The organism is Clostridium sp. BSD9I1 (genome assembly GCF_900185645.1).
Classification (GTDB): domain Bacteria; phylum Bacillota; class Clostridia; order Clostridiales; family Clostridiaceae; genus Clostridium_AK.
In genome coordinates this window covers 115,344-173,014 of the sequence record NZ_FYAM01000011.1, presented here as the reverse complement: position 1 = coordinate 173,014, position 57,671 = coordinate 115,344, and the positions used below count along the sequence as shown (strand labels likewise).

Annotated in this window: 52 protein-coding genes, 7 tRNA genes, 2 other RNA genes, 1 pseudogene and 1 riboswitch (2 of these 63 cut by a window edge); of the genes and pseudogenes, 44 read left to right on the top strand and 18 right to left on the bottom strand. The window is 31.7% G+C overall.

Going from position 1 to position 57,671, the window contains the following annotated elements:
- The 3 genes from BSD9I1_RS06220 to BSD9I1_RS06210 all read left to right on the top strand — a co-directional run.
- A protein-coding gene (locus BSD9I1_RS06220) for a carbohydrate ABC transporter permease (RefSeq protein ID WP_186429606.1) crosses the window boundary here: on the top strand, positions 1-105 show its end. 765 nt of this gene lie to the left of the window's left edge; only the last 105 of its 870 coding nucleotides appear in the window; its start codon lies beyond the left edge, outside the window; its stop codon occupies positions 103-105.
- Between the two features lie 18 nt (positions 106-123).
- Positions 124-1,434, top strand: coding sequence for an HlyD family secretion protein (locus BSD9I1_RS06215; RefSeq protein WP_186429605.1), 1,311 nt, complete (start codon positions 124-126; stop codon positions 1,432-1,434).
- 67 nt (positions 1,435-1,501) lie between these two features.
- Positions 1,502-2,395: an ABC transporter permease gene (locus tag BSD9I1_RS06210; protein WP_242966428.1), complete on the top strand. Its 894-nt coding sequence runs from the start codon at positions 1,502-1,504 to the stop codon at positions 2,393-2,395.
- A gap of 274 nt (positions 2,396-2,669) precedes the next feature.
- Here BSD9I1_RS06210 and BSD9I1_RS06205 read toward each other — a convergent pair whose 3' ends face one another.
- The gene (locus tag BSD9I1_RS06205) at positions 2,670-3,239 is read right to left on the bottom strand and encodes a flavin reductase family protein (protein ID WP_186429603.1); all 570 of its coding nucleotides are present in this window, start codon (positions 3,237-3,239) and stop codon (positions 2,670-2,672) included.
- 454 nt (positions 3,240-3,693) lie between these two features.
- Here BSD9I1_RS06205 and BSD9I1_RS06200 point away from each other — a divergent pair, with 454 nt between their 5' ends.
- The 9 genes from BSD9I1_RS06200 (at position 3,694) to xylB (ending at position 14,719) form a co-directional block, all read left to right on the top strand.
- Positions 3,694-5,310 carry a response regulator gene (locus BSD9I1_RS06200; RefSeq protein WP_186429602.1) on the top strand — a complete coding sequence of 539 codons (1,617 nt, stop codon included), beginning with the start codon at positions 3,694-3,696 and terminating at the stop codon, positions 5,308-5,310.
- Between the two features lie 21 nt (positions 5,311-5,331).
- The gene (locus BSD9I1_RS06195) at positions 5,332-6,357 is read left to right on the top strand and encodes a sensor histidine kinase (protein ID WP_186429601.1); all 1,026 of its coding nucleotides are present in this window, start codon (positions 5,332-5,334) and stop codon (positions 6,355-6,357) included.
- The gene (locus BSD9I1_RS06190) at positions 6,358-7,830 is read left to right on the top strand and encodes an ATP-binding cassette domain-containing protein (RefSeq protein WP_186429600.1); all 1,473 of its coding nucleotides are present in this window, start codon (positions 6,358-6,360) and stop codon (positions 7,828-7,830) included.
- A gap of 158 nt (positions 7,831-7,988) precedes the next feature.
- Positions 7,989-9,530, top strand: coding sequence for a sugar ABC transporter ATP-binding protein (locus BSD9I1_RS06185; protein ID WP_186429599.1), 1,542 nt, complete (start codon positions 7,989-7,991; stop codon positions 9,528-9,530).
- Between the two features lie 32 nt (positions 9,531-9,562).
- The gene (locus tag BSD9I1_RS06180) at positions 9,563-10,573 is read left to right on the top strand and encodes an ABC transporter permease (RefSeq protein WP_186429598.1); all 1,011 of its coding nucleotides are present in this window, start codon (positions 9,563-9,565) and stop codon (positions 10,571-10,573) included.
- Between the two features lie 55 nt (positions 10,574-10,628).
- Positions 10,629-11,582, top strand: coding sequence for an ABC transporter substrate-binding protein (locus tag BSD9I1_RS06175; RefSeq protein WP_186429597.1), 954 nt, complete (start codon positions 10,629-10,631; stop codon positions 11,580-11,582).
- 69 nt (positions 11,583-11,651) lie between these two features.
- Positions 11,652-12,194 (top strand): D-lyxose/D-mannose family sugar isomerase, encoded by a 543-nt coding sequence (locus BSD9I1_RS06170; protein ID WP_186429596.1) that lies wholly within the window; start codon positions 11,652-11,654, stop codon positions 12,192-12,194.
- A gap of 107 nt (positions 12,195-12,301) precedes the next feature.
- Positions 12,302-13,180, top strand: coding sequence for an aldose 1-epimerase family protein (locus tag BSD9I1_RS06165; RefSeq protein ID WP_186429595.1), 879 nt, complete (start codon positions 12,302-12,304; stop codon positions 13,178-13,180).
- Between the two features lie 42 nt (positions 13,181-13,222).
- Positions 13,223-14,719, top strand: a complete 1,497-nt coding sequence (gene xylB, locus BSD9I1_RS06160; protein ID WP_186429594.1) for a xylulokinase — start codon at positions 13,223-13,225, stop codon at positions 14,717-14,719.
- Between the two features lie 120 nt (positions 14,720-14,839).
- On the opposite strand, the gene ssrS is transcribed toward xylB, so the two are convergent.
- Positions 14,840-15,031, bottom strand: a non-coding RNA gene (ssrS, locus tag BSD9I1_RS06155) — 6S RNA.
- Positions 15,032-15,290: 259 nt separating this feature from the next.
- Between ssrS and BSD9I1_RS06150 the strand changes: the two genes are divergently transcribed.
- Positions 15,291-15,983, top strand: a complete 693-nt coding sequence (locus BSD9I1_RS06150; RefSeq protein ID WP_186429593.1) for a tol-pal system YbgF family protein — start codon at positions 15,291-15,293, stop codon at positions 15,981-15,983.
- Between the two features lie 76 nt (positions 15,984-16,059).
- Here the strand turns inward: BSD9I1_RS06150 and BSD9I1_RS06145 are convergent, their stop codons facing one another.
- Positions 16,060-17,472 carry a DUF4317 domain-containing protein gene (locus BSD9I1_RS06145; RefSeq protein WP_186429592.1) on the bottom strand — a complete coding sequence of 471 codons (1,413 nt, stop codon included), beginning with the start codon at positions 17,470-17,472 and terminating at the stop codon, positions 16,060-16,062.
- A 281-nt stretch (positions 17,473-17,753) separates the two neighbouring features.
- Here BSD9I1_RS06145 and BSD9I1_RS06140 point away from each other — a divergent pair, with 281 nt between their 5' ends.
- The 3 genes from BSD9I1_RS06140 (at position 17,754) to BSD9I1_RS06130 (ending at position 19,859) form a co-directional block, all read left to right on the top strand.
- Positions 17,754-18,302 (top strand): histidine phosphatase family protein, encoded by a 549-nt coding sequence (locus tag BSD9I1_RS06140; protein WP_186429591.1) that lies wholly within the window; start codon positions 17,754-17,756, stop codon positions 18,300-18,302.
- Between the two features lie 152 nt (positions 18,303-18,454).
- A complete protein-coding gene (locus tag BSD9I1_RS06135) occupies positions 18,455-19,336 on the top strand; it encodes a metallophosphoesterase (RefSeq protein ID WP_186429590.1) in 882 nt (293 codons plus the stop codon).
- Positions 19,337-19,535: 199 nt separating this feature from the next.
- On the top strand, positions 19,536-19,859 hold the full coding sequence (locus BSD9I1_RS06130; protein WP_186429589.1) for a GNAT family N-acetyltransferase: 324 nt from the start codon (positions 19,536-19,538) through the stop codon (positions 19,857-19,859).
- Between the two features lie 152 nt (positions 19,860-20,011).
- Here the strand turns inward: BSD9I1_RS06130 and BSD9I1_RS06125 are convergent, their stop codons facing one another.
- Entirely contained in the window at positions 20,012-21,121 is a 1,110-nt protein-coding gene (locus BSD9I1_RS06125) for a DUF362 domain-containing protein (RefSeq protein WP_186429588.1), read from the bottom strand.
- A gap of 202 nt (positions 21,122-21,323) precedes the next feature.
- Here BSD9I1_RS06125 and BSD9I1_RS06120 point away from each other — a divergent pair, with 202 nt between their 5' ends.
- The 3 genes from BSD9I1_RS06120 to BSD9I1_RS06110 all read left to right on the top strand — a co-directional run bounded on the left by BSD9I1_RS06120 (position 21,324) and on the right by BSD9I1_RS06110 (position 22,697).
- Positions 21,324-21,659, top strand: a complete 336-nt coding sequence (locus tag BSD9I1_RS06120) for a hypothetical protein (protein WP_186429587.1) — start codon at positions 21,324-21,326, stop codon at positions 21,657-21,659.
- A 355-nt stretch (positions 21,660-22,014) separates the two neighbouring features.
- On the top strand, positions 22,015-22,212 hold the full coding sequence (locus tag BSD9I1_RS06115) for a helix-turn-helix transcriptional regulator (protein ID WP_186429586.1): 198 nt from the start codon (positions 22,015-22,017) through the stop codon (positions 22,210-22,212).
- Positions 22,212-22,697 carry a DUF6773 family protein gene (locus tag BSD9I1_RS06110; protein ID WP_186429585.1) on the top strand — a complete coding sequence of 162 codons (486 nt, stop codon included), beginning with the start codon at positions 22,212-22,214 and terminating at the stop codon, positions 22,695-22,697. Before BSD9I1_RS06115 ends, BSD9I1_RS06110 begins: the two co-directional genes overlap by 1 nt.
- Before the next feature lie 205 nt (positions 22,698-22,902).
- Here BSD9I1_RS06110 and BSD9I1_RS06105 read toward each other — a convergent pair.
- From BSD9I1_RS06105 to BSD9I1_RS06075, 7 genes are all read right to left on the bottom strand, one after another.
- A tRNA-Gly gene (locus BSD9I1_RS06105) sits at positions 22,903-22,976 on the bottom strand.
- A gap of 8 nt (positions 22,977-22,984) precedes the next feature.
- Positions 22,985-23,060 (bottom strand) — tRNA-Pro (locus tag BSD9I1_RS06100).
- A 16-nt stretch (positions 23,061-23,076) separates the two neighbouring features.
- Positions 23,077-23,152: transfer RNA gene (locus tag BSD9I1_RS06095), tRNA-Lys, on the bottom strand.
- A gap of 5 nt (positions 23,153-23,157) precedes the next feature.
- Positions 23,158-23,234 (bottom strand) — tRNA-Arg (locus BSD9I1_RS06090).
- Positions 23,235-23,515: 281 nt separating this feature from the next.
- Positions 23,516-23,599: transfer RNA gene (locus BSD9I1_RS06085), tRNA-Leu, on the bottom strand.
- A gap of 14 nt (positions 23,600-23,613) precedes the next feature.
- A tRNA-Lys gene (locus BSD9I1_RS06080) sits at positions 23,614-23,689 on the bottom strand.
- A gap of 1 nt (position 23,690) precedes the next feature.
- Positions 23,691-23,765: transfer RNA gene (locus tag BSD9I1_RS06075), tRNA-Gln, on the bottom strand.
- A gap of 274 nt (positions 23,766-24,039) precedes the next feature.
- Between BSD9I1_RS06075 and BSD9I1_RS06070 the strand changes: the two genes are divergently transcribed.
- The 4 genes from BSD9I1_RS06070 to BSD9I1_RS06055 all read left to right on the top strand — a co-directional run bounded on the left by BSD9I1_RS06070 (position 24,040) and on the right by BSD9I1_RS06055 (position 26,956).
- Entirely contained in the window at positions 24,040-24,498 is a 459-nt protein-coding gene (locus BSD9I1_RS06070; RefSeq protein ID WP_186429584.1) for a GreA/GreB family elongation factor, read from the top strand.
- A 151-nt stretch (positions 24,499-24,649) separates the two neighbouring features.
- Entirely contained in the window at positions 24,650-25,468 is an 819-nt protein-coding gene (locus BSD9I1_RS06065) for an ABC transporter substrate-binding protein (RefSeq protein WP_186429583.1), read from the top strand.
- 107 nt (positions 25,469-25,575) lie between these two features.
- Positions 25,576-26,247: an amino acid ABC transporter permease gene (locus tag BSD9I1_RS06060; protein ID WP_186429582.1), complete on the top strand. Its 672-nt coding sequence runs from the start codon at positions 25,576-25,578 to the stop codon at positions 26,245-26,247.
- The gene (locus BSD9I1_RS06055) at positions 26,234-26,956 is read left to right on the top strand and encodes an amino acid ABC transporter ATP-binding protein (protein WP_186429581.1); all 723 of its coding nucleotides are present in this window, start codon (positions 26,234-26,236) and stop codon (positions 26,954-26,956) included. The genes BSD9I1_RS06060 and BSD9I1_RS06055 overlap by 14 nt, the downstream gene beginning before the upstream one ends.
- Positions 26,957-27,007: 51 nt before the next feature.
- Here BSD9I1_RS06055 and BSD9I1_RS06050 read toward each other — a convergent pair whose 3' ends face one another.
- The 3 genes from BSD9I1_RS06050 to BSD9I1_RS06040 all read right to left on the bottom strand — a co-directional run bounded on the left by BSD9I1_RS06050 (position 27,008) and on the right by BSD9I1_RS06040 (position 31,003).
- Complete coding sequence (locus BSD9I1_RS06050; protein ID WP_186429580.1) at positions 27,008-28,099, bottom strand: endospore germination permease; 1,092 nt, start codon at positions 28,097-28,099, stop codon at positions 27,008-27,010.
- A 224-nt stretch (positions 28,100-28,323) separates the two neighbouring features.
- Entirely contained in the window at positions 28,324-29,490 is a 1,167-nt protein-coding gene (locus BSD9I1_RS06045) for a Ger(x)C family spore germination protein (protein WP_186429579.1), read from the bottom strand.
- Positions 29,474-31,003 carry a spore germination protein gene (locus BSD9I1_RS06040; protein WP_186429578.1) on the bottom strand — a complete coding sequence of 510 codons (1,530 nt, stop codon included), beginning with the start codon at positions 31,001-31,003 and terminating at the stop codon, positions 29,474-29,476. Before BSD9I1_RS06040 ends, BSD9I1_RS06045 begins: the two co-directional genes overlap by 17 nt.
- Positions 31,004-31,251: 248 nt before the next feature.
- On the opposite strand from BSD9I1_RS06040, the gene BSD9I1_RS06035 reads away from it, so the two are divergent.
- Positions 31,252-31,464 (top strand): UPF0175 family protein, encoded by a 213-nt coding sequence (locus tag BSD9I1_RS06035; protein WP_186429577.1) that lies wholly within the window; start codon positions 31,252-31,254, stop codon positions 31,462-31,464.
- Between the two features lie 125 nt (positions 31,465-31,589).
- On the opposite strand, the gene ffs is transcribed toward BSD9I1_RS06035, so the two are convergent.
- An RNA gene (gene ffs / locus BSD9I1_RS06030) (signal recognition particle sRNA large type) lies at positions 31,590-31,854 on the bottom strand.
- A 235-nt stretch (positions 31,855-32,089) separates the two neighbouring features.
- On the opposite strand from ffs, the gene BSD9I1_RS06025 reads away from it, so the two are divergent.
- From BSD9I1_RS06025 to BSD9I1_RS06000, 6 genes are all read left to right on the top strand, one after another.
- Positions 32,090-32,482 (top strand): nucleotidyltransferase domain-containing protein, encoded by a 393-nt coding sequence (locus BSD9I1_RS06025; protein WP_186429576.1) that lies wholly within the window; start codon positions 32,090-32,092, stop codon positions 32,480-32,482.
- 171 nt (positions 32,483-32,653) lie between these two features.
- Positions 32,654-32,872 carry a hypothetical protein gene (locus BSD9I1_RS06020; protein ID WP_242966437.1) on the top strand — a complete coding sequence of 73 codons (219 nt, stop codon included), beginning with the start codon at positions 32,654-32,656 and terminating at the stop codon, positions 32,870-32,872.
- A gap of 170 nt (positions 32,873-33,042) precedes the next feature.
- The gene (locus tag BSD9I1_RS06015; RefSeq protein ID WP_186429574.1) at positions 33,043-33,822 is read left to right on the top strand and encodes a pseudouridine synthase; all 780 of its coding nucleotides are present in this window, start codon (positions 33,043-33,045) and stop codon (positions 33,820-33,822) included.
- Positions 33,823-33,921: 99 nt separating this feature from the next.
- Entirely contained in the window at positions 33,922-36,471 is a 2,550-nt protein-coding gene (locus BSD9I1_RS06010) for a RyR domain-containing protein (RefSeq protein ID WP_186429573.1), read from the top strand.
- A gap of 281 nt (positions 36,472-36,752) precedes the next feature.
- Positions 36,753-38,180: a polysaccharide deacetylase family protein gene (locus BSD9I1_RS06005; RefSeq protein ID WP_186429572.1), complete on the top strand. Its 1,428-nt coding sequence runs from the start codon at positions 36,753-36,755 to the stop codon at positions 38,178-38,180.
- A gap of 245 nt (positions 38,181-38,425) precedes the next feature.
- A complete protein-coding gene (locus BSD9I1_RS06000; RefSeq protein ID WP_035310587.1) occupies positions 38,426-38,623 on the top strand; it encodes a cold-shock protein in 198 nt (65 codons plus the stop codon).
- Positions 38,624-38,820: 197 nt separating this feature from the next.
- Here the strand turns inward: BSD9I1_RS06000 and BSD9I1_RS05995 are convergent.
- Positions 38,821-39,882, bottom strand: a pseudogene (locus tag BSD9I1_RS05995) (2-isopropylmalate synthase); the annotation flags it as partial.
- Positions 39,883-40,278: 396 nt separating this feature from the next.
- Positions 40,279-40,440, top strand: a riboswitch (M-box (ykoK) riboswitch).
- A 61-nt stretch (positions 40,441-40,501) separates the two neighbouring features.
- Here BSD9I1_RS05995 and BSD9I1_RS05990 point away from each other — a divergent pair.
- The 5 genes from BSD9I1_RS05990 to BSD9I1_RS05970 all read left to right on the top strand — a co-directional run bounded on the left by BSD9I1_RS05990 (position 40,502) and on the right by BSD9I1_RS05970 (position 45,131).
- Positions 40,502-40,654, top strand: a complete 153-nt coding sequence (locus tag BSD9I1_RS05990) for a hypothetical protein (protein ID WP_186429570.1) — start codon at positions 40,502-40,504, stop codon at positions 40,652-40,654.
- Between the two features lie 39 nt (positions 40,655-40,693).
- Positions 40,694-42,037 carry a magnesium transporter gene (gene mgtE / locus BSD9I1_RS05985; protein ID WP_186429569.1) on the top strand — a complete coding sequence of 448 codons (1,344 nt, stop codon included), beginning with the start codon at positions 40,694-40,696 and terminating at the stop codon, positions 42,035-42,037.
- A 94-nt stretch (positions 42,038-42,131) separates the two neighbouring features.
- Entirely contained in the window at positions 42,132-42,746 is a 615-nt protein-coding gene (locus BSD9I1_RS05980) for a LysE family translocator (protein ID WP_186429568.1), read from the top strand.
- A gap of 222 nt (positions 42,747-42,968) precedes the next feature.
- Positions 42,969-43,871: a radical SAM protein gene (locus BSD9I1_RS05975; RefSeq protein ID WP_186429567.1), complete on the top strand. Its 903-nt coding sequence runs from the start codon at positions 42,969-42,971 to the stop codon at positions 43,869-43,871.
- A 12-nt stretch (positions 43,872-43,883) separates the two neighbouring features.
- Positions 43,884-45,131, top strand: coding sequence for a radical SAM protein (locus tag BSD9I1_RS05970; RefSeq protein ID WP_186429566.1), 1,248 nt, complete (start codon positions 43,884-43,886; stop codon positions 45,129-45,131).
- A 74-nt stretch (positions 45,132-45,205) separates the two neighbouring features.
- On the opposite strand, the gene BSD9I1_RS05965 is transcribed toward BSD9I1_RS05970, so the two are convergent.
- On the bottom strand, positions 45,206-45,958 hold the full coding sequence (locus BSD9I1_RS05965) for a type II CAAX prenyl endopeptidase Rce1 family protein (protein ID WP_186429565.1): 753 nt from the start codon (positions 45,956-45,958) through the stop codon (positions 45,206-45,208).
- Between the two features lie 287 nt (positions 45,959-46,245).
- Here BSD9I1_RS05965 and BSD9I1_RS05960 point away from each other — a divergent pair, with 287 nt between their 5' ends.
- The 4 genes from BSD9I1_RS05960 to bioB all read left to right on the top strand — a co-directional run bounded on the left by BSD9I1_RS05960 (position 46,246) and on the right by bioB (position 51,044).
- Positions 46,246-47,628 carry a tyrosine phenol-lyase gene (locus tag BSD9I1_RS05960; RefSeq protein WP_186429761.1) on the top strand — a complete coding sequence of 461 codons (1,383 nt, stop codon included), beginning with the start codon at positions 46,246-46,248 and terminating at the stop codon, positions 47,626-47,628.
- Between the two features lie 148 nt (positions 47,629-47,776).
- On the top strand, positions 47,777-49,123 hold the full coding sequence (locus tag BSD9I1_RS05955) for a sodium-dependent transporter (protein WP_186429564.1): 1,347 nt from the start codon (positions 47,777-47,779) through the stop codon (positions 49,121-49,123).
- A 123-nt stretch (positions 49,124-49,246) separates the two neighbouring features.
- The gene (locus tag BSD9I1_RS05950; protein WP_186429563.1) at positions 49,247-49,924 is read left to right on the top strand and encodes a GntR family transcriptional regulator; all 678 of its coding nucleotides are present in this window, start codon (positions 49,247-49,249) and stop codon (positions 49,922-49,924) included.
- Between the two features lie 130 nt (positions 49,925-50,054).
- Positions 50,055-51,044, top strand: a complete 990-nt coding sequence (bioB, locus tag BSD9I1_RS05945) for a biotin synthase BioB (protein WP_186429562.1) — start codon at positions 50,055-50,057, stop codon at positions 51,042-51,044.
- Positions 51,045-51,137: 93 nt separating this feature from the next.
- Here the strand turns inward: bioB and BSD9I1_RS05940 are convergent, their stop codons facing one another.
- Positions 51,138-52,334, bottom strand: coding sequence for a S8 family peptidase (locus BSD9I1_RS05940; RefSeq protein ID WP_242966427.1), 1,197 nt, complete (start codon positions 52,332-52,334; stop codon positions 51,138-51,140).
- Positions 52,335-52,594: 260 nt separating this feature from the next.
- Between BSD9I1_RS05940 and BSD9I1_RS05935 the strand changes: the two genes are divergently transcribed.
- From BSD9I1_RS05935 to BSD9I1_RS05915, 5 genes are all read left to right on the top strand, one after another.
- Positions 52,595-53,173: a TetR/AcrR family transcriptional regulator gene (locus BSD9I1_RS05935; protein WP_186429560.1), complete on the top strand. Its 579-nt coding sequence runs from the start codon at positions 52,595-52,597 to the stop codon at positions 53,171-53,173.
- Between the two features lie 81 nt (positions 53,174-53,254).
- Positions 53,255-53,479 (top strand): CDP-alcohol phosphatidyltransferase family protein, encoded by a 225-nt coding sequence (locus BSD9I1_RS05930; RefSeq protein WP_186429559.1) that lies wholly within the window; start codon positions 53,255-53,257, stop codon positions 53,477-53,479.
- Positions 53,480-53,757: 278 nt separating this feature from the next.
- A complete protein-coding gene (locus BSD9I1_RS05925) occupies positions 53,758-56,127 on the top strand; it encodes an AraC family transcriptional regulator (RefSeq protein ID WP_186429558.1) in 2,370 nt (789 codons plus the stop codon).
- Positions 56,128-56,413: 286 nt separating this feature from the next.
- On the top strand, positions 56,414-57,406 hold the full coding sequence (locus BSD9I1_RS05920) for a sugar ABC transporter substrate-binding protein (protein ID WP_035305683.1): 993 nt from the start codon (positions 56,414-56,416) through the stop codon (positions 57,404-57,406).
- Between the two features lie 111 nt (positions 57,407-57,517).
- Positions 57,518-57,671 carry the start of a sugar ABC transporter ATP-binding protein gene (locus BSD9I1_RS05915; RefSeq protein ID WP_186429557.1) on the top strand. 1,340 nt of this gene lie beyond the right edge of the window, so the window shows 154 of its 1,494 coding nt (coding positions 1-154); its start codon is at positions 57,518-57,520; its stop codon lies off the right edge, out of view.

The window sequence follows — 57,671 nt, the reverse complement described above, 5'->3', positions numbered from 1 at the left end:
ATAATATTTGCAGCTTCATGTATATATATGTTTTTACCATTATGGTTTTTATTGGTAGGACAAGAAAACTTAGAAAAAGGAATAGAACTTTCAGGAATAAAGTAATTTCTCTAGGGGGTAAATATGGCTAAAATAAATATTAAAGTTGTAGGTGCAGCATTTCTTATTTTATTAATCATTTTAATGTTTCTATCAAAGACAATTTATACTCACAACTTACCCGTGGTAACTGCCGCAGCTCCTGTTAGTGGAAAAGTAAATAAATATGAAACAACATCCGGTATTGTTAACTGGGCAAATATTGAGGAAATCTACTCAGAAGTAGGTGGAACTATAGAAAAAATACTAATTAAAGAGGGGGATAAAGTAAAAAAAGGACAACCGCTATTTCACTTAAGTTATGATGAAGATGATATTGTCAGTAAATTAAAGGAAATACAAATTAATAAAAGTAAACTAAATGTTGATATTGAAAGCCTAGAAACAAAAATAAATGATACAAAAAATACAATTTCAAATCCAACGTCAGCAAATGATCTTGCAAAAATAGAAAATCAAATTAAAAAAATGGAAAGTCAAATAAAAAACTCGGAAGATGAATATAACAAATTAAAAATTTTATACGAAGAAGGAATCATCTCTAAAAAAGAGTTAGACAATAGCAAAAATACACTGGAAAACTTTAAGTATGATTTGCAAAGTTTAAAAAATGATTTTAAAAATGCTCATGAAGCTTATCAAAATAATCTTGAAACATTACAACAAAGCTTAAAATCAAAAAGTCTCGATTTAGAAAATCTTACAAACCAGGAGGGACTATACAAAAAAGCTTTATCAGATTATGAAAATAATGCTGTCATCACAGCCCCAAAGGACGCAACTGTCATTTCAATTCCTGTAAAAATAGGACAATCTGTAAACACCAATCAATTAATGATAAGTTTTGGCGTAGGTAATGATTTTGAAATAGTATGTGATATTACTCTTGACAATAACTTTATTAGCGCAAAAGATGTTTGCAAGTTGACAAATTCTGCTCATGCATTTGATGGTGTTGTAACAAAAGTATCACCAAAGGAAAATAATAAACAAGCAACAATAACTTTTAAATCAGGTGAAGTAACATCAGGAGAAACTTTTGAAATTGAATTTTCAAAAGAAAGTACAACTTCTTATACATTAGTTCCTAACGGCGCCATTAATAAAGATAATGATGGATATTTCATTTATCAGATAAAAAAACGTAAAGGGATGTTGGGCGATGAATTTTATGTGAAGAAAGTATCTGTTTATATAGGTGATTCAGATAATGAGAATACAGTAATCACAAAGGGGATGGATTTCTTTGAACCCATAGTATTATTAAGTGATAAGCCATTTTCGGATGAGGAAACTGTTAAAGTGGAAAATGTAGGTGATTTTTTTGCAGAATAAATATAAAATTACTTTGCTATTGATATTGATAATTCTAATTTGTTTTCAAGTATTTATGATTTTGTTTATGAAGAATAAAGGGTTTGAAAATCTCCTTTTAGCTGTACCAAAATCTAATACTATTGCTGGAGTTAATGTTGATAAACTTGAACAGCTAAATGAGGAAAATTTCTTACTTACATATGAAATAAATAAAGAAGAAAAAATCAAAGCTCTTAATTCTAACCATAGTGTGTTTTTAAAAGGAACTAATTACACCTATCCATATATTACAGGATATAGCGTTGTTAAAGGTAGTTTTTTTACACAATTAGCACAGAAACAAAAAAATAAATCAGTAGTATTAAATGAGCTTGCGGCTTTTGAATTGTTTGGCAGCTATGATATTGTAGGTAATAATGTTTTTTGGGATAGTGAGCCTTATACAATAGTAGGAGTTATTAGTGATGAAGATAAAGAAAATAAAAATATATATGTTCCTATAACTCTCTTAAGTGATAAACCAACTACATTTTTGACCTTCATAGATTCAGATAATGGAGTATCAGAAGAATATATAAAAAATGAATTTAAGGAAGCAAACGTAACAGATACCAGTCATGATTTTATAAATTTTAAAGAAATAACACGAGTTATTCAAGAACAAGCAATTGTAACAATCTTATCTGCTATTTGTGTTATAATAGTTTCTACATTTAAATCTAATATAAAAAAATTTATGGATTCATATAAAGCTTTCAAGGATTTATTAATGCAATGTTACTTTAAAGATATTTTACAAAGTAAACCAGATAATCTATATAGTTTATTAAGAAGATCCTTTTATATTGTCTTTTGTATATGCAGCTTAAGTATTATTGCATACAATATATTTAAAATGTGCATCAATTGGAATATGGATATAAATACGTTGATAGGACTTATGGGCGGGGTCAGGCCTCTGGGATTAACTGGTAAATAGTAAGCGATCCAGGGGTCTAACCATGAAATGATATGAGTATGTTATAAATATATAGTTTTGATATTGTAGCTGAAGCAGTAAATACAAGGTTAGATACATATCTGTATATAGTGGGGTGAGCAAGATAAGCACCTCAGAATGTATTGTTTAAATCTAACTTAGAAACGGGGCTGTCGCACAAAGAATAAAAACTACAATATATTGTATTAGATTTTTAAATTCTAAAATAATATATTGAGGTTTAATTTCTTAATGCCACAGCCCCTTTTTGCTATTATAAAAATGATTTAGGAGAATCCATAGTTGCCTTTTCAGTATATCTATAGGCGCGTTTTGCTCCATCTCCAACATATAAAACTGGATTTAGTTCTTCACAAATTAAATTGCCTTCTTCATCTAAAAGTGAAGAAGCGACAACTCTTCCTTTAATCTTTGCTAAAATATTTGTGATATTAGGAAAATCATCGGTTTCTATAATGTCCGTTAAGCTGCATTCAATAGATACTGGGCATTCTTCAATTATTGGTGCATTTACGAGTTCAGACTTTACTGGAGTTAGATTTACAAAATCAAACTTTTTAGTTTTATGGCCTGAAATAAATCCGCAAAAGTCAATTTGCTGCATCATCTTTTTATCAGGTATGTTGATTACAAAGTCCTTCATCTTTTTAATTTGATTTATTGCATAGCCCTTTTTTCCAAAACCTAGAGTTACCATGTCCATTAATGTGTAAGAAGAGGATAGGGTAGTGACATTAGGCACACCATTTTCATCGTAAAAGCTTATAAGAAAAATAGGGAAGCCATAATACATTTTATTAAAATTAACTCTTGTTTTTTTCATTGAAAATCACTCCATTCAGTAAATTACTGCTTTATTTTCCTGAAACTAAAGCAAGCTTTTTAACTTATTATAGCAATTACTAGAAGGTTGTACCGTGACTTTAATCACCAATGGGGGGGTCATCTAGAGTGAACTGAGAAAAAAGAGTAAAAACATATAAATATTTGAATTGAGCATAAAGGTTTAAAACAAGTAATGTAACAGATTGTGTTAAAGAACAACATATTGATAAGATTTTTTATAAATCAAAAGGCCAATGCTTAACCAAGCATTGGCTTAAATTCTCTAAGTATATATATTTGAGTGTTGTAGAAGTATGTTAAATTGTTTGATATAATAAAACCTGATAAGCTTTTCATGTATAAATCTAATATATAATTAGATTTATAAAGTTATTTCAAAGACTATTTATTATGATAGATATATAAAATAAAAGATTTGAAAGGATATAAATATGATAAAAGTTATCATAGCAGATGATGAAGAAAAAGTATGTCAGTTAATATTTAATTTAATTGATTGGAAATCACTTGATATGGAAGTTGTAGCAATGGCTCACAATGGCGTTGAAGCATTGGAATTAATTGAAAAATTTTCACCAGATATAGTAGTTACAGATATCCGCATGCCGGGTTATGATGGATTAGAAATGATTGGACGAGCTAAAAATATAAAGGAAAGTATTTACTTTATTATAATAAGCGGATATTCCCATTTTGAGTATGCTCAAAATGCTATTAGATATGGTGTAGGAGATTATATACTAAAGCCTGTTAAAAAAGATGAACTTTTAAATACACTTACTAATATACGAGAGAAGTATATGCAGAGAATGGATAGATTAACCAATGAGGAACATTTTAAGTTGCTCCTTCAAAGTGATATCAGCAAACTTCGCTCTAAAATATTTACAGAGTACTTACTTCAAAAGGGTATTACAACAGAAAATTTAGAGTTAGAAAAAATTAATGAAGATTATCATTCTAATTTTAAAAGAGGAAATTTTCAAGTCATTGCAGTCAAAATTGATTGTGGGTTTGAAGAACATTACAATGATAGTCTTAAACTGCTGCAAGAAAAAGTTACAAATATCTTAAACCTATTATTTAGACAAGAATGTTTTGATGTGGAAATTTATTTTAATGACAGTGTTGCATATTGTATTTTAAATTATGATGAAAATAATAAAAAAGTTATACGACATCAGATTAAAAAAGTATTAGACGAATTAATGGTATTAAGAATAGCATTTGTACAGTTTCAATTTACCATTGGAGTAGGAAGTATTGTAAAGGATATAAAGCAGTTAAAGGAAACATTTAGAGTAGCTAGATTTGCAGTAGGGCAGCGCATTATTGAGGGAACGGGTAAGATTATTCAAGATGTAGCTGTAAATGATACATCTGAAAGAAAAAATGAATTGCTAGCGGAATTAAATAAAACCATGGCAATAGCATTAGAAATATTTGATAAAGATTCCGTATTATCTTCTATAAAAAGTATAAAAGAAAAAATAGAAGTAAAAAAAGATATGTCTGGACATGAAATTTTTTCTTTGGCAAAACATATATGTGAGATGTATTTAGTTAATCTTAGAAACAATCAAGTAGAATTGCAAAATGATGAAGAATTTTATGAGAAGTTTTATATTCATTCTACTCGCTGCGGCTCAATGAACCAGTTGTTTCAATACCTGACTATGATAATTGAAAAATCTCTTGATGAGATTATTTATAATAAAAAACAGTCAGATACGAAACCAATTCGTACTGCTAAAAAATACATTCAAGAAAATTATATGAGTCCTATATGTCTTGAGGAAATTGCGAGTATTGTTGGATTTAATGCATCCTACTTTAGTTCTTTATTTAAAAAGGAAAGCGGAGTTAATTTCTTGGAATATCTTTCTGAGGTGCGTATGAACAAAGCAAAGGAACTTCTAAGAGAATCTAACTTAAGTATTGCTGTGATTTGCCAGGAAGTAGGATACAATGATTTAAAGCATTTTACTAAAACTTTTAAGAAAAATACTGGACTTAAACCTAATGAATATCGTAAGTTGTATTCATAAGTAATATAGGGAGATTATAATATGATTAATAAAAGAAGCAAATATATTTCCTATCGAATTATTTATGCTTTTTTCATACTCATGGCATTTGTTTTTTTGTTGCTTGGTATAATTACTGTTTTTTCTATCAATAGAGGCAAGTATTTGTTTATTATAACGTTATATTTAATGCTGGGACTTATTTTATATGCCTGTTATAAATACATTTATAATCCATATAAGAAGCATATGAGGATACTTCAGTTATTTGCCACTGGATATACAATTCAAGGTATATTTGATCAAAGCATATATTTAAGTCCTGAGATTGAGGAAGTAGTTAAAAAATTTAAAGAAATTATAAATACTAAGGAATTGATCAATGCAACAAAAAAGCAAGCTCAATACCTTGCTTTGCAAAACCAGATCAATCCTCATTTTTTATATAATACTTTAGAGGGCATTAGGGGAGAAACTCTAAATGCAGGATTGGAGAATGTAGCAAAAATGACAGAGGCTCTTGCTACATTTTTTCGTTATACCATTTCTAATGTGGAAAATCTAGTAACTTTAGAAGATGAATTGAGCAATATATATAACTATTATATTATTCAACAATATCGTTTTGGAGATCGAGTAAATTTTAGTGTTGAGTATGATAGTGAGGGAGAAGAAGAAATATTGAGATATAGACTGCCAAAGTTAACGCTTCAACCTATTGTGGAAAATGCTATTTACCATGGAATTGAAAGGAAGATTGGTAAAGGGCACTTGCGCATAAAAATGGAAACTACTCCCAATCGTCTAATTATTATAATTTCAGATGATGGGATTGGCATGACAGAGGAAAGCTTAACAGAAATTAATAATAAGCTTAATAGTTCTTCCTTAGAGTATATTAAATCAGATGGTAAGAAAAAGGGTGGCATTGCTATAGTAAATGTAAATAACAGAATTAGGCTTTTGTTTGGTGAAGAGTTTGGAATTTATATTTACAGTACTTTGAATGTAGGTACAGATGTGGAGATTACACTTCCATTAATAGATAAGGATGTAGAGGAACATTAAATGAAAAGTGAGATTTTGAGATTTGAAAGAGTTAGATATATAGAAGATGATGTAACTTTACTAGATAATTTTAATTTGCATATATTTCAGGGAGAAATCATGGGACTTGTGTGCTTAAATATCCATGGAAAAGAGGCTTTGATTGAGCTAATTAGTCAAAATGTTCCTATTCATTATGGGCGTGTTTATTTTAATGAGACTTTGGTAAATAACTATGAACACAGCCTTATGACTATAAACAAAGTAGCTATTATTGAACAAAGAAGCAGACTAATAGAAGATTTAACAGTGGCAGATAATATCTTTGTACTTCGTAGAGGGTTTAAAAAATACTTCATTAATCCTTCTGTGCTAAATGCTCAGCTGCAGCTATTTACAAAGGAAATAGGTATTGATATCTCGGGGAAAGAATTGGTTGCTAGTCTTAGTCCCTATGAAAAGTGCATAGTAGAACTTTTAAGAGCTATTGTAACAGGATGCAAGTTCATTGTTATTAGAGATATTAGCAGTTATATTAGTGTAGCAGATTTAGCTAAATTTCATAAGCTTCTAAAATATTATTGTGAAAAGGGTTTTTCATTTTTATATATTTGTAATCACCATGAGGAAGCATTTAAAATTTGCAATAGAATAGCGCTAATGAGAGATGGGAAAATATTAAAGGTATTAGATAATAAAGAGTTTACTAACGAAAAAATCATTCCCTATATCATTAAACTACCCAGCATTGAAAAAGTTAAAACAAATAAGAAAGATAAAAGGGGAATCTTATCCTTTGAAAATATCAAAACTAATAATTTGAGAAATATGACACTTAATATAAAGAAGAGGGAATGCACTGTGATATTGGATAAAAATAATACAGTGCTTACCGATATTGTTAAATTAATGAGCGGAGAAATAACACAGGAAGAGGGCAATATTTTTGTAGATGATGTGCTTTATACGAAAGATAGAGCTGCTCAGCCCCTAAAAAATAGTGTGGCATTTATTAATGAATTTCCCGTGGAAACTATGGTTTTTGATGAGATGAGTTATATTGATAATCTATGTTTTTTATTAGATGGGAAAAAAAAGTACATTTCTTTAAATAAAAGAATCAAAAAAAGCATTATTCGTGAGTATGAACCTCTAGTTGGGAAAGACATTTATGAGGTAAGCATGGATAAACTAAAACCCTACTCCTTATATAACCTAATTTATTATAGAATTCACTTATATAATCCTAAGATTGTCTTTTGTATACAGCCTTTTTCAGGCGCAGATATGTATTTAAGACGCCACATAATTAATCTTATTAATGAATTGAAGAAAAAAGGAATTACTGTGATTATTTTAGCTGTTAATATAGCAGACTCTTTAATTGTATCGGATAGATTAATTGTTATTGAGGAAGGAAAGTTTAGGAGTGAATATGATAATAGTGAGTTTCATCTTTTTAAAGACTATGATTATATAAACTTTCTTCGATAAAACTAATAAATGGGGTCATTTATTTGGGCTTTTTCTTAAAATAAGATAAAAGAACAAAAAAATGACCCCATAAATCTAAAATCACTCCCCTTATTAAAAGAAATTATCAATGCTATACTATATATGTAAACGATAAACATAAAGGGTAGGTGAAATTTATGCAGGATTACATAGTTGAAGTTAATCATGTAAATAAGAGTTTCCCTGGGGTAAAGGCACTAGATGATGTATCCTTTAATCTGAAAGCTGGAGAGGTACTAGCCCTGCTAGGAGAAAATGGTGCAGGAAAGTCAACTCTTATGAAAATACTAAGCGGCGTATATACAAGAGATAGTGGAGAAGTTAAAATTTTTGGAAAACCTCAAGGAGATTTAACACCTAAAAAGGCACAAGAATTAGGAATAGCTATCATTCATCAGGAATTAAATATGTGTTCTCATCTTACAGTAGCAGAAAACATTTTTTTAGGTCGTGAAAAAGTACATTCCAGAGTCCTTTCTAACAAGGAAATGAATAGAGAGGCAAAGGCAATTTTAGATAAATTAAATATTGATATTGATCCAAATACAGTTGTTGGAGACTTACCTGTTTCGAAGCAGCAGATGGTTGAAATTGCAAAAGCACTTTCAAAAAATGTAAAGATACTTTTCATGGATGAACCTACATCTGCACTAACTTCAAAGGAAATTGATGATTTGTTTGTAATCATAAATATGTTAAAAGCAGAGGGATGTGGTATTGTTTATATATCCCATCGTTTAGAAGAGTTAGAACATATAGTTGATCGTGTTACAATCATGAGAGATGGTAAATATATAACTTCTATGAATTTTGCAGATGTTACAATGCCTGAACTTATTTCTCATATGGTAGGTCGTGAAATTAAAGAAAAGTTTCCACGTGTTGAATGTAAACGTGGCAAAAAGATACTAGAAGTGAGAAATTTAAATGCAGGTAAATTAGTTCGTGATATTGATTTTGATCTTTATGAAGGAGAAATTGTTGGTATTGTAGGGCTCATGGGAGCAGGTCGTACGGAAACTACAAGGGCAATCTTTGGAGTGGATCCAAAGGACTCAGGTGAAATTATATTAGATGGTAAGAAAGTTGATATTAATGGTCCAATAGATGCCATCAAAGCTGGTATAGTGCTTGCGCCAGAAGATAGAAAAAAAGATGGACTATGTGTTAAGTTAAGCATTAGTGATAACATTGCTCTGCCAAACCTTGATTTGATTTGCAATAGTATGGGAGTCGTAAATAAGAAAAAGGAAAAAGAGATGGTGGATAGGGCTGTTAAGGATTTGAAAATTAAGCTTGCAAATTCTGCAGTAGATGCTGGAACACTTTCTGGTGGAAATCAGCAGAAGGTGGTAATTGGTAAATGGCTAGCAAGAAATTCTCGTGTGGTTATATTCGATGAACCAACAAGGGGAATTGATGTAGCAGCAAAGGTTGAAATTTATAATCTTATGAATGAATTAAAGAAGAAAGGTATAGGAATCCTTTTTGTTTCCTCTGAAATGCCAGAGGTTATGGGAATCAGTGATAGAATCGTGGTTATGTGTGATGGTAAAATCACTGGAGAATTGAGAACTGAAGAAGCTACTCAAGACATTATATTAAAATATGCAACAAAATTTGATAAAAAAATTGATAAACAAATTAACCAAAATGCTGAAAAAACAATTAATGTTTAGATAATATAAATAATAGATTAAGGAGGTAGAAGATGGAAGCTAAAATTGGAAATAGAGAAAAACAAAGTATATTGAAAAGATTATTAGCAATCAGAGGTATGGGACAAGTACTTACTGTTACTGCAGGGTTAATTGTATTGTGTGTTGTATTCAGTATTTTAAGTCCATCCTTTTATTCTTCAAGAAATATTGGAAACTTACTTAGACAGATTGCTCCAATTTTAATTATTGGTATTGGACAATCCTATGTGCTTATAACAGGTAACATTGATTTATCAATTGGTTCCGTTGTAGGTATGAGTGGTATGATATCTGCAACTTTAATGACAAAGGGTATGAACCCATGGGTTGCTGCGTTGATTACATTAGCTGTTTGTATTGGTGTGGGAATCACTAATGGAGCTTTAGTTTCAAAGTGTAAGCTGCCACCATTTATTGCTACATTAGGTACTATGACAGTGGCTAGAGGTGTTGCTCAAATTGTTAATAACAACTACAATACTGATGCCATTGGTGAGGCTGCAAAAGGTTTTAGAGACCTATTTTACTATGGCAAGACCTTTGGACTTTATAATGCTATTTGGATTGCACTAATATTATTCTTATTATTTAACTTCTTATTAAGTAAAACTCGTACAGGACGCTACATTTATGCAGTTGGTAGCAGCCTTGAAGCAGCTAAGTTATCTGGAGTTAACGTTGTTAAAACTGTAATGAATGCTTATATTGTAAGTGCAATATGTGCTTGTGTAGTTGGATTAATGACAACTGCAACAGCTGGTATGGGTACTATGGATGCAGGTAACATGTATGAAATGTACGCAGTTGCAGCTTCAGTTATAGGTGGAGTCTCAACTCTTGGTGGACAGGGTCTGCTAATTGGTACAGTAGTTGGTGCTTCAATTTGGGGAGTTTTACAAAATGGTCTTCAATTTGCAGGTGCACCTGTAGCTATGCGTAATATTGTAATTGGAACAATTGTTATAGTATCAGTTTTATTAGATGTTATCATTAGAACAGGAAAAATTAGAAGAAAAAATTAAAGCTTATGCTTTAATATAAAATTTTAATTATTAAGGATAAGGGGAGATATTAACTATGAAGAAAAGATTTTTGGCAAGTTTATTAGCTGTAGGTATGGTAGCTACATTAGCTGTTGGATGTGGAAAGAAAGCAGAGTCTACTTCTGGATCAGGTGCTGCTTCAGGGAAAGCTAAAAAGGTTATATTAATTACTATGGATAGTACGGATCAACACTGGGTATCAGTGGATAAAGGTGCTCAAAAGGCAGCTCAGGAACTTGGAAATATTGAATATAAGTGGATGGCTCCAGATAAAAAAGATGATGCTCAGCAAATAGAACGTGTTAACAATGCTGTTGCTGATGGTGCAAATGCTATAATGATAGCTGCAAATGGCCCAGATGCTATTTCTGCTGCATTACAGGAAGCTATTGGTGCCGGAATTAAAGTAGTTTATGTAGATTCACCAGCAAAAAATGAAGCATTAGCTACATTTGCTACAAACAATGAGTTAGCTGGTCAAAAGGCTGGAGAAGAAATGTTAAAAGCTTTAGAAGCTGCTGGTAAAAAAGAAGGTAAAATTGGTATAATTAACTTTAACTCTTCTGCAGAAACAGCTATTAAGCGTGAAGCTGGCTTCCGTAAAGCTTTTGCAGGTACAAAATTCCAATTATTAGAAACTCAATATGGTGAAGGAGACGCAGCTAAGTCACAAGATATTGCTGATAACTATATTACACAAGGTGCTGTAGGAATATTTGGAACAAACGAAGGAAGTACAGTTGGTGTTGGTAACGCAATCAAAGGTGCAGGTGCGGCAGGAAAAGTTGTTGGTATTGGATTTGATAAATCAGATGCTATTCTTTCATTAATAAAAGATGGTTCTCTTATTGCTACAATGGCTCAAAATCCAGATGTAATGGGTTATGAAGGTCTTAAAGCAGCTGTTAAGGGAATAAATGGAGAAGAAATAAAAGAGAAAAGTGTTGACACTGGTGTTTCAGTTATCACTAAAGAAACTGTAAAATAATGAACTAATATAAGTTTTAAGGTTATCGCAGAGCGATAACCTTGATTTTCTACAAAGGGGGAAAATACAATGAAAAAGGAACTTTATAATGAAATTAAGGAAAAATCCTTAGAAATATATGAAAAAGCACATATTATATTAACAGATAGAGAAAAAGAAAATTTAGAAGTAGCTGACTTTGGATTAAATGATATATATAGAACAGGACTTCAAATAGTTACTTATGTAAATACAGAGTTATGCTGTGCTAAGGAAATGGTTTTACTACCAAATCAGACTTGCCCTGAACATACACATGTACCTTTAGATAACGGTTATATGGGAAAGGAAGAAACCTTCCGCTGTAGATATGGTTTAGTTTATCTATATATAGATGGAGAATCAACTGAAAGCATATCTGCTAAGCCGCCAAGGGGTGATGAAGAGTATTATACGGTAAGAAGAGAAATTGTACTTCATCCTGGAGATCAGTTTACACTTGTGCCAAATACAAAGCATTGGTTCCAAGCAGGTCCTGAAGGTGCAGTTGTATCAGAATTTAGTACAAAGAGCTATGATGAATATGATATTTTCACAGACCCACGTATTTCTCGTATACCAGTAATTGAATAATAATAGAAAATATATTATAGCTTAATGAAGATATAGCGTTATGATTAATCATAACGCTATATCTCCATCAAAGATTAAAAGTAGTTTAAAGTGCGAGGTATAAAAATATGAATTATACAATTAGAAACAATAATTTAACAGTGACTACTTCTTCATTAGGAGGAGAATTACAGTCTGTTTTAGGAAAAGACGGCACTGAGTATTTATGGCAGGGCGATATAAATACATGGAACTATAAAGCGCTTAATATTTTTCCCTATGTAGCAAGGCTTACAAAAGGTCAATATATATTTGAAGGTAATACTTATTATATGGATATTCATGGGTTTGCATATTCCTTAGAATTTGAAGTGGAAAATCGCACATCTGACAGTATATCCTTTGTGCTGCATCATAATGAAGAAACCATGAAGCAGTATCCATTTTTATTTACTTACAAGATTCATGAGAAATTAGTAGAAAATACACTGGAAATTACCTATGAAGTAATAAATAATGATAATAAAACTATGTATTTTGGTTTAGGCGGGCATCCGGGATTTAATGTTCCAGCTGAAGACGGATTAAAGTTTGAAGATTACTATTTAGAATTTAAAGAATGTAAAACTCCATATCGTGTTGGTATGTCTGATACCTGTTTTGTAGAAGGAGAAGATACACCTTATATGATGCGTGATGGAAAATACATTGATTTAAAGCATAATCTTTTTGATGATGATGCTATAATTTTAAGAGATGTGAGTAGAGAAGTTACATTAAAATCCCATAATGGAAGAAAAAGTATTACGGTGTCTTATCCAGATATGGATTATCTAGGACTATGGCACTGGCCTAAGATAGAAATACCATATATTTGCATTGAACCATGGACATCACTACCTTCCAGGCAGGATATTATAGAAGATATTTCTAAACAACCTAATTTAATATCCTTAAAGCCAAAGGAAAGCTATAGAAATAAGTGGAGTATTTCTATTAATGATTAGTAAAAAATTGATAAATTCATTATAGATAGAGAGGGATTTAATATGAACTTTTTGGGTATAGATTTAGGCACTTCCTCAGTAAAAATAGTAGTTATGAATGAGTTAGGTAAGGTAACTGCATCAATTTCAAGGGATTATGATGTTAGTTATCCTAAGACTGGCTGGGCAGAGCAAAATCCAGAAGATTGGTGGAATGCTACAAAAGATGGGATAAAAGAAATTGTAAAAAACCCCAATATGGATGGAGAAAGTATAAATGGAATAGGATTTAGTGGACAGATGCATGGTCTTGTTCTTTTAGATAAAGAAGGTAATGTTTTAAGACCTGCTATACTTTGGTGTGACCAGAGAACTCAAGATGAATGTGACTATTTAAATAGCCACATTGGACAGGATAAGTTGTCACTTTATACAGGAAATAAAGCTTTAACAGGCTTTACTGCACCAAAACTTTTATGGGTTAGAAAAAATGAGGAAGAAGTGTTTAATAAGATTGCTCATATACTTTTACCAAAAGACTATATAAGATATAAGTTAACAGGAGAATTTGCTACAGATGTATCAGATGCTTCAGGTATGCTTATGTTAGACGTTAAGAGCAGAAAATGGTCAAGTGAAATGCTTGAAATACTTGAAATAGATGAAAAAGTTCTTCCTAAGGTATATGAATCTTGGGAAATAACAGGAAAAGTGACTAAGGAAGCAGCGGGTTATACAGGACTTTCATGTGAAACTGTAGTTGTTGGTGGTGGTGGAGATAATGCCGCTGGAGCTGTGGGTACAGGAACTGTTAAAGCAGGAGTATTATCCGTATCATTAGGAACTTCTGGAGTAGTTTTTGTAAGTAGTGATAATTACGAAGTAGATAAGGATAATAGATTACATTCCTTCTGCCACGCTAATGGAAAATGGCATCAAATGGGGGTTATGCTTTCAGCAGCTTCATGTTTAAAATGGTGGATTGAAAATATTAATAAAGATATTGAAGGAGACGTTTTTGAAAGATTATTAAAAGAAGCAGAAAGCTCTCCTATAGGAAGCAATGGAATTATATTTTTGCCATATCTTATGGGTGAAAGAACTCCTTATAGTGATCCTAATGCAAAGGGAACTTTCTTTGGATTAAATATTAGCAGCACTAGAGGAGATATGACAAGATCAATACTTGAAGGAGTATGCTTTGGACTTAGGGATTCTCTAGAAATATTAAAAAGCTTAAAAGTTTCTGTAGAAGCTGTAAGGGTTACTGGCGGTGGAGCAAGGAGCAACTTATGGAGACAAATTTTAGCTGACATATTTGGAGTAAAGGTGCAAGTTATAAATTCTAAGGAAGGCCCAGCTTATGGAGCAGCAATATTAGCTGCTGTAGGTTGTGGTTTGTTCAAAAGTGTAGATGAAGCTTGTGAAAAGCTTATAACCGTTACAGATTCACTAGAACCAATTGCTGAAAATGTTGAGAGATATAATAAATATTATAAGTTATATAATGAATTATATCCTAAGCTAAAAGAATCTTTTAGGGAGATAAATATGCTTTAATAAAAAAGAAAGTCTGCAAACAGAGCAAAGTAATTTGTTCTGTTTTTTTATATGTAATATTTTATTTGTGCCATATCAAAAAGCCAATGCTTAACCAAGCATTGGCTTAAATTTTCTAATTATATATCCAAAATACCGGTACTCTAATTTTGACACCTATCCTTCGATAGGTGGGTGTCCTCACAGATGTTTCAATCGCCTTCAATGCCGCATAGGGACTCACAAGAAGGTACATTTCCGCATCTAAATATTGAACTCCCGAATTTTAAATGTAGGTTCAAAATAAGAGCTTAACGAGTATTTCAGAAAGTATAGTTATTAACAAATATTTATTATTTGCTACAAACATATAATAACATATATAGAGTTACTATACAAGAGATATATCTATGGTAATTTAAACCAATTTATTTCAGATATAACTATTTAATTAATGTTATTAGCAAGGTTATGATTTTTTATTAAAAAGAATATATAATTAATCAGTATAAATCTTGTACACATTCATATTAAATCCATAATATTATTATAAAATTATCAGTTGTATTAAGAATTCCAGGGAGGTAATTAAGTGACTAAAAAGAAAAATGCAAAAACAAAGAACATCTTAATAATTTCAACCCTTTTTGTGCTGGTAGCTATTTTTATCATAGGCTACGGGATTGGATTAATTCTTGGTGATGGTCCTAAAAAGAGCCAGGCTGACAATAGCACAATAGATCTTTCAAAGAAAAGTACAGAGCAAATTTCAGAGGGAAATAATGACTTAGATAAATCAGATAATGAATCAAATGAGAATAATGAAAAGTTGGATAAAGAAAATACCGAATCAAATGAGGATAATAAAACTTTAGATAATGAAAATACTGAATCCAATAAAGATGATAAGGATACTAAAGAGGAAAATGATAAAGATATCAAACAAGAATCGGATGACACAAAATCTGGACAAGATCAGACTAGTAAAGATGTTGATGGATCTAAGTTAACTACGAAGGAAATATGGGACATATATAATGAAGGCAATAAATTATATAAACAAGGAAATTATGAGAAGGCTTTGCCAAAGCTACAGATGTCTTATAAGATTAAGCCAGACGCAAGTCTTATGCCTTGGCTTACTTATCAATTAGGGGACAGTTATAAAGAACTTAATGATAATGCTAATGCACTAGTGTACTTTAAGAAGGTAATAAAAAACTATCCAAGCTCTCAATTTGTTTCTTCTGCTGAGAGAATGATAAAAGAAATAGAAAGTAAATAGTAAAGAGCCAATGCTTAATCTCATAAGCATTGGCTTAAAATTTTCATTGGAATAGGGGGAGACCTAATTCTAGGAACTAAATTAGGTCATCCAAGCCATTAACTGTAGTTTGTTCATTTTCATTAATAGGAATAACTATGCATCTTTGGCCATCAATTATTTGAGATTTTATTTCAGGTATTTTTTCAGGCTTTACTTGAAGTATAACATCATAGTCAGGAGTAACTTTGCTATCTGATGAATTTGTATCGAGAGTTCCTTCTAAATCAGCTTCTAAAGCACCCTCTAAGTTTTCTTCTGAAGAAGTTTCTGAAACTTCTCCTAAAGTTTCTTCCAAAGCTCCATTATCATCATTAGCTTCAACATCATTAACTTCTGTAGATAGGGGAGTTTCATTGTCTACAGCGGCTTCTTGTTTAATTTGCTCCAGTCTAGCTTGAAGTACTTCTACTTGTTTTTTAAGGTTTTCTTCCTTTTTTCTCTGCTCATTTGCCTTAAGTACCTTTGCATCAATTAAATTTTCTGCTAAAGGAAGGTCATCCCCAAAGCATTCAACATAGGACTTTTCAATCCTAGTAGTAAGTTCCTCGGGAACCCCGCTTTCTATTAAAAGGGTCTGTACATCATTTTTTGTTAAGGCTATAGGTTCAGCATCTGTATCATCATATATGGAATTGTGTTCATCTATCATAGTGTTTAAGTTGTCTTGTATGTCCATAAAAACTTTATTAGCCTTCTCTTCATCAGCGCTAAAGGAATCTTTAATAATTGATTGAAATGTATCCTTTTGTATAGCAACAGTTTGTTTTGAATAACAACCTAAAGCATTTTCCATCAATTCAGGATGTATATCCTTTGGATTTTTTGTGTAATACATAATTGAGTTAACGTCTGCACTGCGCTCAATAAAGGCAGGAAACACAAAACCATTAGCTGGGGCACCAACCACCCAGTCTCTAATACGTGCTTGTATTCTATTTTCTTCTTCAAAGTATCTAAGACCAGGATCTGAAAGTAAAACAGGACATATGGCACATAAAACATATTCATATACTTCTTCAGATTCATCTATCTTTGAATTATCCTTAGTTTTAGTAATAACGTCATATGCGTCATGAAAAAGAAGTATTAAAAAATTGCCAGTATAATCATAATTATCTATTATGGATTGATAAAAATCATCCAGTATAGCATCATTTTTTAATTGACTGGTTTTAAGCTGCATAAGAGAAATTTGTTTTTCATTTATAAGGTCTTCATTAACTGGGAAGTTAAGCTCTAAAATATTATTCCCAATGGTTCCAGACAGTACCTTTTTAGCAATTTCTAAGTACTTAAAGTATTCATCTTCATTTAAATTTAGAAAGGTTTCTCTAAATTTTAAAATAATATTTTTTTCCCCATTAACATAGCAGCCACACATCTTAGTGAAGGTACAATGATCCTTTTTAAGACGTTTTTTTAACTCAAGTAAATCTTTTTTTCTCATGTATAAACCCCACAATCTAGTAATTTTTATCTATAATATATCAATTAAAATATTATTACTATTTAAGTATAATATTTTTCTAAAATTAATTAAAGAGTTTATTTAGCAACCAAAGAATGTCTACTGTGGTCCATAGTAAAATGCAAATCTCCCAAATTAGGTGAAGAAATTTATTTATATTCAATAAAGCAGTGAGCACTTAGGAAATACAAGCATAAGATATGTGTAAGGGGCCAGGCACCTGGGAAAAATAGTAAGAAATTTGCAAGGGAGAAGTCAAGTTGAACAAATCATTATTTGATTTACTTAGAAAGGGTGGATATATACTATATGCTAGACATGGAGAAGCAACGGTAGGAGTGGATCAGCCTAATTTGAATTTTAGAGACTGTTTTACCCAAAGAAATCTTTCTGATATAGGTAGAAGACAGGCAGTTTATTATGGACAAATTCTTCGTAACTTAGGAATTCCTATTAGTTATCCAATTGTAACTAGTCCATTTTGTAGAACCATAGAAACTGCACGATTAGCTTTCGGAAGAGCAGCTGTTCAAATAGATCCATTTTGGGTTGAAATTTATAATTTAAGTAGAAATTTGCCAGCAGAAGAGCAAAAGCAAATAGTACATTCTCTTCAATCAAGATTAGAAATTAAGCCCCCTGAAGGAAGTAATAGGGTTATTATTGCTCACAGTTTTCCAAGAGAAATTGGATTAGGTGAAATTCCAAACATGGGAACAGTTATTATTAAGCCACTGGGACAGGGAATGGGATATGAAGTTCTTAGTAAATTATCCTTGTCAGATTTTATGAATAGGAGAAGCATTTAATCTTATGGTGCCACCCACATGGCAAGTGGCAAGTTGAATTAACTTGCCACTTGCCATGTGGGTGGCACTTTTTTTCTCCCCGCATATAATGATATATCAATAATTTTCGGAGTTGGTATATCATATTTAAAAATGATATTTTAAATAAGGTAATGAAAAAATCGCCTATTATTGAAATTAATGATAAGTCAAAGATAGTGTTAATAAGCGATTGCCATAGGGGAGATGGGAGCTTTAAAGACAACTTTCTTCCAAACTCTAATATATACATTACAGCTTTAAATTATTATTATGACAATGGATTTTCCTATATAGAAATAGGTGATGGAGATGAACTTTGGGAAGTTAGAAAAATACAAGATATATATGAGATATATAAAGATATTTTCCATTTACTTTTAAAATTTAAAGAACATAATAGACTTTATATGATTTATGGTAATCATGATGAGGTGAAAAAAAGAGCTAGCTTTAGTAAGAAACTATGTAAGAGAAGGGACGGAAATGGAGGGGAAAGCTGTCTCTGTAAGCTTTACAATAACTTAGATATATATGAGGGGCTAATACTTAGATATAAAAGTGATAATAAGGATAATAAAAACTTGGACTTTTTTGTTACCCATGGAAATCAATTAGACTGTATAAACTATAATTTAAGTTTTATTACTAAATATGTTGTTAGGTATATATGGGGATTTTTAGAGGCCAACTTTGGTTTTAGGAATAACACCAGCCCTGCAAAAAGTAATACTAAAAGAGATAAAGTAGATAGAAAAATCGAAGAGTGGGTAAAAGAAAATAATCAGCCTATAATTACTGGACATACCCACGGAAGTAAGTTTCCTAGTCCATCAAAGACTCCTTACTTTAATGACGGCTGCTGTGTTATGCCGTATTCTATAAGTGCTATTGAAATAGAAAATGGAGAAATAGCTCTTATAAAGTGGAGTATAAAGGTGATGAAGGATGGAGTATTAGTGGTAAAGAGGGAAGTAATAGGAGGGCCGGAAAGGATAGAAAGTTATAGAGATTAAAAGTCTCCGGTTTATTTTATGCTCATATTAGGATTAAGAGAATCATATATTAAGTTTATATTGAAATTAAGTTAGCATATGCTATAATAATACCTATATAGGGTATTTAAAAGAAAAGGCCAATGTCAATAAATATATAGGCGAGATGAAGTTAGAAAAATATATAAAATAACAACTTTTATCTAAAGGAGGAGAAAATATGGATTGGAAATATGAAGATGGACGTATATACAGCATAGACGAAAAAGGTGAATTGATGGCAGAGACGACCTTTGTTTTTAAAGAAAATGGAGAGGTAGATATTGATCATTCCTATGTTAATTCAGTTTTAAGAGGACAGGGCGTAGCAGGAAAGATGCTGGAGGTTGTTGCTGAATATTTAAGAGAAAAAGGTCTTAAAACTACGGCTACGTGTTCATATGCAAACACTTGGCTTAAAGGACATAAGGAATTGTATGCAGATATAATGTCTAAAGACATTGATGATGAAGCTATTGCATGTAAAATAGATGGAAAACATTAGATAGTCTTACACAATATAATAAGCATAGATAGTTATCACAATTGTGATAGACATCTATGCTTATTATATTGTGTAAATTCAAATCAGGATATATCCTAATAGACTGTAATAATAAATAATCCACTGGATTTGATTCCGTGGATTATTTATTGTTATATGGTTACTAATTCATAGTCTAAAGTACCTATTCCTAATTCTTCACCATGTTTTAATCCAGTTTCCCAATTTGTATTTGAGTGAACATGGCTGAATTTATCGTGACCTTCATGATAGTGCTTATCTGAAAGTATAGATCCAGTAATAATTGGAGCACTATTTACTAAATCAACACTTGCTTTATCAAGAGCTACAGGATCGAATGATGCAGCTATACCTATATCAGGGACAATAGGTAAATCATTTGCATTAAAACAATCGCAGTCAGGGGAAACATTCATTATAAAATTAATATGGAAAGTTTCCTTATCCTTCATAACAGCATAAGCATATTCAGCTATCTTTTCATTAGCAGTGTCTGCTGACTCATTCCAGATAACCTGTGCTGCATTAAATTGGCATACTGCAACACACTGGCCACAGCCAATACATTTACTATAATTTATAGCAGCTATCTTATTTTCACCTAGTTCTATAGCATTTTGAGAACAGCTTTTTATGCATTGTGAGCAAGATTTGCAGTTTTTATCCTTTATTTTAGGTTGAGAGGCTGAATGCATCTCTAGTTTTCCACCTCTTGATCCAGAACCCATGCCTAGGTTTTTTAAAGCACCGCCAAATCCAGTCATTTCATGACCTTTAAAATGGTTCATAGAAATTACAATGTCAGCATCAGCTATAGCAGAGCCTATTTTTGCAGTTTTGCAGTGTTTACCATTAACCTCAATTTCTCTATATTCTGTTCCTTTAAGACCGTCTGCAATAATTATGTTACAGCCTACAGTTAATGGATTAAAACCATTTTCAAAAGCTGCAGTTAAATGGTCGATTGCATTAGATCTTCTACCAGTATATAAAGTGTTAGAATCTGTTAAAAATGGCATGCCGCCTAATTCAGTTATTAACTTTACAAGCTTTGCAGCATAATTTGGTCTTATATAAGCTAGATTTCCTGGTTCGCCAAAGTGAATTTTTATTGCCACAAATTTATCTTTAAAATCAATACCTTCTATACCAGCTTTTTTTACCAATCTTTCAAGCTTGTCTAATAAATTTAAACCTGGTCTAGTTCTTAAGTCTGTAAAATATACCTTAGATTTTTCCATAAAGACCCTCCCAATGATATTTCAATATTTTTAGTATAAATATTACAGCAAATAAAATCAATGCTAATATTTTAAGAATGAAGGAATGAAAATAAATAAAAGTATAGGTATAAGCCAATCTATGGAGGAATCTTTCATGGCCTATAATATAATTATAGAAATAAGTAAAAACTATAGGAAAAGATAATGAGGAGGCTATACAATGACTAAAGATGATTTGTTATGCAATACCTGGCATGATGTTCTTATAGAAAATGGATTTGATTCTTCCGAGGCTAAAAGCCTTATAGGATTTGTTTCTTGGAACAAGGGCGATGAGTTTGCATATTTGGGAAGAGAAATCACAGAAATATTATCGGATCATGAAGGCAAAGTTTTTGCAAAGGATGCAGTGAGCAGCTCATATGGAGATAAAGCCTTGCTATTCTTTGATAAGGATATATCTGAAGAAACAGCTGGTAAAATGTTTGAAGCTATTATGAATTATGAGCAAAAACAGGTTTATTCTTCTGAAGAGGTTGTAAAGGAACTAGATTAGGATTATAGTCTCAATTATTCTTGCAAGAAAGGAGCTTGTTTTATATGAGCAGAATTAATCCAGATGATTTTGAATAAATATTAGAAAACATAAAGGATAAAATAAGTGATTTTGTTCAATGCGATGATATTAGAGCTATAGAAAGCAACTTTAATCTTTGGTTTCAAGAAAATTATAGGTTAGAAGAGAGCCTTAAATAGGCCATGGTTTCCCATAAGAGGTACAAAACTTAAAAATAGCACAAAAACATAAGTGGGCTTTAAATTAAGTCTACTTATGTTTTTTATTAATATGCAATATATAGTTGACATTGGGTAATGTTTGGATTACAATATGTAATATAAGGAGGGAAAATATGAAAAATAAAAGAATGAAAATTGCTCGTTTGGAATGCGATATGAAACAAGAAGATTTAGCAATAATTGTGGGGGTAACAAGACAAACTATTGGCTTAATTGAATCAGGAAATTATAATCCGACACTTAACCTCTGCATTGCAATATGTAAAGCACTTGGTAAAACATTAAATGATTTATTTTGGGAGGAAATTTGATGAGAAGAGAAAAAATTCAAGATGAAAGAATTTTAATACAGAAAAGGAAAATAGGAAGCGATGCATTTCAAATACTTTTTTATGGATTGCTTTTATCGGTGTTAATTCAACAATATATGTTTAATGCACCATTTTCACAATATGCAGTTGAGGTAATTTTATTTATTGCTATTTCCGTATATATCATAGTTCGTAATATAATGGTCGGAAATGACCTGTTTGAATCTTCGAAATACAGCCAAAAGCTTGTTGTGCTAAATAGCCTTGTTACTGGACTTGTTGTTGCAATTATTAATACTACCCTTAATTATATGAAATTAGGAGAGTGGTTTAAGAGGGATATTATAAATACTCTATTAGTTGCAGCCGTAACCTTTTTGTCGTCATCTATTATTACATTTATAGCATTTGAAACTCTTTATATAGTAAACAAGAAAAAGCAAAAGAAAATTGAGTCTATGTTAAATGATGAGGATAATGACTAATATTAGTGCCACCCACATGGCAAGTGGCAAGATAATCTATAAATATGAAGCAGGCCAGTATAAGAGCTAGAAATGCTATACGGGAAATTGTAAGTAGTCATAAGGGAGAAAGAATTATTATTAAGCTAATTGATACAAATCATTTAGTATAAAGAAGACAATAAAAAACACAAAGGAATTTTATCCTTTGTGTTTTCATTATTTATGGAGCGGGTGAAGGGAATCGAACCCTCGTAACTAGCTTGGAAGGCTAGCACTCTACCATTGAGTTACACCCGCAGGTTTTGTGGTCGGGGTGACAGGGATTGAACCTGCGACCTCATGGTCCCAAACCACGCGCGCTCCCATCTGCGCTACACCCCGATATAAAATTTGTTAATGGTGCGCCATCAGGGATTCGAACCCAGGACACCCTGATTAAGAGTCAGGTGCTCTACCAACTGAGCTAATGGCGCATATTTGGTGCGTCTTAAGAGATTCGAACTCCTGGCCCACGCCTTAGAAGGGCGTTGCTCTATCCAGCTGAGCTAAAGACGCATATTTTAAACTTTGCAAACTAAACTGCATGTACTATGTTTCCATAAGAACTATTGTTTGCGACAAAAGATATGTTATCATAAATAAAAAGGTTATAAAGTTGATAATGAGGGGTATGCAAAAAATAAGTCATAATACCTTTACTATTCGACAATATATTCGACATTTTGCATAAAGATACACACGGACACGTTTTTATAAGTCTTAAATCCTCTAGGTTCAGTGTGAGGTAAAAATAAAAAAGATAGATACTTATTTAAAATAAGTATCTATCTTTTTTATGGTGCAGGTGACAGGAGTTGAACCTGCAAGCCGTAGGCGCTAGATCCTAAGTCTAGTGCGTCTGCCAATTCCGCCACACCTGCATATTAAATTTATTTGGTGGCTCACCGGGGAATCGAACCCCGGACAACATGATTAAAAGTCATGTGCTCTACCAACTGAGCTAGTGAACCGTGGCTGGGATAGCAGGATTCGAACCTACGAATGCGGCAGTCAAAGTGCCGTGCCTTACCGCTTGGCGACATCCCAGTATGTGACGAAAGTTATCTTATCATAAATAGAAAAGTTTAAAAATATAATAATATGTCGTATATGTGAAATAAATTGCATTTCCTATATTATTTGAGCTTATGTTTAAAATTTCACATAAAGATACGCTCGGAAGCGTTTTTATAAAATAAATCTATAAATTAGGAAAGATAAATTGCCTATATTATTCCATAATATTATTTACAGAAATAGGTTAATAACGTATAATTATATTACAAAAATAGGTAATTATATTAATTGAAGGGTGAGTAATATGCATAATATCTTAACAAAGGAAGATTTAGAAGCCTTGCAAAAGGAGTATGATTATAGAAATACAACGCTAAGAGCAGAAATAGCTCGTGAAAAGATGGTGGCAGCAGCACACGGTGACAGATCAGAAAATGCTGAGTATATAGCAGCTAAGCAGCGATATTATGAAAATAACCGAAGACTAGGGTACCTAAGAAGGATGATTAGAACATCAAAAGTGGCGGATGAAGTCCGCATTGATGAATGTAATATTGGAGATAAAATACTAATAGAATTTGTAGAAGATGAAGAGCAGCAGGAAATAACTTTAACTACTACATTAAAAAGCAATCCAGCAGAGTGGCGTATTGGAGTGGAATCTCCACTAGGAGCTGCCATATATAAAAAGAAAGTCGGCAGTACCTGCGTAGTAAGTTCACCAGAAGGTGATTATACAATTAAAATACTTAAAATTACATAGAAATTTACCACTTGCCACGTGCCACCCACGTGGCAAGTTTATTTTTGCATATAAGCTTATAAATATACATAAAACATATTGCATTATTATGCAAGTGGTAGTATAATTATTCTATCGTCAAATTAAGTAGTAAATATTAGGGGGAAAAGCAATGAAAAAAGTGATAAAGTTTATTCTTGCATTAACATTATGTACTGTTACACTAGCTGGATGTGGAAAAAAAGCTGATTCAGCTCCAGCGGCTGCTGAAAATAGTGGAAAAGCATTATCAGGAAAACACTTGAAGGTAGCTATGAGTGCTAACTATAAGTACTTTGAAACAGTAACAGTAGATTCAAAGGGGAAAGAAGTATATGAAGGGTTGGACATAGACATTTTAAACAAAATGTCACAAGACCTTGGTTTCACATATGAAATAATGAATATGCCTTTTTCTAGTTTAATTGGTTCTCTTCAAGCAAAGCAAGCGGACTTCGTAATCTCTGGAATGAGTTATACTGAAGAACGTGCTAAGAGCATAGACTTTTCAGACAAGTATGCTACAGGTAAAGTTGGGGTATTAATAAAGAAGGGGTCAAGTATAGACTCAGTAGCAGACTTGAACGGTAAAAAAGTTGCATGTAGTACAGGTACTAACTACGAGGATATCATTAAGAAAATTAAAGGGGCGCAATTAGTAACATTTGACGGTCAAGCTGCAGTTACTCAGGAATTAGCTATGGGGCGTGTAGATGCAGCAATTACTGGCGGAACAGGGGCTAAAAAAATATCATCAGAAAATGAGGGGCTATCATTTTTCGTTATAGATTCAAAGGAAGTAGAGTTAGGATCCTTAGATACATTTAATATTGGTTTCCCAAAAGGAAGCGAACTTGTACCTGTTTTTAACAAGGAAATTAAAAAATTAAAAGAAGATGGTACATTGAAGCAAATAATTACAAAATGGCTAGGGGAAGATTACGTAGATTAGTACTTTAAAATAATTTAACTAGAAAAAGAGATAGTACAAGCTGTAAGGATTACTGATGGGAAGGTAATTTTTATGGCTTGTATCTAATTTTATAAAGGAGAATTTATATGCAACTTGATTTTAGTTTTATGATGAAATATTTGCCATATTTATATAGGGCAACCATTACAACCATTAATGTAACAGCTGTATCTTTATTATTAGGCATACTGATTTCTATTCCATTATCGCTTATGAAATTATCAAGATTTAAAGTGCTGAGAGCATTTGGGGCATTTTACACATCTGTTTTTAGAGGAGTACCTCTATTAGTACAGGTGTTTATGGTATATTTCGGACTTCCGCAATTATTTCCTGCACTAAAAGCTCTTTCAAATTTTGAACTAGGATGCATAACTTTTGCATTTAATTCAGCAGCGTACATTTCTGAGAGCTTACGTGGAGGTATTCAGGCGGTAGATATAGGACAGAGGGAAGCGGCGATGGCCCTTGGAGTGCCTTATGGAAAAACTATCAGGGATATTATATTTCCACAGGCTATTAAAAGTGTTATGCCAAGTTTAATTAATGAGTTTATTGGACTTATGAAAAATACTACATTAATTTCCACCATTGGGGTTGTGGAATTACTGCGAGCTGGACAAATGATTGTATCCGATACTTATCGTGCCTTCGAACCGTATGCAGTTATTTCTGTGTATTATTACGTTTTGGTAATGGTGTTATCTATGATAGGAAAATGGATTGAAAGGCGGGTTAATAGAAGTGATAAACGTTGAGAATGTGTCAAAAACTTTTGGCAAACTTACAGTACTCAATAATATTTCAATGGAAATTAAAAAAGGTGAAATTGTAGCTATAATTGGTCCCTCTGGCAGTGGGAAGTCAACATTGCTTAGATGTATGAATTTACTGGAGACTCCAACTTCAGGTAAGATTTTTATTGATGAGGTTGATATTACTGACAAAGGTACAGATATAATGGCAATAAGACAAAAGGTTGGGATGGTATTTCAGCATTTTAACTTGTTCCCTCATATGACTGTTATGGAAAATATGATTTATGCTCCTACAAAGGTGAAGAAGATGAGCAAAAGTGAAGCTGAAGATAAAGCACTAAGTCTGCTTTCACAGGTGGGTCTTTCAGAAAAGGCAGAGGTATATCCAGCAACACTTTCTGGAGGACAAAAACAGCGTGTTGCAATAGCTCGTGCCCTTGCTATGGATCCTGAGGTAATTTTATTTGATGAACCTACAAGCGCCCTTGATCCAGAGATGGTAAAGGAAGTGCTCAATGTAATTAAGGGCCTTGCAGGTACTGGTATTACTATGGTGCTAGTAACTCATGAAATGGGCTTTGCTCGTGAAGTAGCAGATCGTATTTGTTTTTTAGATGGAGGACAGATAATCGAAGATAATACTCCTCAAGTTTTCTTCTCAAAGCCAAAATCTGCTCGTGCTAAAGAATTCTTAGAAAAGGTAATGTAATAATAACTTGCCACTTGCCACGTGGGTGGCACGTGGCAAGAAGTGCCTTGGCTATAGAGGCACATTAGTATCTTTGGTGTTTTTTATCTTTGATACAATAAGAATTATAATAGGAAAAAACAGCTGAAAAGGAAGTGCATAATATTTATAAATCTGTGAAGTCCAAGATACTAGTTCCATTATGTTTTCATAAAGTATATTTGAAAGATTAAACATTACCAAGACTACTGGAATTACTATTGCTGTATAATCCTGCACTTTTAATATCTTGCTGATTCCTATGGAACTGGCATATATGCATATACTTATTTTAATGAGCCCAAATACATTTAGTACTAGGCCTCCGATTATTTCAAGTCTTTGAATAAAATCTCCAATACGTATTCTGCTTAGCGCTCTATAAGCTGGAAAGTATAATGAACCATACATTTCCTCACCTAATGTTAATATTTCGCATAAACTAGCAAATAATAAAAATAACCCTCCTATAGCAAGCCCTGTAAAATATGATTTTTTAACAAGCTTAGAATCATTGATGTTATTTGTTATACAAAGAAATATAACACATTCACCAAAAGGGAACGTTACAGCTGACCAAGCGCCTACTATTACTCTAGGTACACCATCGCCCATTATGGGAAGCATATTTTTGATATCTATTTCAGGTGTTAATAATATACCAAGAATAATTATTATAGTAAATGTAAATATGCTTGAAAATAATGAGAATCGTCCTATTACCTCAATGCCTTTTTTTACTGCATATGCGGAAATAAAGCATGGTACAAGCATTATAACAAACTTTGGTGTTTCAGGCATTGTAAGAACACTCATAAATTCCCCGAAATCTCTTAAGGTCAATGAGGCTAAATGTAGAAAGTACCAAATGTATAATATATTTAATAGGGTACCAATGAATTTGCCTAGGGTTAAATTACATACATCAAAGAGGTCTTTACCTACATAAAGCATCTGTATTTCTGAATAAAGCCAAAACAATCCACAAGAAATAAAAATTGCTATTATTATAGAAAGCCATAAATCTCGACCTGCTTCTGGTGCAGTAGGAAGTATTATTGAGCCATCTAATATAAATGCTGCAATTAAAGCAATAGTTTGTTTTTTTGATATTACTTCCCTCATAGAAAATCTCCTATTTTCCTATTATAAATAGTATTATATTCTCTATACCTTTTGCTGGACTTGGCACCTTTATCCTTAAAGATGTTAAAATACTCAAAGAAAAAGCTGTAAAAAATATTATCAAATAAGAAAGAGGGCTACATTTTTTATAGCCTTTCACTATAGGGTAGCCATCTATTATGAATAAAAATGCGTATAATAAAATGACTAGAAATATATTCAAATCATTCACTTCCTCCTAATGACTTCGTAGTTTTTCCGGTATTTGTAATATTTAATTTCAAGTTTATCGATACGGGCAGTGTGCTAAATTTATCGGGCCATTCAGTTTTTATCATTTTCCATAGCCTAGGATCACTTATTTGTACAGCCTTTCCAAAGCCAAAGATATCTGATTTATACTTCCTTTGGACCCTTTTAACTGTTCCGATAATTTGGCTTTTTATTTCTTCCTCACCTAGTGACTTTACTGCGTCAGTATATTCTAATTTTGAAAAATCAAGGGGAGTACCTAGTTCTGCAATGCCTGCATCAATTTCAATATTTATAATAATTTTTATATCTTCATTATCTATATTTGCTGTTATTTTGGACTTTGATTTATAAATTTCAAGAGTAATTTTTGGAATATCTTTTTCTAAGCCTTCTTTATTAATAGCAATCAATAGTAAAGGACTAATAATGTCGTCCCTTATTAGTAAGGTGAACAGTGTCTCATTACTACTTAGTTTGCCAATCATTTTGTCTTTAAGAAATATAGCAGATCCTCCTAGGTTTGGAGCTAAATCTCCATCCGAGTGAAAATCTATAATTGGAAGAATAGGCTCAACAGTGTCCTCCATTGAACGTACTATAAATTCATGAAGATCAAGTGCAGGAAATGAACCTACAAATCTTTGAGTCTTTATTGCATCGCTTAAGTTATAGTTCATCTTTTCTTGGAGGTTAGCTTCTAATCGTATTATTTCCTCTGCGGTTTTACTTGAAGTAATATAAACCGTACAATCCTGTCTTACCTCTGGATCACGATTAAAAAAGTCAATTGTGTTTAGAATATCCTTAGAAGCTATATTTTCGTTTATTATTAAAGTTTGCATATGGCTCCAAAAAGTTTTTTTTCCCAATAATGGAGCTGATTTTCTTATTGCATCAAATACTCCATCTCCCTCTACAGATATAACTTCTGGTATAATATTTACTCCGCTCTCACCTGGCTTTGCATTAATAGCCTTTATAGTAACTCTATATTTTTCACTTTTTTCAATATAATCAATACCTGCAGAAGTTGCTATTAACCTGTCATTTACTTCGTTATAGCTCCAGCAGCCTGAGAGTAATATAGAGTTTATTAGTAATATAAAAGCTAAACCCCATTTACTTATTCCTTTCATCGTTACCACCTTTGGGAAAATTATTCCCTTTAACTTTTTGACGAAGAAAATTTTTCGCTGATATAAGTCTTGGTCTATATTTCATATACCACCAGGGAGATCTTATTAAAGTATCCTGAAGGTCATATTTTCTAAAGGTTGAAAGTCCTAGAGTATAGGGAATTCCAAATGACCGTAGAGAAAATAGGTATATTTCAAGTATAATTATGGAAAATATAAAGCCATATAGTCCAAGAAGTGCAGCGAAAATAAGATTCATTATTCTTATAAAAACAATTGGTCCTTCTATAGATGGAACTAAAAAACTTGAAGTACCTGTTATTGCAGTTATTATTATTATAGGTGCGCTGATAAATCTAGCGGAAACTGCAGCTTCACCAAGAACTAGGGCCCCAACAATACTAACTGTCTGCCCTATATTTGAAGGGAGTCTTCTACTGGCTTCTATAATAAGCTCAAATACAAAAAGCATAAATATCAGCTCCACTATAGTTGGGAAAGGGACAGAATCCCTGGAGGCCAATATACTTACTAAAAGCGGTGTAGGTAATAACTCCTGATGATATGTAGTTATAGCTAGATATATAGCTGGAGTACATGTAGTAATAATAAATGCCATAAACCTTAAAATTCTATAAAAACTTGCTGCAGCAAAGCCTTTATAATAATCTTCATTGGATTGAAAGTTTTCAAGAAAAATAAAGGGCAGCGTAATTACATCAGGGCTTCCATTGCAAATTAATAAAATTCTTCCTTCAAGCAGTTTCCCGCAGGCAACATCTGGCCTATCAGTATACCCAGTTGTGTTGAATACAGACAATGGTGTATCAGTAATGAATTCTTCAATATAATGAGAGTCTATAATAGCATCTACATCAATTAGGTCTAGCCTTTTTTCTAATTCACAAAGTATATCGTGAGAAGCGATATTATCCATGTAAACTATGCAGATCTTACTTTTTGTCTGCACTCCCAAAGTTAAAGTCTTGAACTTTAGTTCAGGAGAATGAATTATTTGCTGGATTAAAGCTATATTTGTTTCTATAGCTTCTGTAAAGCCTTCTTTTGGACCTCGTGTTACTTTGTTTGATTCTGGTTCAGTTATAGATCTTTGTATTTTCTGTTCTGTATTTATTGAAATAGCTTCGCTGCATCCATCTACAAATAAAATTGTGTTTCCGTTTAAAATGTTATCAATACATGCTTCGATATCTTTTAACCTATTATTATCATAAGTTAAAACTACTTTATTTAATATTAAGTCAATTCTATTATCATTGGGTATATGATTCCCAAGTTCTGTAGACATAATTGGATTCAAAATATTTCTAGATATTCTATCTATATCACATTGGTTTTCTGAAAATATAATGCAAAATAGGAGGCTGTTTTTAGCCCTGCTCTCAAATTCTTTGTATATGATAGATATATTGTTTTCTAAAATAGATTTTATAAAATCCACATTTTCTTTTAGCGTATTGGAAATTTGAATATTTTTATATTCTTTGCTCATATAAACCACCTTTCTATACCGAATTTGTAATAGAAGGTAACTTTTTTTATTATTTACCAAGTAAGCATTTTTATTCATAATCTCAGGTCTATGGGATAAAGTAGTTACCTGGCAAAGCAGGGCAGATCAAACAATTTCCAGATTTAATTTATAGGTGTTTTTTATTTTGTCTAAATAATAAATATGATATAATAATGGAAAATAAATACATTAGTGAAAAAATTAAGTTGATTAAGGGTGTGTAATAAATGAGTATTGAAAAAGCAGTTACATTACTTTCCAATAGGTCTGTGTCACTGGAGAGTGCAGCTGAAATAGCAGAAATGGATATTTTGGACTTTATCATCTTACTTCAAAGCAAGAATATACCTTGGAAAGAATATATGAAAGATGAATTTTACTTTAATGAAATTTCACTAAGTGATGTTTCTGAGAAACTAGGAGAGAAGGGAAATGACTAAGGCTAGTGATAAAGTGAATAGCATGGATAATTTAATAAGGAATGCTTTAAAAGTAGAAAATCTAAAAGCCAATGCTTAAACATTAAGCATTGGCTTTAAATTTACTAAATACTAGTTTATGTACATCGTGCACCCACTATCGACAATTAATCTACTGATAGTACAATCTAGTTAGCTCAAATTAGGTTAATCCATGGCACTCAGAAATAATCACTTACCGCTGCTTCCTTCCAGACCTGACGGATTTCATGAGTTTCTGATGCATGGGACCCAGTTCTCAACACTACTTTTATCATACTGACTCAACAGAGTAAAGCCTATAGTGGGAATTCAATCCTGCTGTAGCGGATTGCAGGTTACAGGGCACCGCTAGCTCCCCATCTAGCACGAAAACTCTCTATTAAAGTATTTCTTCTTTTGTTGTGAGATTATAATAACATTTTTAAAGCTAATATACAATGGGAATTGGTGCCACCCACATGGCAAGTGGCAAGTTGTAAATTTAAACTTGCCACTTGCCATGTGGGTGGCACTAAGTAATTTGTGTTATTTTCTTTCATATAGTACATAATATGAAAGAAAATAACTTTTATTAAGGCCATTCACTATATGAAGGGGTGTTTTTATGCGTACTAGCAAAGATGATATATTTGATAAACTAAAGTCAAATGAATGTATAAATAAATTTAAAGAATTAGGACTAAATACCGTAATGCTGTCTGGAAGTATAGTAATGGAGAATTTTAAGGGGCATTCTGATATAGATATAGCCATTTTAAGTGAAAAGGCTATAAGCTTTGATAGGATTTTAGAACTAGAAGATTATCTGGAAAAGTTTTTAGAAACAAAGGTACATGTAATAAATTTAAGGGATGAAAATTTGGATTTAAACCTGAAGGTCAATATATATGATAATTCCATGATAATATACAGTTATGATAACCTTAGATTATACAATATGGAATATATAAATACAGAATTGCTTTATAAAGAAAATGAAGCCTTTAGGTTGTTTTGAGAAAGAAATGTATAAAAACACCGGATAAGTTTCTGGTGCTTTTTATTTTGGCTAAATAATGAATATGATATAATAATGGAAAATGAATACAGTTATAGTGTAGTATGTATATAATACTAATATATTAATATTAAGTTGGGGAATGAAGGGAGAAATATAAAATTGAGTGAAGTGGATAAGCGCAATAAGCTTGATGAAGAACCTTTTTCATACAATATTTCAAAAGACAATAAAGTTTTTATATATTGGCATGGAAAACAAATTACAATCTTAAAAGGAAAGGAAAGCGATAAATTTTTGGCACGAATAAAAAATGCAGACTTAAAGGAAGCTCAATTAATTATGGCAAAGGTCACAGGAAATTTTAAACATGGCAATGAAAAAAAGTAATGCTAATAGTAAACAATAAAAAATAATAAAGAGAAGTATTTAAACCTACCCTATAGCGTAAACACTAAAAAAGTTTTATTGTATAGGGTATTTTTGTGTATAATAAAACAAGTGAAAATAAGATTAGATGATTAATAAATAATTTTTCAAGGAAAGAGAAGCAGAAAAATATGAGATTAGATAAATTTTTAGCAGAATCATCCGTTGGCAGGAGGAAAGAAGTTAGAGCTTATGTTAAAGAAGGTATGATTAAGGTAAATGGAGAAGTGATAACAGAGCCTGCTGTGGAAATTAACGAAAGTTTTGATGTTATTGAGTATCTTGGCAAAGTGGTACATTATAATGGTAAAGTATATTATATGTTTAATAAACCTACTGGCTGCATTACTGCAAGAAAAGATATAGTTAATAAAACTGTATTTGATTACTTTGATGATGCTCACATGAATGGAGTATTTCATGTTGGAAGGTTAGATAAAGATACAGAAGGCTTATTGCTATTTACCAATGATGGTGAATTTGAGCATAAATTAATGCATCCGCAAAAGCATGTTGAAAAAACTTATTTCTTTTGGGCCCTTGGTAATTTAGAAGAGGAAGATATAAAGAAGCTAGAGCAAGGCGTTTATATTGGAAAAGGTGAAATATTAACGAAACCTGCAAAAATAGAAGTAGATAAATGTGGAATGTATAAAGAGTTTAGCCATGAAATGCCTATTGATAATTTGGATAATATAGATTCAACACATTATAATCAGCCTATGGTATCAGGATATCTTACTATTTCAGAGGGACGTAAACATCAAGTGAAGCGTATGTTAAAAGCAGTAGGATGTTATGTGGTGTATTTAAAGAGAATTTCTATTGGAGAATTAACTTTAGATGAATCACTAAATAAAGGTCAGTATAGATCCCTGACAGAAGAGGAAGTTAAAAAACTAATGGAGTAATTACAGTTTTTCAACAAAAAATATGGTTAAATTGCTTTTTATTTCTAACTAATTTAGTATAATATTAAATAGAAATTTAAATGTTATAGGAGCTTAAATATGGATGATAAAAATATAAAAATTGTAGTATCAGGCGATATATGTGTAAATCAGTTACAATGGCTAACATATCCCAGCATAAATGTAGGTTTAAATTGGCAAACGCATTTAAATATGCACAGCGTTTTTAGTTCAGGAGAAGCACTGCTTTTATCAAAGCTTACAGCTTTATCAACAGGGGCTTCTGTGATGTCACCTGATACAGAAAATATGGAGTTAACTTTATCAGGAGAAATCCTTCGTTCCACTGCAGAGTTAGATCTTTTTCCTGTATATGGTGATAAAACCAATGATAAAAAAGTTTACAGGATAAGCCGTTTGATGGGATTTACAGGCCCAAAAGACAGGTCTACCAAGCTGCTTCCTATTGAAAATGATGATCCTAATGCAGATATAGTCATAATAGATGATGAAAATAATGGCTTTAACTCTAATGAAAGATTTTGGCCATTGGCTTTGAAATCACCTGAAGCATCACCAATAATCTTATATAAGATGAGCAACGTTATTGATTCTAGTGAGCTTTGGCAGCATATCCAGGGACTTAATAATAAAAATGTAATAGTAATTGTAAATGCTGATGATTTGCGTTCTAAAGGAGTTAATATAAGCAAAGGGTTGTCCTGGGAAAAAACAGCTCAGGATTTTGTGTGGCAGATTAACAATAATCCTAGTTTGGCATTCCTAGCAACCTGCCGTCATATTATAGTTCCTTTTGGCCTTGAAGGGGCCATTTATTATAAAAATGAAGATGTACGTGAAGTTAAACTGTATTTTCTTCCATATGAATTTGAAGGCGGTTTTGTTAAGGAATCACAGGGTAAAATGTATGGGCTTACCTCTTGCTTTGTTGCGGGTCTTGCCAGCACTATTGTTTTAGGAAATCAAGAAAATGAAGAAATATCAGAATCAATAAACATGGGGATTCGCAAAGGAATTGTTTCTACTCATAAATACTTTCTTGAAGGATTTGGGGAAAATGTTGAAGAATATGTATTCCCAAGCCCAGAAATATTTATTGAAAGGGAAGAAGATCTTATACATAGAGATCATGTGCAGGATGTAATAGTGCCTGTTTATCCTAATTCTAGCTGGTACATTTTAAAGGATAAAAGCTCCACCAGCTTAGCAGAGATAGCATATGATATTGTTAAGAATGGAGTTAAAAATGCACTTAAGTCTATACCAATAGCGAAGTTTGGAAACTTAACAACTGTAGATAAAACAGAAATTGAGAGTTATAAGAGTATAAAAAATCTTATGCTGGAGTATATTTCAAATAAAAATACTGTACGTCCTCTTTCAATAGCTGTATTTGGTACACCTGGATCAGGAAAGTCCTTTGGTATAGTTGAAGTGGCTAACAGTATTGCATCAAACTTAATTAAAAAGATAGATTTTAATTTATCACAGTTTAGATCCACAGTGGATTTAGTTAATGCTTTTCATAAAGTAAGAGACATTGTACTGGAAGGGAAAATCCCACTGGTGATTTTTGATGAATTTGATTCTGCTTTTGAGGGAAATCTTGGATGGCTGAAATATTTCCTAGCTCCTATGCAGGATGGTGTATTTAGGGAAGGGGATTCTATTCACCCTATTGGAAAAGCTATCTTTGCATTTGCAGGCGGAACCAGCAGTACTTTCAGTGAGTTTTTTGGAGAAGATATAGAAGATAAAGAAGAACAAAGGCAGTTCTTATTAAAGTTTAGAAGTGCTAAAGGTCCGGATTTTGTAAGTCGTTTACGAGGGTACGTAAACATTATGGGACCAAATCAAACAGATGAAAAATTGGATCAACTATTTATAATTAGAAGAGCAATACTGCTACGTTCATTATTAGAACGCAAAGTGCCCTATCTTATAAATGATAATGGAGAGGCACAAATTGATAATGGAGTACTAAGAGCAATGCTTAAAATTCCAAGATATAAACATGAATCAAGATCTATGGAAGCCATATTAGATATGAGTATGCTCACAAACTCTACAAAATGGGAGCAATCCTGCTTGCCTTCTAAAGAACAGCTAAAGCTTCATGTGGATGAAGAACAATTCTTACGTCATTTAATGCATGATGCCTTTTATGGTGAAAAGGTTGAAAGTATTGCAAGGGCAATTCATGAAAAATATAGAATGCTTAATGCAAATAATGAGGACATGGATGAGGAGTCTATAAAGCCTTGGCAGGAGCTTAGTGAGGATCTTAAAAACTCTAATCGTGAACAGGCTAGAAATATTCCAAGTGCTTTAATTAAAATTAATTACGATATTGTTTCAGTTAAAGATAAACCGGAATTTAAAAAATTTACACCTAGAGAATTAGAAATTTTAGCTAAGAGTGAGCATATGTACTGGTATAGATATAAAAAAGAGTGCGGATGGAAGTATGGGAACTCTAAGGATAGCAAGAAAAAGATAGATTGTGACCTTGTTTCATGGAACAGTTTAACAGAGGATAAGAAGGATAAACTATATAAAATGGTTGAAGCTTGGCCAGAAATATTGGCTAAATCAAATTTCAAGATAGAACCAGTAAGAGTTTCCTAATAATGGAATGGTGCCACCCACATGACAAGTGGCAAGTTTGAAACAAAATATATTTAAAGATGGGGCTGTCTCATTAAGAAATTATACCTCACTATATTGTATTAGAATTTAAAAATTCTAATACAATATAGTGAGGTTTTTATTCTTTCTGCCACAGTCATATTTTTTATGAGATATAAAACCTTCAGCCCGGCAGCAGACGTAAATAAAATATTAACAATTTTCCTAATTTTTGATATAATAATCCTTATTTGTACTAGAGAGTAAAGGAGGTATTAAATTTGAAAAAATCTCCTGGTATTATGGGTGTATTAAGTTTTGTAATCATTTCTTTTATTATTGGGGAAGTTATAAAAATTACAATAACGAAGAAAGATGTAAATATGGCTGCTATACCAGCAGTAAGTTATAGCTTGATAAAGCCTATTGAGCCTAGATTTCAATTGCCTGATATTAAGGATAATAGGCCACCACTTTTAATGGAAAAAGAACGTTTGGCAAAGGGTGGAGTAATGGGTACATCTGGACGAGGGGTAGTTGCACTAAGATTTGATGATTATCAAAATGTATTTAGGGAAAAAATATATCCAATGCTAGTGGCTCGGGGTCTTCCCTGCAGCATGGCGTTGATATCAAGATTTGATACTGCGCAAAGCTGGGGCATAGGCACAACTTGGGATGACATTAGGGAGTGGAATAGAAATGGCGTTGAAATATGGAGCCATGGAACAGATCATAAGGATTATAGTAAAAGTGGATATTCAGGACTTTACAGTCAAATAGTTACTTCAAAAAAAGAAATAGAAATGCAAGGGATAAAAGTTGTGGGGTGGGCACTTCCTGGTGTTAAACCTAGTACAAGGAATTTACCTTACAATGGATTGACTAGGCCCAGTCATTATAACAGTACTACTGGAAGATTGCTGATGAATACATATGCTTTAACAGAAGCTTATATATATAATCCTCGGAGAGCTTTACCAGCAATCATTTATCATGGATCAGGTCATGTAACTGCCTCAGATGGCAGAGAAACTCTTTCATCTTTAATGGAAGAAATAAATATAGCCATTAAAAATAAATCAGGCATTGAGATAATGTGCCATGCAGGTAATTTGGGCAAGCCTGGTAATTTAACTTTTAAAGAGTTTGAGACTATATTAAATTATATAAAAATGCAGTGGGATAAGGGATCTCTGGAGGTTCTAACTCCTTCTGGAATTTACTTTGCAGACCCTAATAGCAGCAGCAGACTTAAATTAAATGTTGATGACAGTTTTGAAGGTTTAACAACAGCTAATTCAGGAGCATGGAAGGGAATAAGAAACTGGACTGGAAAGACTATTGAAACAGGTAAAGGCAGGACGGGAAGAAACTTTCTACGTATAGGCAGAAGTGTTACCCATTCAGCAGTAACTCAAAAAATTGTAAACTTAGATAAATTAGGAGTTTCAGGAGAGCAATTTGTATTTGAAGGATGGTTCAGGTCCTATGGCGGTAAAGATGCAGTTGGGATGGTACAAATAAACGATTATGATAGCCCTAGTAAATTGAAAATAATAAGAAAATCAGTAAGTAAGGGCAAAGAATGGACAAGACTAAGATTTGTATTTTGTATTCCTCCTGGCACAAAAAACATTACAGTATCTCTTTATGGAGAACTAGAATTTGGTACTGATTGGGATGATATAAGTATAAAGAAGATATAGCGCTAAAAAGAGGCTTGTTTTAAAAATTATTATAGTTTAATTAATAAAAAAAATAATTTATATAAAAAAAGTTTGCTTTATGTAGTAATATGTGTTATTATTAACTGTAACTTAAATTAATAGTAAATAATGTATTATCATATATTTCAATTAGTACTACAAATATAGTATGTTGATATCGAAATTTTGTTAGTTAATTATTACAACTAGTTTAAGAATAATAAAATTTCGGAGGTACACATTATATGAATGGTACAGTAAAATGGTTTAACGCAGAAAAAGGATTTGGATTTATTACAGGAGAAGACGGAACAGATGTTTTTGCACACTTTTCACAAATAAATTCAGATGGTTTCAAATCACTTGAAGAAGGCCAAAAGGTTTCTTATGACGTTGTTAAAGGCGCTAAAGGACCTCAAGCAGAAAATATCACTGTTATTTAATTAATAGATATTTTACCTCTTAAATAGTTTTCTATTTAAGGGGTTTTTTAGTTTTTGTAGAGAGAAAAGGCAATTCTGTTATTGCAAAACATTATCTTGGAGAGTAGAGATAAAAGAAGCAATAGAATAATCCATTGCTTCTTTTATTTATACCCTAAATTTTAAATTGCAGGCAGCTCATAGTCAGGGTATAATTTTGAGTTAATATCCTCTCTTGTTATATTAAAATGGCTTCCTACAAAAGGAGTTTTGTCAGGTACATGATAGTCAATTTCTCTTTGAAAGTATTCAATAAGTTCTGTTATAACTTCCATATTCATATTTTTTGTTGTGCCCTTCAGCCCTGCGTATTCAATCAGCATAGCTTCTAATGGAGAAATTCCAGTTCTTTCGCCTATTCCTAAAAGTGAAGTGTTTATAGAAGATGCTCCATAAAGCCAAGCTGTGGTTGCGTTACTTACAGCTGCATAGAAATCATTATGGCCGTGCCATTCTATCATTTCTGATGGAACATTACAATAATATCTAAGACCGTGAATAAGTCCCTGTACGCTTCTTGGAAGTGAAGCTTTATTATATGAAACACCAAGTCCTAAGGTATCGCAAACTCTTATCTTTATAGGAATATCAGTTTCCTTTGAAAATCCCATTAATTTATCCACTAGTGGCAGCACAAATCCATAAAAATCAGCCATAGTTATATCCTCTAAATGGCATCTAGGACGAATGCCATGATTTAGTGCCTCTATGACTACAGATAGGTACATATCCATAGTTTCTTCTCTTGTTTTATTTAATTTCTTAAATATATGATAATCAGAGCAGGACATAAGGATTCCGGTTTCTTTAATGTCCATTTCCTTTACTAATTTAATATCATCTTTATCGGCTCTTATCCAGGATGTAACCTCTGGAAATTCATATCCTCTTTCAATGCAAGCCTGTGCAGCCTTTCTATCTTTTTCTGTATATAAAAAGAATTCCGTCTGCTTAATTATTCCTGAGTTATTATCCAGGTTGTGAAGATAATCAAAGATTCTAACCATCTGCTCTGCAGTATATGGAGGCATTGATTGCTGCCCGTCTCTAAAGGTAGTATCCGTAATCCATATGTCTTCTGGTAAATCCATAGGCACTTGTGAGTTATTGAAATTTACCTTCGGAATTTTAAAATAAGGAAAGACATCCTTGTAGAGATTTCCCATAGATACATCTTGAGGGTAATAATTGCAATTGGATTTTACCATATCATTCATCATCTCAAAACCTCCTTATAGCCAAGGTGTTGGCGTATTATTTCAATTAGAATATTGAATGAATTTAGTCTCTATATTTCATATATATTCAGGGGTAGGCGTTTTGTTTACAGTTATTTTTTATATGGTAATTTTGTACTCGCGATACTAAAAACTCAATAGAATCAAGCTCTTTAACTGGTTGTTTTCTATATTTTAGCACTTTTATTATACGTTGACAAAGAGGTAATTTTCTGAAAAATTGCAATTTTAGTCAAATATTCCTTCATGTAATTCGTTTACAATACGAAATAATATTGTTTATTATAAGAAATGGATTTTGTAACAAAATCCAATCTGATTATAATTTTTAAAACGTTGACATTGATATATAAAAAGAATATACTTTTATTAAAATTAAATAATCCTCGGTAGGTGAGGCTACTATAAGGATATGGGTTGCTGCCGTAAAAGAATGGAAACATTCTGCACTGGTCAACAGATTTTGCCGAACAAAGAAGGTTTAATCTAATGCAACTTCACTGCCTAGTAGAGCTAAAACTTGAACGAGAAAGTATTGTAGATAATACCTTCATCATATTCAAGTTGTGATGGAGGTTTTTTGTTTTAGGAGGTGGGAAGAATGGAAGATGGCGATAGTAGTATGGATGGAGAGATTAATAATGCATTTAGTTATGTAGAGTTTATCTTCTATATCTTCTTACTTAACGTAATTATTTGTACTAATATCTCTTCACCAGGAGATCATATTTTAAGAAATTCAAATTCAATATGAACAATTAAATACAACTAAAACTCCACGAGGTGAAGAAATATGTTTCAAGAAAAGCAAAGTGAATTGATAAGTAGTTTACTACAAAATGATAAGAATAAAATATATGAAATTATTGATCATATGTATCCCATAGATATTGCACTGGTTTTAGAAGATTTTAGCGATGAAAGTTTATTAAGATTTTACGAATTAATACATAATGAGCTTATGGCTGAAATTATAGAACAATCCAGTCATCAATTACAAGTTAGAATTATTAAACTATTTGATTTTCAAGATATAATAGATTTATTTTCTTATATGTCCAATGATGATATTGCAGATATTTTAGGGAACCTTCCCATTAAAACTAGAAAAGATTTGCTGAAAATGATGAAGAAAAATGATACTAAACAGCTCCAAGAACTGCTAGGATATGACGAAGATAGTGCTGGTGGTATTATGACAACTGAATATATTGCACTAAAAAGCGATTTAACCATAGAGGAAGCCTTGAAAAAAATTAGAGAAATTGGCCCTGAAACAGAAGTAATTGAAATTATATTTGTGCTAGATAAAAACAAAAAGTTGATTGGGACAGCAGACTTACGAGATATATTACTGGCATCTGAAGACAAAAGATTAATTGATATTATGGAGGATAATGTAATTTATGTTACCCCCGAAGTTGACCAAGAAAAGGTATCTTTGCTTGTTTCCAAATATGATTTGAAGGCTATCCCAGTTATTAATAATAATAACTGTCTTTTAGGAATTATTACAGTAGATGATATAATTGATGTTATTGTTGAAGAGCAAACAGAAGATATGTTAAGGCTAGGTGGTGTAAGTAAGGAAGAGAGAGCAAATAGTACACTTAAAACTTCTATTACAAAGAGGCTGCCTTGGCTATTTATAAACTTGGGAACCGCTTTCTTAGCGTCCTTTACAGTAGGTCTGTTTGAAGACGTTATAGCCCAGGTAGTAGCTTTAGCTGCTGCTATGCCTATTGTTGCTGGCATGGGAGGAAATGCAGGTACTCAAACCTTATCTGTTGCGATTAGAGGTATTACCCTTGGAGAACTTAGCCTTAAAAAGAATTGGAAGTTGGTATTTAAAGAAGTTACTCTAGGGGTAATAAATGGTGCAGCTACGGGGCTTTTAACAGGTATTATACTTTATATGAAGTATAATAACCCTTATCTTGGATTAATTATTTTTGCCGCCATGATTGGAAATCTAATGATAGCAGGATTTTTTGGTTTTTTAATACCCTTACTGCTAAAGGTATTTGATATAGATCCAGCGCTAGCTTCAGCTATATTTTTAACAACAGCAACAGATGTTTTTGGTTTTTTTATTTTTTTAGGGTTATCAAAAATGTTCTTACCACTTTTAATATAAGCATATATTATAATGTGATTATTTTAAATCACTGTACAACTAGAACTACGTAAATATAATTAATTTAATATAATTAATTGGGAGAATTTTAAATATGATGATTATTATAGTAGGAATCATTATTGGAATTATTGTTGTATTTCCAATAGGACCTCTTGGAATTATAGCTTTACAAAGGACTATAAATCGAGGGTGGAAAATTGGATTTTTTTCAGGCGTAGGTGCAGCTGTATCTGATTTGGTTTATTCTTCAGCTGCAATATTTGGTATTAGTTTTGTGGATGGTTTTATAATTAAACATAAGTACCTAATTAACCAAATAACAGGTACACTCTTTTTAATTGTTGGAATAAATATCTTTATTAATGCCGCAGTGAATAAAGACATAGAAGAAGAGGAAAGAAAAGAAATAATGCACCCAGCACTTTCAAATTTTCTGCTTGGGTTATCAAATCCAATGACTTTTTTAATTTTTCTAAGCATATTTACTAAAATGAAATTAGAAAATGGAGAGCTGTTACATAACTTAATTCTTGTGATTTCTATATTTACTGGATCGTTGCTCTTTTGGATTATAACTTCTAAATTTGTTAATAACTCTAAGAGAAATTTTAAAATTGAAACATTTTATATGATAAATAAGGTTATTGGTGTTATAATATCTTTGATTGGAATGTATAGTATATTAAAAGGGATATTAAGGTTATAATTATTAGAAAACATCGGACAAGTTTCTGGTGTTTTTTATTTTATGTATTGTATGTTGGTTCCGAATTAGAATTTTTATGAATAATCTCACCTTGGATTTATTTTACAATTTTTTAATTGACTAATTATATATGGGAGTGTAAAATTACACTATAGGTGTATAATTACTACCAAGAATTAATTAAATCTATAGTTGTTTATTAATTTAAATGGGGGATATGTTTTGAAAATAAAGGATTTTATAAGTTTAAGTGTCTTTGGAATGAAAACCATATTGTTTAAAATGAGAAAACCAATCTTGGGAACTATAATACTTACAGATTATTGTAATTTAAGCTGCAAGCACTGTGCGGTTAATAATATAAATAAGATTATGTATCCATATGAAGATATAGTAGAGGAAATGAACAAGCTTTATGATGAAGGCATAAGGATACTTTTTTTCTGTGGTGGTGAAACTTTAACTTGGAAGGATGGCAATAAGACAATACGAGACCTTATTAAAGAAGCTAAGAAAATTGGCTTTTTAATAGTTAATATTGTGACAAATGGCACTATTGATTTGGACATACCTGAAGCCGATGTAATATTTCTAAGCCTTGATGGAATGAAAGAAAATCATAATTTAATAAGAGGAGATACCTTTGACACCATCTTAAGTAATGTTTCTAAAGCTGATTTTTCTAATATTTGCGTATATATGGCTGTGAACAATATGAATTATAAAGATATTGAAGCTTTATGTAAGTTGGTAAAAGAGACAAAAAATTTAAAATCAATATCCTTTAACTTTCATACTCCTTACGAAGGCACAGAGCATTTGTCTTTAACAAGGGAGCAGCAACTGCAAGCTGTGAATTCAATTAAATCGATGATAAAAGGTGACTATCCTGTATTTAATTTATATTCAGCTTTGGATTATTATCTGCAAAATAAGTGGGACAGACCATGCTATCAATGTATCGTATCTGAAAACAAAAAAAGATTTGTCTGCGGCAGATGCGTTGAAATTGAAGGCCTTTGTGAAAAATGCGGGTACCTATTTGCTGTTGAATTTTCTCTTCTTTGCAGGGGGAATATTAAAGTGATTTTTGATATGATAAAAACTTACTTAAAATACGTATAGGAGTGAGGCGTAGTGATTACAAATTTTTTAAGGCTGCTTTTTACCAAGTCTTTTAAGCCTTTTGTTTTTACGAACGAAAATAACTATGAACTTAATATGAATGTTCCAGAGCTTGGCATATATGTTCATATTCCCTTTTGTACTACAATATGCGCCTTTTGCCCATATAATAAGATAAAGTATGATAAGACTTTAGCAGCAGCATACAAGGATGCTTTGATAAAAGAGATAAATATTGTAGGAAGTTTAAATAAGAAAAAGAACAAAATAACCAGTGTGTATTTCGGTGGAGGATCCCCAGCCCTTATGCTTGAAGAGCTTGCTGATATTTTAAGAACTTTAAGAAGTAATTTTGATATAAATTGCAATATAGGTTTAGAACTTCACCCAAGAGATATTAATGAGGAGGATCTTTTAAAGCTTAAAAATATTGGTTTTGACATGGTAAGTATAGGGATTCAATCCTTTGATGAAGAATCCTTAAAGACTTTAGGTAGGGATTACATTAATGGCGCTGAAAAAGTTAGGATGGCAGCTTCCATAGGCTTTAAAACAATAGATGTGGATCTTATCTTCGGTATAGAAGGACAATGTGAAGAGAGCTTAAAAAGGGACTTTAAGACAGCCTTTGAGGCAGGGGCAACTCAGGTCTCAACCTATCCATTTATTGATTTTTCCTATGCTAATAATAAAAGTAAACCTCTAGGAAAAAAGGAGAAAAAGAAACTTCTTCAGTATCTTGAAAAAGTAAGTGAGGAGCTTCAATGTAAAAGAACTGCTGTATGGACCTTTGGTAAAAAAGATGTTCCAAAGTATTCATCCATAACAAGAGATAATTTTATAGGTTTTGGGCCAAGTGCCACAACTCTTTTAAGGGACTTCTTTAAAATTAATACTTTTTCAGTAGAAGAATATATTAAGCGGGTTAATAGCAAAAAAATGCCCACTGCTCTTACAATGAAATTTAACGAAAGAACACGGGCGCTTTATTGGTTGTTTTGGAATTCATATACATTAAGTATTGACAATGAAAGTTTTAAAAAGCTTTTTAAGAAAGACTTAGAACAAATATTTAAACTTGAGCTGACCCTTGGAAGAATCATGGGGTTACTAACTAAGACAGAGGAAGGCTATGAATTAACAGAAAAGGGTACATATAAGTATCATTTAGTTGAACAAGCTTATACCCATCAATACATTGATAAAACTTGGAGAATAGCAAGACAAGAAGCATGGCCTGATAAGATAGAGTTGTATTAAGACAATGTTAAAGAAGCAATAGTTTAAACTATTGCTTCTTTTTAAGTTAATTACAAACCTAAATTTACAATTAATTATATTTTTAATCTTTCGGGTAAAACCTTAGTTCTAAATGTACTTGCAATTATTGCATCAACTAATGCTATTACCACAAGCACAAAACTTTGATTTAAGATAATAACTGGAAATAAGGAAAAAATTAAGCTGGATAATATCATACAATACATAATACTGCCGCTTGCCTTATAAAGAGTAGTTAATAATATACTTATCCCAACTAAATATGCTGAGAATTGTGCATAAAACTGTGGAAGCACAATAAACTTTGGTATATAAATAAGTGGTAAGAACCATAATGACCAAAACAGTCCTGTTGAAATAGAAGATTTCCAAAATCCGCTTTTCTCTTCGTTTGCTGGCTGCACTATCCCTCTCCAGCCAATTTCTTGAGAACCCAATATTAATATTAAGAAGGGTAGATAAAAAAAGAAATCCGTAAAGTTACCATACTTATATACACCTTTTAAAAGTATAGCAAAACCGTAATGTAATCCTAGAAATATTGGTATTAAAATAATGTTTTTTGGAGTATTAATTGCTTTTAATTTAGTTGTAAATCCTTTTACTCCACCTAAATTTTCTCTGTTTAAAATGTGTACCAAAAATGCTGAAATAAGTGGGCCTAAGCATCCAAGAATAAAAATAAATAAATAACTGGGATTAGAGAATATGTCATTAAATATGACTTTGAAATAAATCAGCAAACCAAAGCATGTATAACTTATTATAAATGATATTAATAAGAATTGATTAGAACTTTTCTTCAAGATTTGTCCTCCAATAAATTATATTTGGTTGATGATGGAGTATGAATGGCCATTATACATATACTACCACATTTATACATATAAGTCATTATTTTTGGATATTTATTTAAAAATTATGAAATTAATGAATATAAAAATAATTTCAAAAAAGTTCCCACTTATTTGTTGACATCCCATATTTTTCATAATATAATAAAGATGGTTGATGATGTATGATGCATCATGTATAAAACACCATATAAAAATAAAATATAAATTAAATTTCAAGGGGGAGTTTTATTATGTATATGGATTTAAGCAAGTATCCTGCAGAACCTTTTAAGATTAAGAGTGTTGAGCCTGTTAAAATGATTTCAAGAGAACAACGTGAAATTGCTATGAGAGAAGCTGGATATAATACATTCAACTTAAAATCAGAGGATGTTTACATTGACTTACTTACTGACTCAGGAACTAATGCTATGAGTGATGCTCAGTGGGCAGGAATGATGATAGGTGACGAAGCTTATGCTGGAAGTAAGAACTGGATATACTTAGAAGCAACTATAAAAGAATTATTTGGATTTAAACATGTTGTTCCTACTCACCAAGGACGTGGTGCAGAAAATATTCTTTCAACTATAGCTATTAAACCAGGTCAATATGTAGCTGGAAATATGTATTTTACAACTACTAGATATCACCAAGAAAAAAATGGCGGTGTTTTCGTAGATATAATTAGAGATGAAGCTCATGATGCAAGTATAGATCTTCCTTTCAAAGGAGATATTGATATTAATAAATTAGAAAGACTTATCGAAGAAAAAGGTGCAGAAAATATAGCATATATATGTCTTGCTGTTACTGTAAACTTAGCAGGTGGACAACCAGTTTCTATCGCTAATATGAAAGCTGTTAGAGAAGTTACAGCAAAACACGGTATTAAGGTATTCTTTGATGCTACCAGATGTGTTGAAAATGCATACTTTATCAAAGAAAGAGAAGAAGGATATGCAAACGTTTCAATTAAAGCTATAGTACATGAAATGTTCAGTTATTCTGATGGTGCTACTATGTCAGGTAAAAAAGATGGTATTGTAAACATCGGTGGATTCTTAGCAATTAATGATGATGAATTATTTGGAAAGGCTAAGGAAATAGTAGTTGTTTATGAAGGTATGCCATCCTATGGTGGTATGGCTGGCCGTGATATGCAGGCAATAGCAATTGGATTTAGAGAAGCAATGCAAGAAGAATATATAGAACATAGAATAAAACAAGTTAGATATCTTGGAGATAGATTAAAAGAAGCAGGAGTTCCAATAGTTGAACCTGTTGGTGGACACGCTGTATTCCTAGATGCAAGAAGATTCTGTCCACATTTAAATCAAGAACAATATCCAGCTCAATCACTAGCAGCGTCACTTTATATTGACTCTGGTGTTAGATCAATGGAACGTGGTATAGTTTCTGCTGGTAGAGATGTAAAAACTGGTGAAAATCATAAACCAAAATTAGAAACAGTTAGACTTACTATTCCAAGAAGAGTGTACACTTATAGACACATGGATGTTGTAGCTGAATCAGTTATTAATTTATATAAACACAAAGAAGATATAAGACCACTTAAATTCATATATGAACCTGCCCAATTAAGATTCTTTACTGCAAAATTTGATTATGCAGACTAGTAGGAGTAAAAATTTATTATTCTATATTATCAGGCTTCATGCTTGATAATATAGAATATAAGTATGGTATAAAAAGGTATGTTGATTACAAAAGGATACTACTTTATAATGACTCCTATTATAGGGGTGAAAAATGGGGAGGAGATGTATGAATACTGAAGTTACTCAAAATACTCAAACGCAAAAGACAGCTAAGTTCCAATCTAAATGGGGATTTATATTAGCGTGTGTAGGTTCCGCCGTGGGTATGGCCAATGTTTGGGGATTCCCTTACAAATTAGGTAGCAGCGGTGGTGGAGCATTTTTAGTAGCTTATCTTATATTTATAGCCATTTTTAGCTATATAGGGCTTTCTGCAGAATATGCAATTGGTCGTAGAGCAAAAACTGGTACACTTGGTGCTTATGAAAATGCCTGGAAATCTGGCGGCAAGGAAGGCATTGGGAAAATTGTGGGATGGATTCCGCTTGCAGGTTCTATGTGTATAGCAATAGGATATGCAGTAATTATTTCATACGTACTTAAAGGATTGGCACAATCTATTACAGGTACTCTTATGACTGTAGACACAGGTATGTGGTTTGAGTCATTTTCTATGACAGATTATTCAGTTGTACCATATCATATAATAGTTGTTATTGGAACATTACTTACATTGACACTTGGTGCAGATAGTATTGAGAAATCTAATAAGATTATGATGCCATTGTTTTTTATACTATTTTTAGTTCTTGCTGTTCGTGTGGCTTTTTTACCAGGTTCAGTAGAAGGATATAAATTCATGTTTATACCAAGGTGGGAATTTTTAAAAGACCCAATGATTTGGGTTTGGGCTATGGGACAAGCATTTTTCTCACTATCTGTAACTGGCAGTGGAATGATTGTATATGGTGCATATCTATCAGATGATGAAGATATCATAGATGGTGCAAAAAATACTGCTATATTTGACACAATTGCAGCAATAGTAGCGGCATTAGTTATTATACCTGCTTGTTTTGCATATAATGTAGATGTGGGATCAGGACCAGGACTTCTTTTTGTAACTTTACCTAAAATACTACAAGACATACCAGGAGGTAGAATATTTGCAATAATATTATTTACCGCAGTAGTATTTGGTGGAGTAAGCTCCCTACAAAATATGTTTGAAGTAGTTGGAGAATCATTAATGCATAAATTTCCTAAATTAAAACGTATTCCTATGTTAATATTGCTTTGCATAATTTGTTTTGGTATAGGTATTAATATGGAGCCTATATTCAAATGGGGACCATGGATGGATATTATATCTATATATATTATTCCAATTGGAGCAACTTTAGGTGCCATATCTTGGTTCTGGATTATGAAAAAGGAAGATTTAATTAATGAAATTAACTTAGGTGCTAAGAAGAAACAAGGTGATTTATGGTATAATGTGGGCAGATACCTTTACGTACCATTTGCAACAATATTATGTATAATTGCGTTGTTCATGAAAGTATCATTTTAAATTAAATAGAGCTAAATAGGTGGATTAGTACTCCGCCTATTTTATTTACATAATAAAATAATAATGGTATAATATATCAAGTTATTAGTTAGCTTTAATCAATAAAAAGACAGGAGTAATAGCGTGTTAATTAACAAGAAAACTTTAAGTGATCAAATTTATGATATATTAAAAATGGAAATATTAAAAAGAGAAATACCTTTTGGAACTAAATTAGTCAATAGAACACTGCAAAAAAGATTTGAGGTTAGTTCATCTCCTATTCGAGATGCTATAAATCGCTTAAATCAGGATGGACTTATTACATCTATTGATAAATCTGGAGCAACAGTAGTTGATTTTGATTACGATTTTTTTCTTGAAATAAATGAAGTACTTTTGTATGTAGTTAACACTGGAATAAAATTGTCTTTTGAAAAGTCTAACATAGAAGAAGTTTGCAAAGATTTAGAAGAATATATGATGCTTCAAGAAAATTATATAGGAACTGATGAGTTTTATTATTATGATTATAAATTTCATAAAACATTTATTGAATATTCCCAAAATGGCAGATTGAAAAAGATTTTTGATGAATATAACGTTCTTCATGAAATGCTTGTTAGAAATTATTATGAGGTAGAGACATTTCAAATTCAGGAAGATGGCATTGTGATACATAAACAAATAATAGATGCATTTAGATCTAAAGATTATCAATTGGCTATGACGCTTACTGAGGAGCATTATAAAGCCGCTGAACAAATTTTTAAGAAGGTACTTCAACCAAGGAAAGAAAAGTTGGAGGAAGCAATAGAGTAATCTACTGCTTCTTTTTTGAATTAATTGTAAACCTAAAATATTAATAAGGTTGACAATTAAAAACTTATTTATTATCATTGACATAAGAAAAGTGGATATATTGTTTAAGAAATATAAGGGGGAAGTAAAAATGAAAAGCTTTATTAAGGGGTTAGAGGAAAAGGTTATAAGAGAGCAGCTTATAAGTTTTGAAGAAGCTATGAAACTATCAGGTATTGAGAAAAAAGATGATATAAAAGAGCTGTGCAATAGTGCTAATAACATAAGGGAGTTTTTTTGCGGAATAGAAGTAGATCTTTGCAGCATTATGAATGCAAAGTCAGGACACTGCTCTGAGGACTGTAAGTTCTGTGCTCAATCTGCCCATTACATAACTAATGTAGAAGTATATGATTTAGTTTCAAAGGAGTGGGCTTTAAAGCTTGCGAAGGAAAACGAAAGTGAGGGAGTAAATAGATTTTCCTTAGTCACCAGCGGCAGAGGAATTATTAGCAGTGATTTTGAGAAGGTTGTAGAAATTTATAAAGAGCTAAATAAAGAAATGAAAATGGACTTATGTGCACCCTTAGGTATATTAGGATATGATGAACTTCTTAGGCTAGTAGAAGTCGGAATAACTATGTATCATCATAACTTGGAAACCAGCAGAGACTATTACGAAAAAATATGTACAACTCACAGTTATGATGAAAGAATATACACTATAAATGCAGCTAAACAAGCTGGCATGACTGTTTGTTCAGGGGGAATTATCGGCCTTGGAGAAAGCTTAGAAGATAGAGTTAAGTTAGCTGTTCAGCTAAGAGATTTAGGTGTTCAATCCATTCCTATAAATGTATTAAATCCAGTAAAAGGAACGCCTTTAGAAAACAAAGAAAGATTAAGTCAAGATGAAATACTAAAAACCATTGCCATTTTTAGATTTGTGAATCCTAAAGCATTTATAAGACTTGCCGGAGGAAGAAATCTCATTGATGAATTTGGTAAAAATTGCTTTAACGCAGGAGCCAATGCAACAATTACGGGAAACTACCTGACAACATCAGGTAATAAAATATGTGATGATAAAAAAATGATAAGTGAACTAAAGCTTAAGGTTAGAAAAAAATGTTTGAAGTGATTTTAGAAAAGTATAAGTTTTTATTAAACCTACATAGGATTTTTTTAAACATCAAAGAGGATAAAACTGAAAACTTATCCTCTTTGATTATTCTTAAAGAGAGGAGGTAACTTTACTAACAGCCTTATAAGCATTAATTATACCATATCCGGATTGCAAGTCCTTGCCTCGAGTGAATATATCAGTTGCTGTGCTGTCTAAAATTTCAGTTATTTCATCTGGGGTTAAGCTTGGGTTTTGTGCTTTAACTATTGCAGCAACTCCAGAAACTAAAGGAGCAGCCATGCTTGTACCGTCCCAAACTGCATATCCATTTGGAACTGTGCTTATTATTTTTACTCCTGGTGCAGCAGCATCAATTGACGTACCATAATTAGAAAAACTAGCCTTTTTATATTGTGGAGTTACTGCTGAAACAGTATAAACACCTTCATCATAACCAGCTGGTAAATATAAATTTGCATTTGAATTATCATTACCTGAGGCAGCGACAATGAAAATTCCTTTTTCTTTAGCATACTGTAAGGCACTTAGTATTTCTTCACTTTCATCTATGCTTCCAAAGCTTAAGTTTATAATATCAGCCCCCTTATCTGCAGCATATCTAATTCCTTCAGCAATTTTATCCTCTTCACCTATTCCGTCTTTATCTAAAACTTTAACTGGTATAAGCTTAACATCCAAGCTCCCTACTATACCTGTTATTCCTTGATTATTATTAGCTTCTGCCGCGATAATTCCAGAAACGTGAGTTCCATGTCCATTATCATCCATTACGTCTTTACTATTGTTAATGAAATTATATCCCAAATCTGTGAGTACCCTGTTTTTCAAATCAATATGTGTATAATCAACTCCAGTATCTAATACAGCAACTTTTACTTCTCTTTTTTGATCTACCAAAGACCATGCTTTATTAGCATTTGTTGCACTAATTGCCCATTGATATTTATATCCTGGATCATTTACGGCAGAATCCGTATTTAAGGTGATTTCACTACTATCTGCCACTTCATTAACAGGTTTTTTTTCTATTGGCTTAATTATTTCTATAGGTTTAACTACTTTTACAGGCTTACGTATGTATATTTCTCTAATATTTTTTCTTTTTAACTGTCTATTAAAGCCTACACCATCATGCCTGCTATACGCCTTAGATGAATAGCTATCTGCATAGTTTATAGTTTGTACATTATCACTAAGTGCCATTTCAGGCTCTGAAACTAAAATCTTTGTTACAAATACTAAAGTAAATAGAGTTAGTAATGTTAGAATTTTTTTAGACCTCATAAGAATATTCCCCCTATCAATCTTGCTGTTAATTAACATAAAATATAATAAAATTTCAAGTAATCTTGTTAATAAAATTATACTATTTCATTATTACAATTTAGTCACAAAATTTATATTGTTTGAATATTTACAAAAGCTATATTTAGAGCTGATTCAATTATAGATTTTTATCCAATATTAACTAAAAAAATCATCAATGCTATAATGTGAATGAATAAATAAAATATTCATTCGAAAAATTGGAGGCTGATTATTAATTGATAGATAAAAAGGCTGAGATATTTAATGCAGGAAGAGAATTATTTTACTTAAAGGGATTTAAAGCTACTAATATTTCAGAAATCACTAAAAAGGCTGGGGTTGGGGTAGGTACTTTTTATAGCTATTACCCTTCAAAAGAGAAGCTTTTTTTAGAGATTTATATAAAAGAAAGTGATAAACATAAAAGACGAGTTATGGAATCTCTTGATATAACTGAGGAACCTGTGGCGGTTGCAAAGAAGTTATTGGAGATGAGCATCAGTGCCATGAACTCAAATAAAATACTGAAGGAATGGAATAACCGAGATCTTTTTGGTGAACTAGAGCAATATTATCGAGAAGAAAGTAGGAAAAATGGCGATTTCTTTCATAATTTTTATATAGAAATTATAAAGAAATGGAAAACTGAGGGAAAAATAAGAAAGGATATAGATGATGAACTTTTATTAGCCTTTTTCGATATTCTAGAACATATCGACACCCATAAAGAAGAGATTGGGATACAGCATTTTCCTCGGGTTATGCAATACCTAGTGGAGTTTATAATAAAAGGTTTGACTGATTGCCAAAAATAAGATGATTATAGGCAATAATTTTTTTATTAGCATATGAATGAATTTAAAAAGTATTCATTCGGTAGGGGAAGGAGAAATTATATGAGAAATGTGATTAAATTTATACCTAATAGTATTACAATAGCAAGAATAATTATGTCTATTTTATTTGTATTAAATATCTGGGGACAATTTGCTTATAAGGAAGAGAAGTTCATAAATTTAACAGTGACTTTTGTAGCTATTTGCTTTTCAGATTTATTAGATGGGAAGATTGCAAGGATAAAGAGGTGTTTTGCATTAATTTTTTTAAACACCAATATATAGCAAGTGGTGATTAAGAGTCCCACTTGTTTGTTATTATTAAGTTTATATTAGTTGCGGAATTCTTGTTTATTAATACATATGGAGTATGTCTATAAGTATTGTGGGATAATTTTACTATATTGTTACATTTTATTGAAAAAATATGAATAAACTAATATAATATTAATATGACTTTTTAGTATAAAATTAATATTAGTTCTTGTAAACATTTTTAAAATTTAGAGGAAGGGTTTTTGTATTGTGATTTGTTAATGTTAAATGGGGGGATATATATATATATGAACAATATATATCAAAAGTTTAAAAAGAATATAAAAGCAAAAAATACCTTTCATAAATTAATGCTTTCTTATGTTATCTTCATAGTTCTCTTTCTTTTAACAACCATGTTTGTCTTATATAAAGGTTATAAAAAGCAAATTGTTGAACAATCCAGCAGGGTATCTGAAAATATTATAAATCAAGCAGAATATTACACTGGGTATACTCTTGACTGGGCAAAGTCGTACATATACAAATTGTATTTAGATGAACAAGTCTATAATTTGATGTTTGATTACAATAGCAATTCCAAGTTAGGTTTTTCACCATATTTAAAGGTAAAACAAGCTGCTGCTATGATTCCATCCATTCAATCTGTGTACGTTTACAACCGTAATAATAAGATGATATACTCATCCGATGGGAACTCATCTTATTATTCCTTGTTTTATGATAGCGATATAATGAAGAGACTTAAAGAATCCACTGAATCACTCAGCTCAAATTTTATTTCAAGACAGATAACAGTACCTATCAATGGAGAAGAATATAAAAGAAATATACTTACCTTAATTTTATCAAATTCAAAGTCGGATATAGATGGAAATCCATATGGAGCTATAGTTTTAAATCTTGATGCTAATTCTGTACAAGCCTATTTTCACAATATGTCAGAAAGCGATTATAATTTGATGGCTATAAATAAAAAAGGCCAGGTAATTTTACATTCTGATGAAAATATGTTTTTAAAGGATGTATCAAATTTAAATTATGTTAATAAGATAATAAACTCTAAAAATAAACAAGGAAGTTTTTTAGTCAATATTGAAGAAAGTCCATCAATAGTAACGTACAGATACAGCAAGAAACTAGACTTATTTTTTTTAAATATAGTAAAATATGATACCTTAATTGAAAGTATCAGAGGAATGAGCAGATTTTTGATTTTAGCATTTATTTTATTATTTTTGTTTGGACTAGGATATTCAATATTCACCTCTAGAAAAATATATAAACCAATTGCTGAAACAGTAAATACAGTTAAAAAATATTTAGATATTGATGAAGATATAAATAAGGAATTAGGTATTGAAGAAAATTCGAGAAATGAAATGGAATATGTTACAAAAGTAGTAGATACTCTTATGAATAAACCTATATCCTTTGCAAAGCTTTCGGATAAGGATTTATATTTTATTAGAAATCAGCTGCTTAAAGCTCTCCTTTTAAATATGGTTACAGAATTTGAAAGCTTTAAAGTGAAGTTAAAGGAAGTAGGTTTTGAGGTAGCTAGTGGCAATATAGCTATAGTGTTATTTAAGATGGATTCTTATAAAAAACTTATAAAAGAAAAGGGAGAGTCAGAACTTAAAAGTTTAAAGCGCAATTTATATATTGAGATTTCTAATATATCCAAAGAATGCTTTGAGTGTGAGATTATAGGACTAGAAGAGGATGAGATATGTCTCATTATAAAGGTTAAAGATAAAATAGATGATGAATTAACAAATAAAATAGTTCAGTTAATCCAAAAAAGCCAGGAAACAGTACTTAACAGCTTAAATATTTCTCTTTCAGCATCAATAGGCAGATATGCAGAAAGACTTGAGGAAGTAGCCAATGGATACAAGACTGCAAAAGACTATATTAACTATCGTTTTAAATATGGACCTAAGTCAATACTAATTAATGATCAAATAACCCAGGATATTTCCGGGGAAAGTAAGTTTGAAGATGCACAGCCAGAAGCACTTTTTAAAGCTGTAAAGCTGGGAAATCTTGATGAGGTAGAAGTTGAACTTGACAAAGTATTTAGTATACTGAAGAAAATGTCCTATAGTGATATGAGAATTTCTATTACTCAATTTGGAATTAACTCTCAAAAGGTTATAAATAATATTTGCCACATGAGCAAGGAAAATGCTTATATAGACATTAAAGAACTCACTGACAATTTATTTAATTATGAAACTATAGATGAAGTTAAAGATTACTTCCTAAATATATATAAAAGTGTTTTGATTCAAATAAAGGAGAAAAAATCTAATAGAAAAAATGATGTAATTGAAAATGTAAAAAGGTATATAAATCAAAACTACTGCGATCAGTTATTAGCCTTAGAGGTCATAGCATCAGAAATGAGGCTTTCTCCAAATTACTTGAGAACTATATTTAAGGAAAGTGAAGGTAAATCTATTTCCAATTATATAAATGAGGTTAGATTTGAAAAGGCTAAGGAGCTTTTAAAGACTACAGAACTTACAGCAAAGGAAATTTCAATAAAAATAGGGTTTGAAAACTTCAATTATTTTTACACAGCTTTTAAAAAATACTATGGAGTGTCTCCAAATCAATTTAGAAACAACATAAATAGTATATATCAATAGGGTAAAAAGTATAGCTTAGATATAGAGAAAGACTTAGTATTAGCATAGCTTTAATACTAAGTCTTTCTTTATATCTAACTTTTCAGGGTTGTTTTGGTAATTATTTAACAATGCTTTAATTTTTAAACAAATAATCAAATTTTAAACAACAAAAATAGTTAGAAAATTAAATCTTTTATAAACATTTGAACTATGTTAATTTTTGAAAACGTTTTATGATTATAAAGACGGCAGGAGAAGTAACAAATGTGTAAAACATTCAATTAAATAAGGGGGATATATTAAAATGAGAAAAAACTTATTAAAGGTACTTAGCCTTGCAGCGGTGACTACAGTCATAATGGGTTCATTAGCGGGTTGTGGTAAGTCAAAGGAAACCACTACAAATGGAAAAGAAGGCACAGCAAAAACTGAAACAAGAATAGCAGTGGTTTTAAAGGCAGTAAACAGTGATTATTGGAAGCAAGTTAAGGCAGGAGCTGATGATGCAGGTAAGGCACTTGGAATAAAAGTAGATGTACTTGGACCAAATGCTGAAACTGATATAGCAGGACAAACTTCTATTATGGAAGATCAAATAGTTAATAAGGCATCTGCTTTAGTAGTAGCTCCATCTCAGCCAAGTGCAGCGGTAGCTACCTTTGATAAGGCTGATTCAGCAAAAATTCCAGTACTTTTAATAGACTCAGATGCTGACTGGGATAAGAAAAAATCCTTTATAGGTACTGGTAATCTTGCAGGTGGAGAAGTTGGCGGTAAGTATATAGCAGGAAAGCTTCAAAAGGGTGACCAGGTTGTAGTTTTAAGGGGAGCTTTAGGAGATAAAACTCATGACGATCGTACTAATGGAGCTAAAAAAGCTATGGAAGATGCCGGCTTAAAAGTTGTAGCTGTTCAGCCAGCAAATAGCGATAGAAATATGGGTATGTCAGTTATGGAAAACTTAATTCAAACTAACCCAAATATTAAAGGTGTGTTCTGCTCAAATGATGAAATGGCTCTTGGTGCTACTAGAGCTTTAAGCCAGGCAGGAAAGAAGGGCGTTGTAGTTGTAGGATTTGACGGATCACCAGATGCGTTAAAGGCAATAAAGGCTGGAGAACTTACCGGTTCAGTTGCTCAAAGTGCATATAATATTGGAAAATTTGGTGTTGAAGCAGCAGCTAAAGTAGTTAAGGGAGAAAGCATAGATAAGAGAATAGATACAGGAACATCAATGGTTACAAGTGAAAACGTTGATAAGGTTCAAGCTGAGCTTGACAAAATATTAGGAAAATAATTTTGGGTAATTTATTAGAAAAATAATTGGGGAATTTAACTAGATTGAATCCAAGCTTTAACAACTTGGATTCAATTATTTAAATAATAAATGAATGGGGTGTTAGGTTATATGCAGCCATTTTTGGAATTAAAGGGTGTATCTAAAGTTTTCCCTGGAGTTAGAGCACTGGATTCAGTTGACTTAGAAATATATCCCGGAGAAGTACATGGACTTGTAGGTGAAAATGGAGCAGGTAAGTCAACCTTAATAAAGATACTTACTG

What these genes read in the sequence shown, in the direction of transcription:
- BSD9I1_RS06045 (WP_186429579.1), bottom strand. Translation starts at nt 29,490, where the DNA reads ATGAAAGGAATAAGTAAATGGGGTTTAGCTTTTATATTACTAATAAAC.
- BSD9I1_RS06035 (WP_186429577.1), top strand. Translation starts at nt 31,252, where the DNA reads ATGAGTATTGAAAAAGCAGTTACATTACTTTCCAATAGGTCTGTGTCA.
- BSD9I1_RS06170 (WP_186429596.1), top strand. Translation starts at nt 11,652, where the DNA reads ATGAAAAAGGAACTTTATAATGAAATTAAGGAAAAATCCTTAGAAATA.
- BSD9I1_RS06115 (WP_186429586.1), top strand. Translation starts at nt 22,015, where the DNA reads ATGAAAAATAAAAGAATGAAAATTGCTCGTTTGGAATGCGATATGAAA.
- BSD9I1_RS05990 (WP_186429570.1), top strand. Translation starts at nt 40,502, where the DNA reads ATGGAAGATGGCGATAGTAGTATGGATGGAGAGATTAATAATGCATTT.
- BSD9I1_RS06190 (WP_186429600.1), top strand. Translation starts at nt 6,358, where the DNA reads ATGAAAAGTGAGATTTTGAGATTTGAAAGAGTTAGATATATAGAAGAT.
- BSD9I1_RS06015 (WP_186429574.1), top strand. Translation starts at nt 33,043, where the DNA reads ATGAGATTAGATAAATTTTTAGCAGAATCATCCGTTGGCAGGAGGAAA.
- BSD9I1_RS06120 (WP_186429587.1), top strand. Translation starts at nt 21,324, where the DNA reads ATGACTAAAGATGATTTGTTATGCAATACCTGGCATGATGTTCTTATA.
- BSD9I1_RS06125 (WP_186429588.1), bottom strand. Translation starts at nt 21,121, where the DNA reads ATGGAAAAATCTAAGGTATATTTTACAGACTTAAGAACTAGACCAGGT.
- BSD9I1_RS06025 (WP_186429576.1), top strand. Translation starts at nt 32,090, where the DNA reads ATGCGTACTAGCAAAGATGATATATTTGATAAACTAAAGTCAAATGAA.
- BSD9I1_RS06215 (WP_186429605.1), top strand. Translation starts at nt 124, where the DNA reads ATGGCTAAAATAAATATTAAAGTTGTAGGTGCAGCATTTCTTATTTTA.
- BSD9I1_RS06195 (WP_186429601.1), top strand. Translation starts at nt 5,332, where the DNA reads ATGATTAATAAAAGAAGCAAATATATTTCCTATCGAATTATTTATGCT.
- BSD9I1_RS06180 (WP_186429598.1), top strand. Translation starts at nt 9,563, where the DNA reads ATGGAAGCTAAAATTGGAAATAGAGAAAAACAAAGTATATTGAAAAGA.
- BSD9I1_RS06165 (WP_186429595.1), top strand. Translation starts at nt 12,302, where the DNA reads ATGAATTATACAATTAGAAACAATAATTTAACAGTGACTACTTCTTCA.
- BSD9I1_RS06050 (WP_186429580.1), bottom strand. Translation starts at nt 28,099, where the DNA reads ATGAGGGAAGTAATATCAAAAAAACAAACTATTGCTTTAATTGCAGCA.
- BSD9I1_RS06065 (WP_186429583.1), top strand. Translation starts at nt 24,650, where the DNA reads ATGAAAAAAGTGATAAAGTTTATTCTTGCATTAACATTATGTACTGTT.
- xylB (WP_186429594.1), top strand. Translation starts at nt 13,223, where the DNA reads ATGAACTTTTTGGGTATAGATTTAGGCACTTCCTCAGTAAAAATAGTA.
- BSD9I1_RS06210 (WP_242966428.1), top strand. Translation starts at nt 1,502, where the DNA reads ATGAAGAATAAAGGGTTTGAAAATCTCCTTTTAGCTGTACCAAAATCT.
- BSD9I1_RS06135 (WP_186429590.1), top strand. Translation starts at nt 18,455, where the DNA reads ATGAAAAAATCGCCTATTATTGAAATTAATGATAAGTCAAAGATAGTG.
- BSD9I1_RS06010 (WP_186429573.1), top strand. Translation starts at nt 33,922, where the DNA reads ATGGATGATAAAAATATAAAAATTGTAGTATCAGGCGATATATGTGTA.
- bioB (WP_186429562.1), top strand. Translation starts at nt 50,055, where the DNA reads ATGAAAAGCTTTATTAAGGGGTTAGAGGAAAAGGTTATAAGAGAGCAG.
- BSD9I1_RS06200 (WP_186429602.1), top strand. Translation starts at nt 3,694, where the DNA reads ATGATAAAAGTTATCATAGCAGATGATGAAGAAAAAGTATGTCAGTTA.
- BSD9I1_RS06060 (WP_186429582.1), top strand. Translation starts at nt 25,576, where the DNA reads ATGCAACTTGATTTTAGTTTTATGATGAAATATTTGCCATATTTATAT.
- BSD9I1_RS06185 (WP_186429599.1), top strand. Translation starts at nt 7,989, where the DNA reads ATGCAGGATTACATAGTTGAAGTTAATCATGTAAATAAGAGTTTCCCT.
- BSD9I1_RS05980 (WP_186429568.1), top strand. Translation starts at nt 42,132, where the DNA reads ATGATGATTATTATAGTAGGAATCATTATTGGAATTATTGTTGTATTT.
- BSD9I1_RS06130 (WP_186429589.1), top strand. Translation starts at nt 19,536, where the DNA reads ATGGATTGGAAATATGAAGATGGACGTATATACAGCATAGACGAAAAA.
- mgtE (WP_186429569.1), top strand. Translation starts at nt 40,694, where the DNA reads ATGTTTCAAGAAAAGCAAAGTGAATTGATAAGTAGTTTACTACAAAAT.
- BSD9I1_RS05925 (WP_186429558.1), top strand. Translation starts at nt 53,758, where the DNA reads ATGAACAATATATATCAAAAGTTTAAAAAGAATATAAAAGCAAAAAAT.
- BSD9I1_RS06205 (WP_186429603.1), bottom strand. Translation starts at nt 3,239, where the DNA reads ATGAAAAAAACAAGAGTTAATTTTAATAAAATGTATTATGGCTTCCCT.
- BSD9I1_RS05960 (WP_186429761.1), top strand. Translation starts at nt 46,246, where the DNA reads ATGGATTTAAGCAAGTATCCTGCAGAACCTTTTAAGATTAAGAGTGTT.
- BSD9I1_RS06040 (WP_186429578.1), bottom strand. Translation starts at nt 31,003, where the DNA reads ATGAGCAAAGAATATAAAAATATTCAAATTTCCAATACGCTAAAAGAA.
- BSD9I1_RS06175 (WP_186429597.1), top strand. Translation starts at nt 10,629, where the DNA reads ATGAAGAAAAGATTTTTGGCAAGTTTATTAGCTGTAGGTATGGTAGCT.
- BSD9I1_RS06110 (WP_186429585.1), top strand. Translation starts at nt 22,212, where the DNA reads ATGAGAAGAGAAAAAATTCAAGATGAAAGAATTTTAATACAGAAAAGG.
- BSD9I1_RS06070 (WP_186429584.1), top strand. Translation starts at nt 24,040, where the DNA reads ATGCATAATATCTTAACAAAGGAAGATTTAGAAGCCTTGCAAAAGGAG.
- BSD9I1_RS05955 (WP_186429564.1), top strand. Translation starts at nt 47,777, where the DNA reads ATGAATACTGAAGTTACTCAAAATACTCAAACGCAAAAGACAGCTAAG.
- BSD9I1_RS05940 (WP_242966427.1), bottom strand. Translation starts at nt 52,334, where the DNA reads ATGAGGTCTAAAAAAATTCTAACATTACTAACTCTATTTACTTTAGTA.
- BSD9I1_RS06145 (WP_186429592.1), bottom strand. Translation starts at nt 17,472, where the DNA reads ATGAGAAAAAAAGATTTACTTGAGTTAAAAAAACGTCTTAAAAAGGAT.
- BSD9I1_RS06000 (WP_035310587.1), top strand. Translation starts at nt 38,426, where the DNA reads ATGAATGGTACAGTAAAATGGTTTAACGCAGAAAAAGGATTTGGATTT.
- BSD9I1_RS05920 (WP_035305683.1), top strand. Translation starts at nt 56,414, where the DNA reads ATGAGAAAAAACTTATTAAAGGTACTTAGCCTTGCAGCGGTGACTACA.
- BSD9I1_RS05930 (WP_186429559.1), top strand. Translation starts at nt 53,255, where the DNA reads ATGAGAAATGTGATTAAATTTATACCTAATAGTATTACAATAGCAAGA.